This window comes from Terribacillus sp. AE2B 122 (assembly GCF_902497585.1).
Lineage (GTDB): Bacteria > Bacillota > Bacilli > Bacillales > Amphibacillaceae > Terribacillus > Terribacillus saccharophilus_A.
In genome coordinates, this window is sequence record NZ_LR700946.1 from 47,816 (window position 1) to 104,640 (window position 56,825).

Sequence of the window (56,825 nt, forward strand, 5' to 3'; positions counted from 1 at the left end):
CAGCGACCCCTACCCTGTCAAGGTAATGCTCTCCCAACTGAGCTACGGAATCGATATGTAATGTAACGTCTTGTATCATTCTATTAAAGATATTAGAGCTTGTCAACGCTTTTAGGAAAAGTCTTTTCGGGTAACATATACAAATGCATTGACTTCCCAATTTAAGGAGCGTATAGTACCAAAAGTGACCTATTGGTTTTTATAAAACCCATGAGTTTTAAGTGAGGTAATGTGATGGATCGGAAAACAGAAATTATACTTGCTGCAAAGCAGAAATTTGCCGAGTTTGGGTTTCAGCAGGTGTCGATGCAGTCGATTGCGGAAGCTTGTAAGATATCAAAGGCTTCTATATATAAACTGTTCGATTCTAAGGAAGCGCTGCTGAATGAGCTCATTCAGTATAATCATCAGCAGCTGACGAATAAGGCTACCTTGATTGAGGAAGACAAGAGCTTGTCGCCCGAGGCGCGATTTGAGCGGAAGATTGTGATGGAGATTGATTCTTTTAAAGAAAACAAACATCTCATCCAAATGCTGATGTTCTCCCCTCCTTTCAAGGAATCGTCGGAGCTGCAGCGGCATATGAACAATGTGCGCGCAATTCTTATCAAGTGGCATCAGGACATGCTGTTGAATCTTTATGGAGATAAAGTAGAACCATTCAAATGGGATATGACGCTGAACCTGCTTGGGCTGCTGAACCCTTATCTGAAGATGATGGCAGATGGCGCCATCTTACGGGATCCTGCAGAGGTTGCACATGAGATGAAGCTAGTGATGGATGCTATTGTCACGGACAAGTTAACTCGGCCTCCCCTTTTAAATGAAAAGCATATCCAGTTGCATTTTCATGCTGATTTACCAGATGCTCCTGGAAAAGAGGAACTGCTTCATACAATCATGCTGGAAATGCGCGAGATAACCGCAAACGACTTGCAGGACAGTTCGCTGACAGAAGCTGTAGATCATTTGGAGAAAGAACTAGCTAAAGAAGCGCCTGCTGCCTATCTAATTGACGCGCTGCTAACTTACCTAGATCAACATAACAATTTGAAAGAAAGTATTCGAGCAATTCGGCTACTGCTATAAGGAGGAATACAATTGGCTAACCAGACGGCTCAGATAAATCGAAAAGCAACGGTAACGATTTTCATCATCGGTGCTTTCGTAACGATTTTGAACCAGACTTTATTAGTTACGGCCCTGCCTCATATCATGCAAGATTTTGATATAACCGCAGATCAAGGCCAATGGCTGACTACGGCTTTTATGCTGACAAACGGAATACTCATTCCGATAACGGCATTCTTAATCGAAAAATACTCAACGCGGAGATTATTCCTGTTTGCCATGATTACTTTCAGCATCGGAACGCTGATTGCAGCGGTTGCGCCTAGTTTCAGCCTCTTGCTAGTTGCCCGTATTATCCAGGCAATCGGTGCTGGTATTATGATGCCGCTCATGCAGACTGTCTTTCTGACAATCTTCCCTCCGGAGAAACGTGGTACAGCAATGGGGATGTTCGGACTTGTTATCGCGTTTGCGCCAGCAATTGGACCAACGCTTAGTGGCTGGATTGTCGACAGTTTCTCATGGCATTACTTGTTCTATATCGTTCTGCCGATTGCAGTCATTGATTTGATTTTGGCAATTTTCATTCTCAAAAATGTAACAACGTTGCGAGAGTCTAAAATTGATGTACTATCTGTTATTTTCTCTTCTATCGGTTTCGGCGGTATCCTTTATGGATTCAGCTCTGCCGGTACGAATGGTTGGGTGAATTGGGAAGTAATGGGGACACTCGGCGTAGGTGCACTGTCATTAATTTTGTTCATCGTCAGACAGTTGCAGCTGGAAAAACCATTACTGGAATTCAGGGTGTTCAAGAACTTCACCTTCACGATTACAACTATTATGGGTATGCTCGTCTTCGGATTGATGATCGGGACAGAAACTATCCTGCCGTTGTATACGCAGAACCTGCGTGACGTCAGTGCATTCCATTCTGGATTGATGCTGCTACCAGGTGCGATCGTAATGGGTATTCTTTCTCCATTCGTCGGCGTTATCTTTGATAAAATTGGCGCGAAATTGCTGGCCATCGTTGGGTTCCTACTGATGACTGTGACGACTGTTCCGTTCGCTTTTCTTGAACTGGATACTTCCCTTACGTTCATCATCGTTATATACGCATTGCGTATGGCTGGTACAGCACTTGTCATGATGCCGCTCACCACTGCCGGAATTAACGCACTGCCAAACCACTTGATTCCACACGCGACAGCAATGAACAATACATTCCGTCAAGTCGGCGGCTCAATTGGAACGGCGATTCTGATTACCATCATGACCAACACAATTAAGTATGGTGACTTTACTAATCCTGCTGATGCACAAGTGACTGGCATGGGTGCTGCATTTATCGCAGCTGTTATTCTATCGGCAATCGGTTTGATTTTGGCTTTCTTCTTGAGAAAGAAAAGTAATTCCGACGGCAGAAGTACACAAACGAAAGATTTAGGTGCAGAAAAATAAAAGAATAGTACTCTAAGCATAAACTCTCAGTATAATCTGGGGGCTTATGCTTTTTTCTATCCATTATTGGAAAAAATACACTTAAATATATCGAAATAGACTATAATAGGAAATAAATTCAAATAATGAGGTCGATTTTTATCTTTAAGAAGAAAGTAACAATTATAATCTTTTGTGTTTTAGCCATTTTAGGAATTCTAATATACTTCGCCGTACCCTACTTTTCAGTAAAGCACGATAAGGAATTGGAAGTCAGTTTAAATAAACTAGTAAAGGAAGAAGATATCAATACAATTAATATCGGAGATTTAATTACATACGACTGGCAAAAAGCTTATATGTTTCATCCTTATACTGAGGAAGCAGATATGAAAGATGTATTGGGGTTGAAGTTTCATGATCCAGTTGGCATGGCATTAAGGGATGATATAGAGCTCTTTGTTGTAGTGAAAGATGACAACACATTTGAATATGCTAAAATCCAACTTGGATACGGATATTTATCCATGGATGAAGAATATTTAACTCCTGAAAATGACTTGGTAGAAATTACACAACCTTAATTAGAAAACTGATCAGCAACTCTCGATTTCAAATGCTTTGTCTTTCCAAAACTAATCATTCTGCCCATTATCAAGAACGTATACTGGAGTAATTCCTTAAGCAACAAACATAAGGAAAGCATAAGAGACCATTATAAAAACAGACTCTATTTTCAGAGTCTGTTTTTATTTAAAGGATATTTTATCAACCTTAGTTACTATTCTTCATTCTTCATTAATTCTTCTTCAAAGAAAAAAGTACTGGGATACTTATTGACTACATAAGAGTATTTTTTCATATTTTTCACATAATGACTTTTTAAGACTGTTACTAATTCATTCGATTCTCTTATTTTTACTATTTCTCCATTACGAAAAGTTCCTGCGCTCACAGTCCTCATCCTCTCGGGTATCAATTTAGATTATTTATGCCTGCCTTTTGTATGATTCCCTAAAGAACTTCTGTTAACTCTGTTATTTTATACCGAGATTTTAAAAGTAGATATAGTATGTATTTACTTGCTAAACTAATCAAACATAAAAAAAAGACTCCAGAAGGAGTCTTTTTTAACAAAATTAGATTTTGTTAACGTTAGCAGCTTGTGCTCCACGTTGACCTTGTTCGATATCGAAAGAAACTTTTTGACCTTCGTCTAAAGATTTGAAGCCTTCGCCTTGGATAGCGCTGAAGTGTACGAATACATCTTCTCCGCCTTCAACTTCGATGAAACCGAAACCTTTGTCTGCGTTAAACCATTTTACTGTACCTTGTTCCATAATAATTGCCTCCTGTTGTGGGTTGTCCACAAATGTATTACTACCCTTGTTCAAACATACTATCTCAAGATAAAAATCATTCTTGCAAATTTTACACCGAACAAAAATAACTAAATTCATCATAACATATAGAAGTATATATAGCAAACACAGAAAAGCAGAAAATTTTAAAAGTGTAAAAACCTGGATTTACTCAGTTTAAGTCTACCTCTATTTATTTATCGTCCGATCAAGCAACTCCATTATATGGTAGAAATCATCCAAATAACAATCAAAAATTGTAGCTTATAGACAGCCCAAAAAATCCTTTATTTTTTTACTTTATTTTACATATATATACAAATTACTAGTGCTTTTTATGTGGCAATCTATTATACTTTGATAGCGCAGTTGCGTAATACATAAAGGTGGGCAAGATATGTTCGATAATATTTTCGTACCAGGGCTGAATGGCATTGCTAGTTTCGTCTTTTGGTACCCATTTGTGATGGCGCTGTTTTGGATTGCTGGTACGCTTGTCTATATATGGTTTCGTGATAAAGACCAAAAAATTGATTTTGAGAAGGTCGATTGGCCGCTGATCAGTTTTTTGGTCCCTTGTTATAATGAGGAAGATACGATTGAAGAGACATTAGATAACTTACTAGGTTTGGATTATCCGAAGAAAGAGATCATTTTGATTAATGATGGCAGCAAGGATAATACTGCCTCTATCCTGAAAAAACTCAGTCAGAAACATCCGAGTATCCGAGTTATCCAGTCGTACGAGAACCGAGGTAAAGCGAATGCTTTGCATCTTGGTGCGCATGCTGCCAGAGGTGAATTTCTGCTTTGTTTGGATTCAGATGCGATTCTTGATAATGATGCACCATATTATTTGATTCATCACTTTCTGCATAAGGGTGAGCGTCTTGGTGCAGTTACCGGGAACCCGCGAATTCGGAACCGAAATACACTGCTCAGCCGGATGCAGCTCGTAGAGTACTCCTCTATCATTGGAGCAATCAAGCGCACCCAGCGAATTCTCGGAAAAGTTATGACGGTTTCCGGTGTTGTCGTGGCGTTCCGGAAGCGGGCGCTTTTGGATGTTGGTTTGTGGGATCGGGATATGATTACGGAAGATATCGCTGTCAGCTGGAAGCTGCAGCAGCGCTTCTGGGATATACGATATGAACCGCGGGCACTGTGCTGGATGCTTGTCCCGGAGAGTTTGAAAGGAATTTGGAAACAGCGTGTTCGCTGGGCACAAGGAGGGCAGGAAGTTATGCTGCGCCACTGGCGTGTGCTGTTCCGCTGGAATCAGCGCCGCATTTGGGTTGTTTATTTAGAGCAATGGATTAGTACAATCTGGGCTTTTGCTTGGTTGTTTGTAACAGTGTCACTTTTGCTTACAGCAGAAACTTTCCAGGAAATGCTCATCTGGATTACATTCACTTCCTTCGCTCTTGTATTTATGAGTCTGATTCAGCTCTTTATCTCTTTGCATATTGATTCGAAGTATGACAAAGTGAAACGATTTTATCTGTGGGCATCCTGGTATCCTGCTATTTTACTGGATCGTTAATACAGGTGTAGTAATGAGTGCGTTTCCTCGTGCCATTGCATCACGTTATAAAGGAGGCTATGCGACATGGAAAAGCCCAGACCGCGGGATCAACAGGAACAAGTGATCATTTTGGAAAAGCAGTCTTTGCCGCGTTTCATCGTGAGCCTGCTATTCACACTGCTTATCTGGATTTATAGTCTGTTTGTCGTTTGGTTTTTTGCCTCTGCTTTATTTGATACAAATGATCGGTACAGCGGTATATTGAAAATAGCTTTCAAGACTTCAAATGCCGAGGTTCGGACTTTCATGCTGATCGGTGTATGTATATTTCTGTTCTTCCTCCTTTACTTCTTGTTCTGGAGAACGTATAACAAGAAACGTTTTGGAATCAAGACAAGACGCAAGCCGCCAAGGCCAGTTACAGTGGACGACTTGGAAAAGCTGGAGCTCATTCCGGCAGAAACAATTAAGAAACTGCAAACGAGCAATTATATTGAGTTCGAAAAAAATCCGGTACGTGATTTGGAAAAATGAGAAGAATTCTTTTAATCCTTGTTGGTTTAGTAATAGTAGGGTTGATCACTTTTCGTGCTATTCACTTGTTTGAGGCAGACGTAGCCGAAGAGACAAAGGTTGATCATGCCTTGAATCAAGATGGCTGCCTCGGATTGAATTACCATAGGGTAAGGCGCCCAACTGTGTTTAATAAGACAGTCTCTTTCTTCACTCGGTCGGATGAACTGACACGCTATAGTGTTTACACCGATGATTTCGAGGGACAGCTCAAGAAACTAAAAGATATGGACGTTACCTTTGTTACACCAGAAGACATTAATCGCTACCAGAAAGAAGGCGCTTTTCCACATCGCTGCGTGTGGATCAACTTTGATGATATTGACCGGACTGTATATGAGAATGCTTTTCCGCTTCTAGAAAAAGAGAACGTACCTTTTACCCTTTATGTCATTGCTGGGCATGTCGGTGATAAGGACTTCCAGAATCTGCAGATGGCTACCTGGACGCAGATACAGGAAATGGCCGACAGCGGACTCGCTACAATCGGTTCGCATACATATGATATGCACAGGCTTGAAGCAGACAAGCCACTGTTTCTGGATGACAATAATCTGGATGCCTTCGCAAAAGACTTAGAGAAAAGTAAAGCCGTGATTGAGAAACATTTGAATATTGATCCTGTTACCTTCGCCTATCCTTATGGAAATACGAATGATAAGGTTGCTCAAGTTGTGCAAGATGCTGGCTTCGAACAAGCGGCTATCCTTGCGCCGCAATCGATTACAGTAAAAGATGACCCCTATTATTTAAACCGAATTGTTACTAATCCAGAAACATTTGAATCAATCATATTGCCTTATTTAGAGGAGCAGGAAAAAGGATGAAGCTTGGCTTAAGCTTCATCCTTTTTTGTATGCTTTTACTCGTTCCTCCAGCGTGCCCGTGTGCAATTCGAACAGGTTATTATCAAAATCATAGAAACAGATGGACTCTCCTTCGCCGACAATCCGGGAGCGGGAGTGTCTTATTTCTAAGCCAGCCTTCTCTATCCTATCTCTGTACGTGTCGAGTTCAGTTGCTGTTACTTGAAAAGCGACGTGATGATATGTCCGGTTCACAACTTCATCTGCTTGCATGACAGCAATCCATTGACCGCCTATCAAAAAAAACTTCTCCGGATATAATGAATGCCTTTCATTCCCGCTGTCGTATACTTCTTCCGCATCTAAAATCTCCTTGAAAAGAGCAGCTGTTTGATCGAGATTTCTGACAACAAACGTTATATGGCTGATCCCCTTGATCATTCCGAAAGTCCCACGCTTTGTACAGAACCATGCGCTTCCATTTTTCCTTCCGCCTCGGCAACAATGACTTGCCGCAGTTCATCCAGTACTGGATGGAATTCCGAATGTGGCTTTAGCAAGTAAACCATTTCCTTTTCTATCTCCAGCCATGTATCCATCGAAGCTTCATTATGCTGCAACTGTGCTTCCAGCTTATCTAAAGCGTTGGCTACTTTTGCCTCAAATGTTTGTTTTGCTTCGAATTCAAGCCAAAGTGCCTGCAGCTCCTTCCCTGGCTCTTCTTCCAGCATTGCTCTGATATTATCCATTGCTGTTGACTCTGCCAACTGCTTTTGTTCTTTTCTCCCCATATCAAACAGCGAATCAAAAGCAGGCACATCCTTTGCCTCTGCTTCGACTAAATCATGAATCGTGATCATCTTCAACAATTTTGCCATGTCTAGTTTTTCTTCTATGTATGGTTCTATAAGCACTGCCATCAGGCCTACGCGCCATGTATGTTCTGCTACACTTTCCTGTCTGCCGTTTGACAGCCAACTGTGTCGCATCTCAAATTTGAGCTTTTCAGCAAGTCTCAATACTTGCATAATTCCTCTCATATGTTCCATTGATATCATCCCCCTTCCCATCATATTACCATAATTTTCATGCAATACATGTCGTTTTTTGCCTTAGGTAAATTTATTTTCTTGCTTGATTATTTTTTGCAAACATGCACTTGACTTTCCCATGTACATAATATAATTTTGCACTAAGGCAAAATAAGTGCGTGTGCCTAAAGAATTGAATTTACTGAAAAGGAGTGTTTTGTGTGAAGAAGCTGTTTTACTTTGTTTCCCCTTTGTTTGCTGTTTTCTTACTTGCTGGCTGTGGTGCTTCCGATTCTGCTTCGGGTTCTGAGGAAAACAAATTGCAGGTGACGACGACTATTGCTCAAATTGCCGATGCTGCTGAACAGATTGGCGGCGAACATGTGGAAGTTGAAAGTCTAATGGGTCCAGGAATTGACCCGCATTTGTACAAAGCAACGCAAAGCGATATGCAAAAGCTTCAGGATGCAGATGTCATTCTTTATAACGGGCTTCATCTGGAAGGCCAGATGCTGGAAGTGTTCGAAAATATGCAGGATAAGACACCTGCAGTAGCAATCGGGGAGAACATCGACGGTTCCGGTCTGCTTACTGATGCGGAGGATAACACATTGTCCGATCCTCATATCTGGTTTGACGTTGCAATCTGGAAAGATGCAATTGGCAGTATTACAGACACATTCATCGAAGAAGATCCCGATAACAAAGCAGACTATGAAAAAAACGAAACTGCTTATTTAAAGGAACTGGATGAGCTGAAAGCTTATGCCGAAGAACAGCTAGCCTCCATTCCAGAAGAACAGCGGGTTCTCATTACAGCGCATGATGCTTTTCAATATTTCGGTGAGGCATACGATTTGGAAGTGATGGGACTGCAGGGGTTGTCTACTGACTCCGAATTCGGTCTGGCTGATATCCAGAGACTGGTGGATACGCTGACTGAACGTAAAATTGGTGCTGTATTCGTGGAGTCGAGTGTGTCCGAAAAGTCGATCAATGCTGTGATTGATGGAGCCAAGGAAGCTGGACACGAAGTTGAAATTGGTGGCGAACTTTATTCTGATGCTATGGGTGAAGAAGGTACGGAAGAAGGCACGTATATCGGCATGTATCGTCACAATGTAGACACGATCGTTGACGCTTTGAAATAGGAGGATGACGAATGGAAGCCTTGAATGTAAAGGATTTGCAAGTTGCATATGATAGAAAAGCTGTACTAAAACAAGTGGAACTCTCTATACCGAAAGGAAGTCTTACAGCCATCGTCGGACCAAATGGCGCAGGAAAATCCACGTTAATCAAAGCCATTCTTGGAATGCTGAAGCGTTCATCAGGACAAATTTCCATTCTAGGCAAGCCTTACAGTCCAAAAAACCGTAATGTAGGGTATGTACCACAGCGCGGATCAGTTGATTGGGACTTTCCAACTAATGCACTTGATGTCATATTGATGGGTCGGTATGGACATATCGGCTGGTTTAAACGGCCTTCAAAACAGGATATTATGCTTGCGAAAGAGGCATTACACAAGCTCGGAATGACAGATTACGCAGATAGGCAGATCCGCCAACTTTCCGGCGGACAGCAGCAGCGTATCTTTTTGGCACGCGCATTGGTGCAAGATGCGGAAGTATATTTCATGGATGAGCCCTTCGTCGGAGTGGATGCTAAAACAGAAAAAGCGATTATCGATCTGTTACGGGAATTAAAGCATAAAGGCAAAACGGTCATCGTTGTGCATCACGATTTACAGACAGTGCTGGAATACTTCGATCACACACTTCTATTAAATCGCACTGTGGTAGCTAACGGGCCCACCGAGCAAGTATTTACAAAAGACCTGCTTCAAAAAACCTATGGCGGTACGTTGGCTTTCTTCTCACCTACCGGCGATAAGCGAGTTATGTCATGATACAGGATATGTGGAATGCATTGCTGCATCAGCCGAATACGCAATGGGTTGTGCTGAGCACAATGCTGCTTGGGATTGCCAGCGGAGTTCTTGGAAGCTTTGCTCTCTTAAAAAAACAGAGTCTTATTGGTGACGCCGTTGCTCACGCAGCGCTGCCAGGCATATGTATTGCTTACCTCCTTATTGGTGAGAAGCAGTTGCTTGCCCTACTGCTCGGTGCGACTGCAACGGGACTACTGGCAACCTATCTCATCCAGCTTATCACTACAACGACGAGGATCAAAAAAGATGCTGCCATCTGTCTTATATTAAGCGTCTTTTTCGGTACAGGAATTGTTTTGCTGAGCCGAATTACGCAGCAGGCAGGAGGAAATAAAAGCGGACTCGACCACTTCATCTTCGGGCAGGCTGCAGCTATGACTCGGGACGATGTCTATACAATGGCTGGTGCTGCCGGCGGACTGATTCTCATCGCCTTTCTTCTATTTAAAGAATGGAAGCTGCTTATATTCGATCCTGACTTTGCCAAAAACAGCGGGCTGCCAGTTGGTTTACTTGAAACACTCTTCTCTACCCTGCTTGTAATTACGGTCGTAATTGGCATCCAAGCGGTTGGCGTTATTCTGATGGCTGCATTGCTTATCATCCCAGCTATTAGCGCCAGGTACTGGACGGATCGGCTTGGCTGGATGGTGATCATCGCTGGAGCTATTGGGGCTTGTTCTGGGATAGTTGGTGCTTTAATCAGTACAATCAGCACCGGTTTGGCAACCGGTCCGCTCATCGTTGTAACTGCTGCTGGCTGTTTTATCGTCTCCTTCATTATTGGACCAAAGCGTGGTCTCATCCAAAAGCTGATGGCACATCACGTAAGTGCTGAACGCTTGAAGGAGGAAAGTTTATGACATATGAGGGCTGGATTCTGCTGACTGCTTGTCTCGTCGGAATCAGCTGTGGTATGGTAGGTTGTTTCCTGATTGTTCGGCGAATGACAATGCTCGCTGATGCTATTAGTCATAGTGTATTGCTTGGAATCGTACTCGCATTTCTTGTTGCAAACAGTCTGAACGGCATCTATATGCTAATTGGCGCAACAGTTATCGGATTGGTGACGACATTTGCTATCCAATCACTTCATAATTCGGGTGTTCAAGAAGATGCCAGTATCGGTATTGTGTTTACGACTTTCTTTGCCATCGGGGTCATATTTATTTCGCTTTTCGCCAGAGATGTCCACCTCGATGTGGAACACGCCTTAATGGGAGAAATCGCCTTTATTCCATGGAATACGTACACTGTCTTTGGAATTGAAATACCGAAAGCAACAGGAATGCTCCTATGTATCAGCCTATTCGCAACGCTCGTCATTTTATTGTTCTACAAGGAATTAAAGCTCACTAGTTTCGATGCTGCACTAGCAGTAACGCTAGGCGTTCCGGTTGCTTTGATCCATTACTTATTAATGGGTCTTGTATCCATTACAGCTGTCGGCTCCTTTGATGCTGTTGGTGCCGTCCTTGTTGTCAGCATGCTAGTCGTGCCAGGCTCCTGCGCTTACCTTATGACCGATAGGTTATCCGTAATGCTGCTTTACAGCTGTTTGTTTGGTGCCGCAAGTGCCATCTTCGGTTATTATGGCGCGCTGTTACTGGATGCTTCGATCTCTGGATCGATGAGTGCCGCGGGAGGTATTTTATTTCTGCTGACTTGGTTTTTCTCACCAAGGTATGGACTGTTGCGACGTTATCGGACGATGAAAACGTCTTGAACTTAGACTTCGTATCCTCCTTTAGACCGGCCGCGCTCTATATTTTATAGTGCGTGGCCTGTTTCATTAATTGAGCGCTTCTAGAAGGTAAAATCCGCGAGACTGTAGAATGTATAGGCACGTCCATAATAAAGGAGAATAAAATTGATTAATCACATTGGTCAAATTATGTTATATGTAAGCGATCAGGATCAGGCAGTCCACTTTTGGACAGAAAAACTGGGGTTTCAAGTGCTCGCTAAAGAAGACGATGGTCAGGGTATGAGATGGATTGAAATCGCACCTTCAAAAGGTGCAGAAACAAGTATCATTCTACACAACAAAGCATTCATTTCCAAAATGGAGCCTGAACTAAATCTTGGCACCCCTTCTTTGATGTTTTTCTCAGATAATCTCGATAAACTGCATAATGATTTATTAACTGATCATGTCACGGTCGGAGAAATAGTCGCAATGCCAACTGGAAGAGTATTCAACTTTGCAGATTATGAAGGAAATTACTTTGCAATTATGGAGAAAAACGATTGATTCTTTATCCTAGATTAAATACAGCACTAATAGATCCATTTCGATTAATTGAGATGGATCCTTTTTTATGGAGTCAAAGAATAAACCAACTTATTTCACTGTAAGAGCAGTTATTAGGCTGTAAGGTTTACCTTGACGACCTGTATTATTCATACTCTTCCTTCCATTCATGGTAAAATGACATCACAATCCTTTCACAAAGCGAGGTTTAACAGATGAAACGAAATGGTAAGATGGAAAGTGCCATCATAGACAGCATCTATTTGGATGAGAGCTTGGAAGTACGCTGGTATAAACCGGAGTCATTTTCTCCTTTGTATAAGTACCAGCTATGCATTATGCAAGATGGTAACGATTATTTCCAAATGGGGCGCATCGCGACGTTAAGTGATCAGCTGCATAGTGACGGTGAGATCCAGAATACGGTCTTCGCCGGCATTCATTACCGTGACCGTCACGACCGAATCGATAAATACTATCCTGATGGAAAGAAACATGAAGCCTTTCTACAATTCCTCCTGCATGAAGTGCTGCCGGTTCTGGAGGATGATTTGCCGACATTACATATGGGAGCCACCAGGACATTGATGGGCGATTCTCTGGCTGGTACCCTCTCCCTTGTGGCTGCCCTTCGCTTCCCGCATACATTTGGTGGCGTTGTGATGCAGTCTCCATTAGTCGACGAAGCTGTCATGCGGGAAGTAAGAGATGCAAAGCAGCTAGATAGTTTGTCCATTTATCATACAATTGGTACAAATGAGACTAAAGTTCCTACTAGCTTCGAGAAAGAGATGGACTTTGTGGAACCGAATCGCAGCTTACAAGAATATTTCCGCACGAAGCCTGTTGATTATACTTATAGGGAACTAAAAGATGCGGATCATACATGGAAGTATTGGCAGCGTGATATGAAACAGGTACTGACTGACGTATTCGGATAAACCTTCGTCCGCATACAGCACGCCCTATCTTTGGTATAATAAGACGCATAAGCAAACGGTACGCATGCTATTCATTCTTAATTGGAGGTATTGAGATGAACTACACTATAGCAATTTTTCCATCTGAGCAAGTGCAGCAAGAAGCCAATTCGTATCGTAAACGATACGACTCTGCTTACGCCCTCATCAAACCGCATATGAAGGTAAGACAGCCATTCCCATTGAATGAAGAAGATGACCTTATCGATGCTGTAAGTGAGCTAAAACGAATTGCACGCGAGACAGCTCCATTCTCTTATCAAATTGAGAAAGTAAGTACATTTGCACCTGCTCATAATACACTCTATTTCAAGGTGACGCCTTCTGAAGAATTAAAAACACTGCACGAAAAGTTATATCATGGTTTCTTTGAAGGTGAAGAAGCATATGCATTCATTCCGCATATTACGATTGCGCAAAACCTTTCGAATGGGGAATATGCTGATTTGCACGGCACATTGAAACTGAAACAATTCCAATATGAAGAACAAGCCATACAGTTCCATTTGCTCCAGGAGCAAGAAGACGGGAAATGGACTGTGAAAGAAACTTTTACGTTAGGTGAGGAATAAACATGGAAATAACCGTAGCAGAAAACAGTATTCAGCAGCAAGATGCTTTCCAAGTAAGAACACTAGTATTCGTTGAGGAACAAAAAGTACCAGCAGATCTTGAAATTGATGAACTGGAGAATGAAAGTATCCACTTCGTCGGATACGAGGATGGAACTCCGGGAGCGGCTGCGAGAATGCGTTTGGTCGATGAGTATGCAAAGATGGAACGCATTTGCATACTGAAAGATTTCCGAGGCAAGCATTATGGAAATGACCTAATGTGGGCCATGGAAGAGGAAGCGAAAAAACGCGGTATGCAAAAAGCGAAACTGAACGCGCAGACTCAGGCAATCCCTTTCTACGAACGACTGGGATACACAGTCGTTTCAGAGGAATTTATGGATGCTGGCATTCCGCATAAAACAATGACAAAACAGCTGTGAGACTTCCTTTTGGAAGTCTCTTTTTTTGTATAGTCAAGTTTCCTTTGGGCATGCTTTCTCTTAGAAGGGGTGTGTTGCACGTGGGAGAATATGGACATATCATTGTGGAAGTAATATTCGGTTTTTTTGGGCTGTTTGTATTAACAAAGGTGCTCGGAAAAACCCAAATGAATCAGATTACAGCCTTTGACTTTATCGCTGCAATTGCTGTCGGAGAGTTATTCGGTAATGCTATTTTTGATCCTGACGCTGGTATTCCGCATATTGCAGTCGCAATCATCACATGGGGCTTACTGATGGTCGTCATCGAAAAAACCACCCAGCGATTCAAAGGAGCACGCGGTTTTCTGGAAGGGAAACCTACTGTGATCATCTCCAAAGGCGAACTTCGGTATGAGGATATGAAAGCCAACAAGATGGATTTCAATCAGCTGATGCACCAGTTACGATCCAACAGCATTTTTTCACTCTCCGAAGTAGATTATGCAATCATCGAAGCTGATGGCAGTCTGAGCGTTTTGAAAAAAAGCGCTTATCAAAATCCTACACGAAATGATCTTGATCTAAAGGAACAGCCCAACCCTCTCCCTGTTTCGTTCATACTAGACGGTGAAATCATAAAGGATAACATTATTAATAGCGGCCAGACCTTGGAATGGCTGGAGAATGAAATAAGGAAACAAGGTTTCAGCAGTGTTTCCGAGGTAGTATATGCGGAGTGGACGCCCATCGACGGGCTATTTACCAGATCATATTAAATTAACAAACTGTGTTAATATAACGCCCCTTTCCGGTTAATAAGCTATATGTCTTCCCGTCAAACTGTGTCTCTTTGGTTACTTGATGTCGCTTCTGGCGGGGCATGGCGGCAGCTTGGTAGTCAAGCCGATCCTGAACACGCTGTTCGAACGGATCCTTTGTCTTGTTAGACATAATCGGATTGGTCCTTTCAATCACATATCGGTCACTTTTTGGGCTGTTGATCCTGTTTTGATAATCCATATACTGATAGGATGAAACTGGTACGGTCCAACTCATGCAATCCCCTCCTTTATTATCTTATTCTTCTTTACCCTGCTTCTCTCCTTGTCTAACCATATAAAAAAGCAGCCGAAGCTGCTTTGTATCAGAACCAAAAATTACGGGGTCTTTTGTCTTTGTCATCTTCGCCTTTCTGTTTATCTTCATGATCCTCATCGTTCTTCCGGCGGAATCCAAAGATTGGATCAAAATCAAACTTCCGATCATCTTTTTTATCTTGTTCATGTTTATCATCATGATCGGACTTATCATCATGCTTATCTTCATCTTTCTTTCGGCGGGAACCGAAGAACAGATCGTAATCATGGTCTTGATCATGTTTCTTATCATCATGATCATGTTTCTTATCATCATGATCATGCTTTTTATCATCATGATCATGCTTTTTATCGTCATGATCATGCTTTTTATCGTCATGATCGTGCTTTCCTTTGTCTATATCGTCCGCATCCAGCACAACTTTATCAGCTTTAATGATGAGGTTCTTCACATGGATGACCTTTTTTTCCTCAGACATGTCTTTCACTCCCTTTTCCTTAGACTTAAGTCTTGATAGTTTATGTGACCTACTATGAAAGGTGTGCTATGTACGCCTATTCATGTGTTTTTTCCTCACCTGCAAATACCTACCAACTTCTTGCATAATCCGGTTAAGTGCCCACACATAACAAAGGGCCCCTCATATCTTATTAAAGACGAAACGTCATTACTTTATCATTTCGAGAGGGGTAAAATCATGAGCAACGGAGAAAACCGTTCATCAGTCGTCGTGGATATCGTAAGAGAAATTGCCAATGCACAAAAAGATATCCATTCCGAGTGCTGCGCAACAAGTGCGGAACAATCCATCAATGATCTTCTAGGCAACTTCGGAGGATCTACTGGTTTCGATACAGTACCAATCTGCCTATATAACGACCTCGGAGCTATTTTCCGTGGATATGGAGTCGCACCAGGAGCAACTCCAGGTACACTTGGGCCGGTAGCTGGAAGCTACTACTTCCGTGTGAAAGCAGTCTACGACGATAACAGCGCTGTGCTGGAATTGCTTCGCAGCCCAGCAGATCTAATACTAATTCCTGATGGAATTGCTGAACAACAGGTTACTAACCTAACAGCTACAGGAATTTGCTTCACAGTTGATTTAAATGCATTCGCCCATATTACTACTTTGCCAGCTATCTCTGCATTCGTTACAGGCACACCGCCTACAAACTAAGTCTTAACAAGAAAAGTTCAATCTTGATTACAAGATTGAACTTTTTTCTTAGAAGCCGAGTATTTTGATATCCAGGATGTCCTCTAGTTTCACTTCACGTTTAAACGGACGACGAATTGATTTAAATTGGATAAGGTCTCCTTCTATACTTGCAATGATACCGATCAAGCTGCCCTCTGTCGTAACAAGTTCACATTTCATACGCGGAATCTGAGAAGGGAGATTCAGGAGATAATCAACCTTTTCTGCCGTCAGTAAATCTTTGAAATTCACTTTTCTATTGGACGGAGCTATCTTCTTCTTTGCTGGTGATACTTCTTCTTTGGGTACAACAGCTTCTGGTTTTACTTCTTCCGTTACTTCTTCTGCTGCTACTACTTCAGTCTTTTTTCCTTTTGCCGTACGATATGCCTGCTGCATTTCTGCTATCGGAAGATCAAGCTTCGGCTGGGCAATAAACAGCACTGGCTGCTGGCGCCTTACCTTTTCTTTGGACACGCAACGTCCTCCTTTGCATTAAGATTCCTACTCATTATATGCAGTTAAAAAATGAGGGTGCCCAATTTAAGCAAAAGAAAAAAGACTGTCCATAGACAGTCTTCATTCTAATAACTCGTGTAAATCATCTACATACTCCCCTGAACCGGTGACGATGAGTCGATCATCCATTCGCAGGACAGTATCGCCATGCGGAACGATAGAATCTTTACCACGAAAAATACGGACAATGATCAAGTCACCATGAAACGGAAATTGACGTAAGGATACGCCATCAAATGCAGGATTCTGCATCGATACTTGGTAAAGGGCGTTATCTTGGTTGGTCAAAATATTCATAACACTAGGCGCTTCTATGAGTGCTTTCAGCAATGCATTGGTTGAGAGCAGAACGGAAAACACCTCTATATCGTTCTCCTTCAATTCGTTACTTAATGCTGGCTGCTCAATTCGTGCAATAACACGGTCTACCCCTAGTTCCTTTGCATAAAGGGAGATTTGGCTGTTCTGTTCTTCATCTCCGGTAGATACGACCAGGATATCAACATTGAATACACCAAGAGCCTCCAGCTGGGCAGGTTCGTAATTATCCAGCTCCTGTATATCAAATTCTGATTGCACAAGGCTTTCATCGAGCTTGTCCAATTTTGTGTGATACAGATGTGTTCGATAATAACGTTCATCCAGATTTCGTACAGATGGCATGGTAAGTTGATTTGCACCGATAAAGGCAACATCATTCTTCTTGTCGGTCTCTGCATAGCGAACGTAAAATCGCTTGAAGAACCAAGGTGTAATGATACAGCTTATAACAGCTACAAGGATCAGTGCCCCTTCCATCTGAGCATCTATAACTCCAATGCGTTCTCCAATAGCAGCCGCCGCAATGACTAAGGAAAGCGTAGACGTCAGAATAGTTCCAGCACTGATTACGGAACGCCAGTCATACCATCGACGTAAGTAGAGAACCGGTACAATCTTCGAAATGAGCAATGCAATCAGCAGCAATGGAATGAGTATTAGAATTTGCGGATCTGTCAGCAGTGTGCGCAGATTCATTTCTACCCCTACCATCACGAAGAAAATTGGAATCAGGAATCCATACCCGAAGCTGTCCAGCTGATGTACAAGCTCCTGGTTCGGTGACAGCAAGGAAACGAGTGTACCAGCTAAAAATGCTCCTAATATGTTTTCAGCACCGACTGATTCAGAGACAGCTACAAGTACTATTATAAGCGTAAAGACTGCTCGCGTCCCTATTTGGACTGTACCCTTCGACATCGTTTCGATAAAGGATCTCTTTTGAAATATCTTGCCGACGAAATACAAAATAACTCCGACTGCAAACAGGATTAGCAGCAGCCACATATTGCCGCCTTCATCTCCATAAATGGTAGCAAATACTGCAAGCAGAATCATCGTCACCAAATCAGCGATGACTGCAATCATAAGAATAGTTTGGCCGAATGTTGACTTCATCATCTGCGCTTCCTTCAGCGTCGGCACAACAACACCTAGTGAAATGGTGGAAATGATCAGCGTCATGAGAAAGACATTATCTATGAAGCCCGCCAAAACGAAAGCGTAAGACAAGCCGACTGATAAGATGAGTATACCAAGGAAAATAACTAATGAAATAATGAATGGTGATTGAGATGGCTGTTTTTCATTCTTTCGTTTATTTTTCCCCGCAAAAATCGAGAAATCAATTTCAAGTCCGCTCAAGAACATTAAAAAGATAAAACCGAGCGTAGACAGTGTTTCCAGCCAAGTACTTTGGTTGACCAAATCAAAACCGCTTTGGCCGATAATGAGACCGACAATAATTTCCGCTACAACAACAGGGAGCGCACGGAGCTTAAGACGATTCATTAGTATAGGTGTAAGAAATGCTGCCAGAATGACAACAACTAAGGATATGATGGATTCATGCTCCATGCTGGACCCTCCTTTTTTTCTATTGTGTTAACAGTCCCATGAAGGCTGTTGCCAGCCCAAAGTAAATCAATATAGATATAATGTCATTAATGGTAGTGATAAATGGACCCGAAGCAATCGCTGGGTCAATGTTCAGCTTGTGCATGAGCAGCGGAATGATCGCTCCTGCCAGAGTCGCAATGATCAACGTCGCAAAAATGGATAAACCGACAAGTAAGCCTAGGAAGAAGTCTTTCTGCCAGATGGTCACGACTATTGTAATGACGATACCACAGCTTAGTCCAGTGATAATTCCTGTCAACCCTTCCCGCATCACCATTCGCATTTTCCCGCGTTTAGCAACATCCCCTGTAGCCATACCTCGCACCGCAACTGCCAGTGCCTGGGTGCCGGTATTCCCCCCCATCCCGCCGATAAGCGGAATAAAGCTCGCGAGTATGGCAACTTGGCTCAGCGTATTTTCGAAACGACTGATCATGCTGGCCGTAATCATACCGAGGAAAAGGAGAACAACGAGCCAAGGCAGCCGTTTGCGAGCAGACACGAAAGCACTGTCTTCTCCTTTTTCTGTATCGCTGACACCTGCTAAACGGCTGTAATCTTCATCTGCTTCTTCTTCCATAACATCCAGAATATCATCGACTGTGATGATACCGAGAATATGATTTTGAAAATCGACTACTGGCAGTGCCAAGAAGTCATAATCACGCATCATTTGCGCAGCATGCTCCTGATCGCCACCGACATCGACACTGACAATCCTGTCGCTCATCACTTCGGAAATGAGCCAGTCTTTCTCCGCTATGATGAGATTACGCAAAGAAATGACTCCGACCAGCTTCTTGTCTTGATCAACGACATAGGTATAATAGATAGTTTCAGCATCAGGTGCTTCTGCTCTAAGATGCAGCATCGCTTCCCGTACCGTATCTGTAGCGCTGACACTGACGAATTCGGTTGTCATGATACTTCCGGCCGTTTTATCCTCATAATGCAGAAGATGCTTGATTTCATCTGCTGATTCCTTTTCCATAATCGTGATAAAACTAGCAACTTTGTTTTTATCCATTTCCTTTAATATATCCACTGCATCATCTGCAGACATCTCAGCGAGCACCTGCGCTGCATAACGAGAATACATCTCCGTGAAATAAACGTCGGCATTCTCCCAGTTAACGTTTTCCATGATTTCTGCGGTTTCATCAGGTGAGAGATAAGAATAAATTTGCTTTCGGATCTCTTCGGGCTGTTCCTCAAAAACTGCCGCCTGATCATACGGGTGGAGTTCTAGGTATTCTGCACGAAATTGGTCAATTTGCTGGTTAGCTAGTGCTTCCCTGATTTTATTTTGGTATAGTAAAATTTCTTGGTTTTCCAAATGATCCATACGTCTGCCTCCTCGCCTGCAAGAACACTCAATAGTAAGTAACATCTTGCTTTTTGTCAACGTAAAAACGGCCGTTCTGTGAAAGGTTTAAGAAACTTTAATAGAGTTCACTTAATTTATCCGTCATTTTGTTGTAAACTGTAACAAGATTATATTCCACTCATTTGCAAAATCTAATCGCTTTTATAGCAGCTAGAGATGCGGAAGGAACGAAAGAAAGGTTTTGTGTATGAACTCTAACAAATTCCGGTTAGATCTAACAATTATATTAGTCTTGATATTACTTTGTATTGTCTCTTCATTCACATTATTCGAGCTGCAGCCGACATTATCTGGTCTTGCCGCCCAAACACAATATATGCCGCGCCAGATTATGTGGTACGTTCTTGGTGCTGTTGTCATTGCTGTTATGATGCTGCTCGATTATGACCGGCTTCGCCAGCTCGTGTGGATTTTCTATGGAATCGGTATAGTTATGTTGTTGATGCTATTCTTCAAATTCCCAGCAGCCATCATCAATGAAGCAAATGGTGCGACAAGCTGGTTCATCTTACCGGGTATCGGTTCGATGCAGCCTGCCGAATTTGTGAAGGTGTTTGTAGTTATCGCATTGGCGCATGTCATCATGTCTCATAATGAGAAAAATACAGTACGCACAAATAAAACGGATTTGTTTCTTCTCGGAAAGCTGTTTGCGGTAGCTCTGCCACCGATGGGGCTGATTGCCGTACAACCTGACCTTGGCGGTTTCCTTGTATTATGTTCCATCCTTGGCGCTACTATTTTAGTATCCGGAATCAGCTGGCGGCTGCTGCTGACCATACTAGGTATCATCCTAGGGATTTCTCTATTCGTAGCCATTCTGGCGTATATTTTCCCTAACCAGGTTGGTTCCTTCTTGCAGGAAACGATTTTCCAGCACGTCGAAAGCCGCTTCCTCGGCTGGCTTTATCCTGAAAAATATCCAGATTCCAGTTATCAGTACCGACTGGGATTAATGGCGATTGGATCAGGAATTCTATTCGGAAAAGGGGCTTCCAACTTCCAAGTCTCCATTCCGGAACGTCATACGGATTACATTTTCTCTGCCATCGCTGAACAATTTGGATTCATTGGATCAGCAATTGTGCTCTTCCTATTCTTCATTCTCATCTATCGAATGATTCAAGTAGGACTAGAGAGCAATGAACCATTCGGCAGTTATTTGGCCGCCGGGTTCATCGGAATGTTTACTTATCAGATATTCCAGAACATCGGGATGTCGGTAGGACTCGTACCGATTACCGGACTTCCGCTGCCATTCCTCAGCTATGGAGGAAGTTCGACACTCGCCTATATGATTGCGATCGGTATCGTGCTCAATATTCATTCACGAACACGTACATTCATGTTCGAAACACAGAAATAAGCCTTATGAAAAAAGGGAAAGCTATTAAAAGCTTTCCCTTTTTGTATATAGGAGTGATTCATATGAAATTAGATTTTATCGGAGATGTGCATGGCTGCTTGCCTGAGCTTCTCGAGCTTTTCAGCAAGTTGGGATATGACATGCGTGATGGCCTGCCTATTCATCCAGAAAACCGCCAGCCCTTTTTCATTGGTGATTTAACGGACCGCGGTCCCGATTCCTTAGGAGTGATTGAGCTTGTCTATCGTCTTGTAGAAGAAGAGCTTGGATTTTACGTACCAGGCAATCATTGCGATAAGCTTTACCGTTATTTGCTCGGCAACAATGTCCAAGTGAAGCATGGATTGGAAACGACAGTAGCAGAATTGCAAAACTGTGACCCGAATAAGCGCAGGAAGCTATCCAATATGTTCATGCAGCTTTACAAAAAGGCTCCTCTCTACAAACAAGTTCCCGAACTAGGCGTCGTTGCAGCACACGCCGGTATCAAAGAATCACTTATCGGCAAAGAAGGAAAAAAAGTGAAAAGCTTTGTTCTTTATGGTGATACGACTGGTGAAATGGACGAACTGGGCCGCCCAGTCAGACTGGACTGGGCTAAGCATTATCATGGAGAAGACTGGATCATCTATGGTCATACACCGGTTCTCGAAGCCCGCATCATTCATCATACAATCAATATCGATACTGGCTGTGTGTTCGGTAATAAGCTAACCGCCTGCCGCTTTCCAGAACAGTCCTTGCACAGCGTCTCTTCCCAGCAGCCGTTCGTTGAAGAGAAATTCCGTTCATTCGATTAAAAAGTCAGCCGGAATCGGTGAATGGAAGTTCAGAACGCGCTTCGTAAACGGATGAATAAAGCGCAGCTGCTGTGAATGCAGTGCCTGACGGCTGATGACATCCTTATTACCACCATATAGTGTATCACCAGCCAGCGGAAGGCCAAGCGATGCCATATGTACACGGATTTGATGTGTCCTTCCAGTAGCCAGCTTAATTTCAACCAGCGTATGATTAGCGTAGCTTGTCTGCCAGCGAAAGTGAGTGATGGCTGTCTGGCCATCAGGTCGCACTTCCCGTTCGATGATTGAGCCTTCCTTCCTGCCGATTGGTTTGCTGATTGTACCTGACTGTTCTGCCATACGACCTTCTACAAGTGCAACATAAGAACGCTGGATTTTCCCTTGCTTTTGGTCAGCAGCCAAAAGCGTATGGGCATAGCGATGTTTGGCGACAAGCATCAGTCCCGAAGTATCGCGATCCAGCCTTGTCAAGATATGGACTGTATAGGGGAGTCCTTGTTTTTGGTAATGCCAAAGCAAACCATTAGCAATTGTGCCAGACGGCTGGTTCATTGATGGAATTACTGCTACCCCAGGGTTCTTATCCAAAACAAGTACATGCTCGTCCTCAAAAACAATTGGCAGCTCGAGCGGCTCTGCCTCCATGTAAGCACCGGCTTCCTCCTGTGGAAGCTCGACTTCCAAGCAATCACTTATTTTACCGATATGCCAAAGAGGCGCCGGCTGCTGATTGAGTGTTACCAGCTGCGGCTCCTCCTTGAATGTCTTAAATAGTCTTCTTGATACTCCTTGCTGTTTAAGGAAATCCTTAATGACAATTTCCTCCTGCAAGGTCCAGCTTAATTTCATAGCTTTTACCTCTTATCTGCAATGAATGAGTCGTGCACACGTTTCCAGAATGGGAACGGACGGAAGCGCGCAAACCGAACACGCTGCTTGGCGACTGAACAAGTGATTGACTCGATATCTGAATGATTTTCTGTCATATGATCAATGGCTATCAGGAAACTTTTGTCCAAGGTCGGTCTCAGTGTACATGGATGATGGCTCGGCAAAATGAGCGGAGAACCTATCGTCCGAAAAACACGATTATTAATCGAAGCAAGCTCCGTCACTTGTATAGATGCCAAAGAAGGATGAATAATAGCCCCATTCAACGCCTTGTTATAGGCTGTACTGCCCGAAGGCGTTGAGATGACAAGGCCATCTCCTCGGAATGTTTCGAAATGCTCTCCCTTTATCGAAACATCAAGTACAACTGATCCATCCGGTGTTTTGACGGAGCATTCATTCAGTGCTAGATGCTCGTCCACCCTTCCATCTTTGTGGGTAATGGATATATCGAGCAAAGGATACTCCACGATATGGTACGGTTTATTGGCGATCTGCAGCAGCAGTTTCTCCAATTCCTCAGGAACCCAATCTGCGTAGAATCCTAGATGTCCAGTATGGATACCGATAAATGCTGTACTGTCCAAACGATGGACATATGTATGGAAATTCTCTAGGAAAGTCCCGTCTCCCCCGACAGATATCGCGAGAGCCGGCTCCTTATCATCATACTCGAAATTGAAATGCGCCAGATGTTCGACAATTGTTTCCTTGATCGCATTCGACTTCTCATCTCCCCGTGAAAGAACCGTATATTTCATCCCAGCTTACACCCCTATTTATGCTTTTTGATTTGCTGCTGATCATGATAAATCCGCTGCGCTTCTTGTACTTCATCCCGAATTTTGGACATTTCCTCGTCCAGCCGGAATGCAGCTTCTGCGGCCGTTTTCAATCTTGTTTTCAATTCTGCCGGTATTTGGCTATCGTATTTATAATTTAGCGAATGCTCATTTGTAGCCCAAAAATTCATGGCAAGTGTTCGGATCTGGATCTCGGCTAGTACTTTCTTCTCGCCGTGAATCGTCTCGACCGGATATTCAATGATCATATGATACGACCGATAGCCGCTTTCCTTCGTTTCAACGATATAGTCAATTTCATTTACGATAGTAAAGTCATTTCGTGCTTTTAGCATTCCCACAACTGTATAGATATCATCGACGAACTGCGTCACGATTCTAAGCCCGGCAATATCCTGGATTTCTTGATGCAGTAGGTCGACGGTGACCTGCTTAGTGGCTGCTTTTTGTAGGATACTGCGTACTGGCTTAACGCGACCAGTGATGAATTCAATCGGGGAATGGCGTGATTCATTTTCAAATTGAGAACGCATCCCCTTCAGTTTCACTTTCAGTTCTTCTACTACCTGTACATATGGTGCTAAAAATACATCCCAATTCATACTCTTCGTAGCCCCTTTTCTTCCCAGCAGCGTCTAGTTGTTCCAGATGCATTATATCTGCTTTCAGTGTATCATAAAAGCAGCTTGGCATAACAATGGAATACAACAGATAGAAGCACAGGGGGTATAAGCATGCCGCAAGAGATTGAAATCGAATTTAAGAATCTGCTTACAGAAGCGGAATTTAATAAATTATATGAAGTGTTTAATATGAAAAACGTGCCTGAAATACAGCAGGTTAACCACTATTTCGAAACAAAAGATTTTCAGCTGAAACAGCATGGTGCTGCACTGCGAATCAGAGAAAAGAACGGAAAATATCAATCCACGCTAAAACAGCCGCAAGGTGAAGGGCTCCTGGAAACGCATGACTTTTTAACAGAGCAAGAAGCAAATTCCTGGTTGCAAGGTTATATTACGCTTGGTCCTGAAATCAGTAAGCAACTGCAGGAATTAGGTATTTCAACCGCTGAATTGATTTATGGAGGATCATTGGAAACTGTCCGCCGGGAACAGTCATATAATGATACAATCATCGTTCTCGATAGAAGTAAATACAGTGATGTAACTGATTATGAATTGGAACTTGAAGCCCAGAGCTATGCACATGGAGAGCATGTTTTCAACACCATTCTTACGGAAAACGGCATAGCGAAACGAAAGACTCCGAACAAAATTCAGCGTTTCTATGACAGCCTCTGAAACAGATAAGTTGCCCAACTTAGTAGGTGGCTGATAAAATAAATTTACAGTCAACCCCTACTCGGGGCAGATGTTATGTTGATTGCTCTTTGCATAAGAAAGGAAGAAACAATGAATCAAGCTGAAACATTGTACGATGGAATTGGCGGACAAGCCATATTAGAGCAGCTGGTAGATGTTTTCTACCGACGCGTGGCAGAGCATCCAGATTTAAAGCCGATTTTTCCGGAAGATTTGACGGAGACCCGCCGCAAACAACAGCAGTTCCTGACTCAATTCTTCGGCGGTCCGCCACTCTATACAGAAGAGCACGGTCACCCGAAGCTAAGATACCGGCACCTCCCTTTCGAAATTACACCAACGCGCAAGGATGCATGGCTTTCCTGCATGGCAGCTGCCCTAACGGAAACTGACATAGAGGAACCTTATAAAAGCATAATATATGAACGACTTGCGTTAACCGCACATCATATGATGAATACACCAGACAAAGAGAAAGGAGAATCGATATGAGCTGGGAATCTTCTAATTCAATACAGCAAAGGCCTGAGGATGACTGTGGCGGATTTTGCGGGTTGTTTCCTTCCTCGAAGAAGCCCGTGGAGATTTACGTTTTTATCGATCCGCTTTGCGAGGATTGCTGGTCACTCGAGCCTTTTCTCAAGAAACTTACAATGGAATATGGTCAATATTTCACTTTACGCCCTATACTGACAGGAGATTATCAGCCACTCGTTCGTGATCGAAGCGAGTGCAGTTACCCGAAAACGGTTCTGCAGCCGGATAATATCTTGTTGAGCAATGCCGTTTCCTTCCCATGGCGCACCTCGCTTGCGATAAAAGCAGCGGAATTGCAAGGAAGAAAGGCCGGTACCCGCTTCCTCCGTACTATTCAGGAGGCACTGTTTTTAAACAAACAGGATATTACCGCAGATGAAATTCTGATTGAATGTGCTAAAATTGCTAAACTCGATCTGGAAGAGTTTCATGACGATATGTATTCTGCTTCAGCTAAAAAAGCATTTCAATGCGATGTGAAGCTTTCGAAGGAACTGGAAATTGACGAGTCACCTTCCATTGTCTTCTTTAATGAATCCGAAGAAGACTCTGGTATTAAAATTTCCGGTTTATATAGCTACGATGTCTATGTCAATGTCCTGCACCAGATGCTGCAAAGAGATCCACAGCCAGCGGCAAAACCGCCCGTTGAAGAGTTTCTTTCCAGCTATAAATTCGTTGGAAGCAGGGAAATCTCATTGATTTATGATTGGACGAATGCGCAGACAGAAAAGGAAATGAAAAAGCTACAATTGAAACAGATGGTAGAACGCATTCCGATCAAACACGATACTTTCTGGAAATATAATATTACTTCGAAAGCTGAATAACTTTTTGCTGCACTTATACCAGACAGCCGCACTTATGTGCGGCTGTTTTTCATTGTCTGGAATCGGGAATCGAAGAAAATGTACAGAGGAGGTCTAAACATATGGAACAGCATTTTTTCAATTCAAATGGCTTGCAGCTAGCGTATTTGGACAACGGTGTAGAGTCAGATTATGTTCTTGTACTCATGCATGGCTTATTTGCACGAGCGACTCTTTACAAACCATTTATGGAAAGAACAAAAGGTTGGCGAATTATCGCCCCTGATCTGAGGGGACATGGCAGGAGCGGTCATTCAGCGGAACTGACCGGGTATGACCGAGACTCTTACCTTCAGGATTTGGAGGCTTTACTTGAAGAGATTGGCGAAACGAAATATATCGTCTTGCTCGGTCATTCTTTATCCGGTGTGACTGCTTATCAATTTGCAGCCAAGTATCCAGACCGTATAACTGGACTGATTATAGAGGATATGGGGCATAAGGTTTCTGGTGAACTAACATATGCCTTAAAGTTCCAGCAGCCTGCAGATACGCTTGCTGCTCTGTCTCACAGTATCGAACAAGTACAGAATGAAAACCACTTCCTATATTACGCAGAGAGTGCGTATGAGGCAAAAGACGGCTGGAGGTTATGCTTCGATTCAAAAGGTATTAAAGCATCGCAGGATTATCTGAATGGTGATTATACGGATACCTATCAAAAAGTTACATGTCCAACATTGCTTATGCGCGGTGCCCACTCCCCTATCTTGTCGGAAGAAGTATGGGAAGAGATGAAGCAGCTGCGGCCGGAAGTTGAAGCCGAACAGTTTGATAAATGCGGTCATAGCATCCATTTTGAGGATTTGGACAGCTTCAGCCGTTCCGTTCACCAGTTCTTAAAAAAGTGGAAAACATAACAAAAAGGCCTGCCTTTCGGCAGACCTTTTTGCATGTATAACTTCTACTGAGGGGATGGGAGAACAATAATCCAAACAAAGGGGACTTGTTTGTGATGTTTCTCACAAATATAATGTACCATAATGTAATATTAGATGGCAACTGTTATGTGCACAATTTCACAAAAAAGTCACAAGCTCTCTTAGTCTAGTCTTTTCCATACCTGCATAAAGTGATGATAGTCGGAGGTGGCATGATGAAAGGAATCGGTATCCTGTTGATCGCCTTGGTTATTTTGGCTTTATGTTTCAACATTCTCGGTATGCTTCATTTCGTTTCCTTGGCGATTACATTGCCTTTGCTATTTTTATCATTACTAGCCGCATGCTTTTTCTTTACCAGAAAAAGAACATTCAAAGGCATGAAAAAACCGACGCGTTAGCGCCGGTTTTCTTTTTATTTCTGCAATAGTTTTTCCATTTCGTCCAGTTTCTCCTCGAATACATCGAGTGCAGACAGGATAGTCTGTTTATTCGTCATATCTACTCCAGCGGACTTCAGTACTTCAATTGGATAGTCGCTGCTTCCAGCCTTGAGGAATCCTACATATTTATCAACAGCAGGCTGTCCTTCTTCAAGGATCTTAGCAGATAGTGCAGTAGCAGCTGCGTAGCCTGTAGCATATTGATATACATAGTAATTGTAGTAGAAATGAGGAATTCGTGCCCATTCCAAACCGATTTCTTCATCGATTGTTAAACCCTCGCCGAAGTATTTCTTGTTCAAATCATAATACATGGACGTCAGATTCTCTGCTGTAAGCACTTCACCGTCCTGCTGATGCTTATGAATCATATGCTCAAACTCAGCAAACATCGTCTGACGGAAAACAGTGCCGCGGAATCCTTCAAGGAAGTGATTCAGCAAATACAGCTTCTCTTGCTCATCATCCACGTTATTGATCATATATTCATTCAGCAAAGCTTCATTACACGTAGATGCAACCTCGGCAACAAAAATGGAATAGTTACCATATCTGTATGGCTGATTTTTGCGTGTATAATAACTATGCACCGAATGTCCGAACTCATGTGCCAACGTGAACAGATTATTGACGTTATCCTGCCAGTTCATCAGGATATAAGGGTTTGTTCCATACGCTCCTGATGAGTACGCACCACTGCGTTTCCCCTTGTTCTCTTCCACATCAACCCAGCGGTTCTCAAAGCCTTCCTTCAGGATAGACTGATATTCTTCACCTAATGGCTCCAGTCCTTTAAGAACAAAATCCTTCGCTTCGTCATATGACACTTTCATGTCGACATCTTTCACTAGCGGTGTGTAAAGATCATACATATGCAAGTCATCAATACCAAGCACCTTCTTGCGGAGTGCCACATAACGATGAAGCAACGGCAGACGCTCATTGACCGCTTCTACGAGGTTATCATAAACCTGTTCAGGAATTTTATTATTATCCAGCGCAGACTGACGGGCTGACTCATAATTCCTTACTTTCGCGTAGAAGTTATTCTTCTTCACTGTACCTGAAAGTGTTGAAGCAAAAGTATTGCGGAATTGACCGAATGTATCATACATGGACTTGAATGCGTCACGGCGGACACGCTGATCCTTCGATTCAAGGAATGTGACATAACGTCCATGCGTAACGTCAACTTCTTCCCCTTCTTCATTCTTGATGCTCGGGAAAGTTAAATCTGCGTTGTTAAGCATACCAAAGGTAGCAGAGCCATTATCGGTCACTTCGGAAGCTTGAGCAAGTAATGTCTCTTCCTTCTCAGACAGCACATGCGCACGCTGACGGCTGATTTCATTCAAGGTATGCTCGTACACTTTAAGATCATCATTTTCTTTCAGGAAAGATTGGATGCGGCTCTCATCGATTGCAAGTAACTCTGGAACAATATAGCTCATCTTACTTGAAATCTGCGTAATCAATAGCTCCGCTTTTGATTGCAGTGCTTGATAATGCCCGTTCGTCGTATCTTGGTCATAACGCATATGCGCGTATGTATAAAGCTTGCCTATACGCTCAGATAATTCATCCTGTAGCTTGAACATCTTATACAGCGTGTCTGCAGATTCTTCAAGCTTTCCTTGGAACGCAGATATTTTATCTCCATCCTCAGACAATGCTTTGCGCTCTTCCTCCCACAGGTCATCTGTTGCGAATATATTCTCTAGGTTCCAAGTGTTTTCTACTGGTACCTCGCTTCGTTTTGGTAAAGATTTAGCTGATTTTGACACGAACATCCTCCTCCAATGCTGCTTACCTTTTCTGTTCCAATAACTATTTCGAATTTTATTTGGGAAAATCCTTCAACTATAAGCATTTTCTCTCTTATATTATATATAAAAGCATGAGAATCATGCGAAGAATATCCCTCAGAATAGAGATAATCCCTTTTTCTTTACAAAGGTCTCGGAATCAATTTGATCGAACCAGCCGTGCTGGCATAGACGCTGCATGTATGATTCCACGGGATGTTTATTGGAAGATATGGCAAACGGATTTGTATTGACTTCCCATTTTCTGCAGACATACACTAGCCGATCGAGAGATACGCTTTCCATGACAAGTATGTGATCCAATTGCTCAAGCCACAAATCAGTCTGCCAAATATATGGTGGCACAGACATTTGATACTGGGATTCAACAGGCTGCAAAATGGAGAGCGGTATATCTTGCAGTAGCAATCCGTTATCATACAAGCGCATTACCCATCGTTTCATAGAAACAGGAGCATATGTCAGTGGCTTTGCTATCGCTCTAGCTTGGATACTATGCCAGGCTTGATTGATTTCTAGAAGGTTTTTCGGGAGGGGTTGGAATATTTGCGGAAAACGTAAACTTTGGAGAGGACGGAAAAAGAATTGACCAACAGTCTGTTTTTTACCCGTAAGGAGAATATGCTGGACGTTACACAAAGTCTCAGTGTTTGAACAATAATATAATAGCTGTAAAGGCATGCTCTGCTTGTGTTGCATTAGGAAGCGCTGTTCTCGTTTCGGCAGGTCGAGCATATAAGTAGATGTACGTTTTAAACGATTTCCTCCTAGAATCCATATGGGAATAATTCCATTTCGCTCATATGCTTCATTACGTCGCAGCAGCTCTTCATCCGATATGGATGCACATTGATATTCAATAGCTATCTCTCTTCCACTAGGGGCATGCAGCAGCAAGTCTGGACGTCTAGCCGATTCTTTTACGCATTCCTCCAATTTGACAGCATAGCCTTGCTTTTTCAGCCAATAAAACAGCTGCAGCTTACCTCGCATATGGTATAAACTCTCCCCGGTTCTGTCCAGCTCGCAGTCGTGGATTTGTTCATGTGCGAAATGAGGAATAACCTTCTTGCCAGCACGTATGATGACTGACTTTCTGCAGGCTGGACAGAGAAAACGCCGCTTTCTAAAATTATGGATTTGCTCTCTTTGATGTGCAGCAAGCAGGATGAGTCTGCCATCCTCTAACTGTGCCTGCAACATATCTATCACCTCCTTGAGTTTAGTATATATCAAGAAATTGCCAGCGCTGAAAAACTGACCAAAAAAGCAAATTTAAGCACAAAAAAATAGACATTCTGTAATGAATGTCTATTTACGAGGGAAGTATTGCTTCACGTTAGTAAGTGCGTTTTCAGCGAATATCACCTTGCCGTATTCTTCCAATCGATAAATCGTTGTCTGGGAATCATAGCCGAATTCAAGGATCTGACTTAGAACATCTTCCTGCTCATCATCTCCAAGAATAGTGTCATCGAATTCTACATACAGCATATATCTGTCTTTGTAATGGAATAATCTGTTTTCGATGCCATACGTCTCTTCAAAGTAGTGGCTAAGCTGAATCACATCCTCAAAGTCACGGAATTGAATAACGAAGGATAATTCCTCTTCATCCTCTTCTTCCCCATCTTGCTGATGTGAGCCGAATTTTTCCTCGAGGACAGAATCGACTTTCTCCTCTACAGAAGATTGAATTGTTTTATCATCGACGTTCAGCTCTAAACTTTCTCCATCTTTAGATAGCTGAGCCTTTGTTACGACAATTTCCAATCCTTTATCCATGGCCTGCACTTGAATCCATAGCGGCCCCTCGACATTGAAGTCCTCTTTATAATTGACTTCATCCATCATCTGCCAGAACAATTGCTCACTTCGTTCACGGTTATACCAAATATCTTCTTTATCAAAGCCGCGATCTTCAATATCTATATAAGATATAAAAAATTTAATTGTATTTTCATTTATTCTTTCTATTTCCATGGTTTTCTCTCCCTCCAGTAAAGTGGCAGGTGAAAAACGCCCTCTTGCCTTTACACTTCCCGTATTCCCTTACCCTCAATCTAACTTTTTCTGTGTGTATTTCTATTTTATGATAAATCCTCCCGTAAGGAAAACAGAAAGGCTTAAGATTGCCGAAAAAAGGCGAATGCCCTTAGAAGGATTCTGTCCATTGTAGCGCATTTCAGATAATTTGTCATCCGAGGGAAGCTGGAAAGAAAAAAGACGCAGATCCCAATGGATCCACGTCCTTTGTCTGTATAAGGTCAGTTGACCATACGCTGTGCTTCACGCAACTGGAATGTACGCACAGTTCTTGGCAAGAAGCGGCGAATTTCATCCTCATTGTAGCCTACCTGCAAACGCTTCTCATCAAGGATGATCGGACGTCGCAATAGACCTGGGTTTTCTTGAATCAAGCTATATAACTTCTTCAATGGTAATTGATCTAAGTTCATATTTAGGCTTTGGAAAACCTTTGAGCGTGTAGAGATGATCTCATCTGTACCATCTTCTGTCATACGCAGGATTTCCTTGATTTCATCAAGTGATAATGTCTCGGAGAAGATGTTCCTCTCTGTGAACGGAATATCGTGCTCTTCTAACCAAGCTTTAGCTTTGCGGCAAGATGTACAACTTGGTGAGGTATAAAGTGTTACCATTAAACTTCACTCCTCAATACAGAATATGTTTCTATTTCTTTGCCCATGGAAAGATTTTATTTAAAATAATTTTAATTTAATCTCTCTATGTACAAGTATACTACAGTGGTCAAGTTATTAAAAGACTTCCTGAAAGATACCACAGTTTTTACACAAATATACGTATGCAACGGTGTTATGGTTCCTATTTACCCTGCCTAAAAGGTTTAAAACCCATTTTAATAAGTTATTTTTGATTTTCTTTCAATGTATCAAAAATACTATCCTTCTCCGTATCTTTAGAAAATGTCAACACTTCATCAGATTCCTGATAGGACTCTCCATACAGCTGTTTATCCTTGTAAGTATGAATCTGTTCGTACATATCCCTCATTGCAGCGAATATCTCCTCCTCTTTCTCCCCATTTGGCGCCCAGTACAGGATTTCCATCGGATTCTCCTCTGCTGTGGCAAGGGAACGGCGGTTATAGCCAATCATCTTGGCATGCTGGAATCCTTGTTTTTCGTAGAAACGAAGACGTTTTTGGGAATCAGCATCCTCATACTGCAGCGGTTCCACTTCTAGCAGAATTGGCTTCCCGCGTTTCTTCAGCTTATCAATAAGCTTGCCTCCGATGCCTTGTCCGCGTGTTTTAGCAGCGACATATACATAATCGATAAATAGAAAATGGTCGAATTCTGCATACATCAGGACATGCTCTTCGCTCTCATCCTTGAAATATACATCAGCCTTCTCTTTCAACAGTAATTCCATATGCTCCTTCGATTTCATTTCTTCTATCGGAAAATACTTGCTCAGTTTCTCATACCAATTCATAAGGCAGCTCCTTCAGCGAATGTATATCATAGTTATACCCGCGAACACTCTACATAAACAAAACAGCCTCCCAAAAGAGAGGCTGTTTCGAATTATGGTGTAAAATCGACACCTTCTGTATAGTTGTTCGCTGCATTCCAAATGAGAAATTCATCGATTCCATTCTCATTTAGCGCACGAATCTGATCTTCTACTTCCTGCTTGCCATACTGTTTAGAGGACACCCATGGTGCTTCGAAATCCTGAATCCACGGTCTTGATACTGGTTTGTTCTCAAGCTTACCTAACACGTCATTCTCCACTTTGGCATATTCAGCCGTCAGTTCATATGGGTGATCATTCGGAACATCCAATCCGAAGTAAGACGTCCAGTGGCTCGGATAAATCATCGAAGAAATGACATCGACATTAGATGATATTTTAGAGAAGTTCTGCCCGATCCCCGGTGCTTCCTCCAGAGTCGCTGCGTAGCCAAATATATCAACCGATGTCTGGACATCATAGTTGGATAATTCCTCTTTTGCATATGCTACAAAATCAGTTACGGCATTCACGCGTTTCTGCACATTGTCTGTATCTTCATTAGTATAATCCCCAAGGTCATACTGTAGTTCATCGTCCTTCGTCTCAAATCCTTCCGGGAATCGGACGTAATCAAACTGAATCTCCTGGAAGCCCATCATAGCAGCCTCCTTTGCCAGCTCCACATTGTATTCCCATACTTCATGCTGAAACGGACTGACGAATGCTTCCCCGCGTCCATTCTTCCACACGCTGCCGTCCGGATTGCGGAAGGATAGCTCTGGCTTCTTCTCGGCTAATAACGTATCTTTGAACACGACAATACGGGCAATCGGATAGATCTTATGCTTCTCTAATTCCTCCAGCATCTTTTGCGGGTCGTCTATGTAGTTTTGTGCTATGTCGTAGTATGGAGATTTTTTATCAGGCGTGTATGTAATGTTACCATGATCGTCCTTGATATCGATGACCATTGCATTGAGATCTGTTTCGTCCACCATCTTCACCAAGCTGTCGAATTTCGCTCCCCCTGCACTAGGTCCTGTCACATATATACCTCTGACAGCATCGGGATACTCAAAGGATAAATCTGATGAATATGTAAATCGTTTCATTACTTGCGGCACTTCATACGTTTCGACAGTCGAGGAACGGGCAGTAAGCTGCTTTCCTTCCAATTGCTCCCCTTCATTAGCTGCAAACGCAGCTGTTGGCATTAACGCTGTAACTGCAAGTGCGGCACTCATCATCGACTTCTTGAATTTTCCCATTCTATCAATCTCCTATTTGGTATAGTTTCATTATAAGGGAGATATTTGGCAGATGAAACCGGTTTTCCCAAGTCTTTGACGAAATCACCAAGTTTATGTCGGATTATACCTCCTCTTCCTACTTAACCTATTTTTTCATGGAGCAAACCTAAAATAACACAAAAAAACCGCAGCTCATGGCTGCGGTTTTGCACATTAGTTTGTAACAGTGTTCTGTTTTTCTTTTTTGTATTCCTCAAATTCCTTCGAAGTGCACAATACCCAATGTCTTGGACTAATCTCACGGAATTCAGGCTCTTCGCTCGTATCATGCTGACTTGGATCATATACGATACGTTTACGATTGCGCTCGTAGATTGGATCCGGAAGCGGAATCGCGGAAAGAAGGGAGCGTGTATACGGATGCACTGGATTCTTATAAAGCTCCTCTGCATCTGCAAGCTCAACTAGTTTACCGAAGTACATAACACCAATTCGATCACTGATGTATTTTACCATGGAAAGGTCATGGGCGATGAACAGGTAAGTGAGTCCTTTTTCCTTTTGAAGCTGCTTCATCAAGTTGACAACCTGTGCCTGAATTGATACATCAAGCGCTGAAATCGGCTCATCAGCAATGATAAATTCTGGGTCTACTGCCAAGGCGCGGGCGATACCAAGACGCTGACGCTGACCACCGCTGAATTCATGCGGATAGCGGTTGGCATGCTCTTTATTCAAACCAACTGTTTCCAGCAATTCGTAAACTTTTGCTTTTCGTTCTTCAGCGTTTTTCGCTAGGCCATGAATATCGATACCTTCTGCAATGATATCCATAACAGTCATACGCGGGTTCAAGGAAGAATACGGATCCTGGAAAATCATTTGCATCTGACGGTTGAATTTCTTCAACTCAGATTTGTTCTTCTTTCCTTGGACGTTTTCTCCTTTGAAAAGCACTTCACCATCTGTGGAGTTGTACAGACGGATGATAGAGCGACCAGTTGTAGATTTACCACAGCCTGACTCGCCTACAAGTCCGAATGTCTCCCCTTTATAAATATCAAACGTCAATCCATCGACTGCTTTGACGACGTTATTTCTTCCAAGTTTGAAATGCTGCTTCAGATTCTTGATCTCAAGTAATTTTTCCTGACTCATTATCGCGTCGCCTCCTCAGAATGGTCCATTGACTCGATCCGCTTCTTCACTGACTCAGGCGGCTCGACCTTCGGTGCATCTTCATGCAAAAGCCATGTCGCTGCATAATGCGTATCGGACACCTTGAACATAGGCGGCTGCTCAACAAAGTCAATTTCAAGCGCGAATTTGTTACGCGCTGCAAAGGCATCCCCTTTTGGAGGTGCAATCAAATCAGGAGGTGTACCCGGTATCGCGAACAGCTCCTCTTCGTCACTTTCAAGTGTCGGCATGGAACCGAGCAGACCCCATGTGTATGGGTGCTTCGGATTGTAGAACACTTCATCAGTTGTTCCAATCTCAACGATCTTCCCAGCATACATTACCGCTACTCGGTCTGCCACGTTAGCAACAACACCAAGATCATGAGTAATGAAGATGATAGATGTATCTACTTTCTTTTGAATGTCTTTCATCAATTCTAGAATCTGAGCTTGAATAGTTACATCCAATGCAGTTGTAGGTTCATCCGCAATTAAAATACGAGGATTACATGCAAGTGCCATTGCGATCACAACACGCTGACGCATACCACCGGAAAACTGATGGGGATATTGTTTCATACGTGATTCTGGATTTGGGATTTGTACCAAATTCATTAATTCAATCGCTTTTTTCTGCGCTTCTTCCTTGCCAAGTTTTTGATGCTTAAGCAAGCCTTCCATGATCTGCGTACCGACTTTCATCGTCGGATTCAGAGATGTCATGGGATCCTGGAAGATCATCGCCATCTCCTTGCCGCGGATAGCTTGCATATTTTTTTCTTTCAGTTTAGTGATATCTTTATCATCGAACAGGATAGAGCCATCTTTAACAAAACCATGCGGCTTCGGAAGCAAACCCATCAACGCTTTTGTCGTTACCGATTTACCAGATCCTGATTCACCAACGATAGCAAGTGTTTCCCCTTTTTTCAGATCAAAGGAAACGCCCCTTACTGCTTGTACTTCACCGCTATGGGTTTTAAATGAAACTTTGAGGTCATTCACCTCAAGGATATTATCTTTTTTCAAGGTAGTCGCCTCCTTTAATTATTTTCTCATCTTAGGATCGAATGCGTCACGTAGTCCGTCACCAAGAATATTGAACACGATCATAAGGACTGAGATTATGACTGCTGGGAACACAAGCAACGATGGTGTAGTCAACAACGTTTTGAATCCATCATTGATCAATGTACCAAGTGATGCCGCTGGTGAAGGCAGACCTAGTCCAATGAAGCTTAAGAATGCTTCAAAGAAGATAGCTGATGGTATCGAGAACATTGTATTAACAATAATCAGACCCATTACGTTCGGAACTAAGTGTCTTGCAATAATTTTTCGGTTAGGTGCCCCTAAAGTACGGGCTGCAAGAACAAACTCATGCCCTTTAAGTTTCAGCACCTCACCACGTACAATTCTGGCCATACTTGTCCAGCCTGTTATCGTAAGTGCTATGATAATCGCCCAAATACCCGGGTCAAGAATCAGGATCATTAAAATTACAACTACTAAGTTCGGTATACCGATGATTACTTCTAAGAAACGCATCATATAGTTATCAACACGACCGCCGTAATAAGCAGCGATACCACCATAAGCAACACCGATTACCAAGTCAATTAATGCAGCAGCTACTGCAATTAGAAGGGAAACACGCGTACCATCCCAAACTCGTGTCCATACATCACGGCCTAAACGGTCAGTACCGAAATAGAAGTATTCATCTTTTACACCTTTAGCTGCATATTTATCATAAGTAGCTTTTACTTCAGCGGAGTTTGGACTACCGTCTCCCTCGCTGACAGTTTCAAATGTAATAAATTCTTCTTGATTATCAAACTGCAAATTCGCTTTCATTTCAGCAGCTTGAACATTATTTCCATTAAAGGTCTTTGTTTGCATACCATCTAAACCTAGGAATGATATGTCCTCCAGCACAGGAATTCTCGGACCCATCAAGGAACGATTTAGATCCTGCTCTTTATACGTATAGTCGCTGGCAACCGGAGCGAAGATACTCATTAAAACGATAACAAGCAATAAAAACAGTGAAATCATGAAAAATACATTTTTCCGCAGGCTTCTTACTGCATCCTGCAGAAGTGTAGTGCTTTTACGAGCCATGACGTCGCTTTGCTCTTCGGTGCGGTCGGCAGGACGGAAAAGGTTTTTATCCAGCTCTTTTTTTCGGTTTTCCATCATCTCAGTCCTTTCCAGAAAGCCTAATTCTAGGGTCGATCAATCCGTACAAGATATCGATGATCAATATCATTACAATAAACACGACTGCGAAGAACATTGTCGTACCCATAATGATAGGGAAATCATTCGAAGTAACAGATGTTACGAATTGTTCGCCGATTCCAGGAATAGAGAAGATTTGCTCAATAACAAGCGTTCCTGTAAGCAATCCTACAGCCAGTGGTCCTAGAATTGTAATCAAAGGAATTAAAGCATTTCGGATACCGTGCTTGAAGACGATAGCTGCGCCAGCCAGGCCTTTTGCTCTTGCTGTAGTAATGTAATCTTCGTTTAATACTTCGATCATCTCTGTTCTCATGAATCTTGCACATGTAGCCATTGGGAAAATAGCTAAGGCTATTGTTGGCAATATTGAGTATTCAAAGCCATTCCAAGTCGCTACTGGAAGGACACCCCATTTTACAGCTACAAAATATTGCAGCAAGCCCGCAAAAACAAAGGATGGAATTGATGTACCCAATACAGCAATGATGGTAGATAAATAATCTGATATACCATTGTGATAAATTGCTGATATCAATCCAAGTAATATCCCCAAAACTGTACCGATAATTAAAGCTTGAATACCTAGTTGAGCAGATGGACCGATACGATCTCCAAGTATATCGGATACTGCTCGATTATCATATTTGAAGGAAATACCTAAATCTCCTTGGACAAGTCCTCCTAGGTAGTTCACATACTGAACAGGAATTGGATCATTCAATCCATATTTTTCATAGATCACTTCTTGCTGCGCTTCTGTCAATTTGTTAGCATTTGCCAAAGGTGAACCCGGCAATAACTTCATCAATACAAATGATATAGTAGCTATTAGAAATAGCGTTATGATCATGTAGATGACTCGCTGTCCTATATAACGTGCCACATGAGCACCTCCTGAATTAATTGTCGAAAAATTCCCTATTGTCCGATAACGTATACCAATGGAAAAGAGAGTATATGCCATAACGGGCTATACTCTCTTTATCCTCATTCACTTCATATAAGTTTATTTTTAAACTTATTCTTCTGCAGCAGCGTTATCTGCATATGCCCATTTGTATTCGAAGTCGTTACCAGCTGGGTTTGAGAATACGCCTTGCAATTTCGGGCTCTGTAGGTAGGAGTAACCTGCTTGATACAAAGGCGCAATTGCTGCATCTTCAAGCAATACTTTCTCTGCATCTAGGAAATTCTGCCAGCGAGCTTCTGGGTTGTCGCATTTTCAGTAGATGCTTGCTCTACTAGAGAATCATATTCTTCGCTTGAATATGCCATGCGGTTGTTTTCACCATCAGTAACAAATAGGTTCATGAAAGTGTAAGGGTCGATATAATCCGGTCCCCATCCAGATACTTGGATATCAAAGTCTCCAGCAGTATCTAGATCAAGTCTTTGTTGGAATGGTACTTGCATTGTTTCGATTGTAAGACCTTCCAAATTACTTTCTAACTGTTCTTTCAAGTAATCTACGATTTGAACAGAGATATCTGCGTCACCTGTAAGGATTTCAAGTGTAATTTCGTCTTGTCCAAGCTCTTCTTTCGCTGTAGCCCAAGCTTCTTTTGCAGCTTCTGTATCATAAGTCAATAGATCACCGTTAGCATCACGGAAGTCCTCACCGTCTGGACCTTTTACAAATTCTTTAGGCATTAATCCGTTAGATACAGTAGAACCATTGTTCAATACTACGTTAACTAGACCATCTTTATCTACTGCTTGAGCAATAGCTTTACGTGCATTGATATTCGCAAGAGGAGTTTCCTCACCCATACGGTTTTGGTTTAATTTCAAGTACCAAGAAGCCATGTCTGGTACTGGTAAGTAATCAGGATCATTAATACGTTGATCAACGAATTCAGCAGTCAATGAAGTACGATCAACTGCGCCAGTGTCATAAAGGTTTACACCAGTAGCTGTATCTTTAACAACTTGAAGATTGATTTCCTCTAGCTGTACAGTATCAGCATCCCAGTACGTATCGTTCTTTTCAAATTTCATTGTGCTTCCGTGGTTCCATTCTGTCATTTTGAAAGGACCGTTGGAAAGCAGGTTTTCTGCTTCAAGTGCATAGTTTTCGCCTTGTTCTTCAACGAATTTCTGATTCAAAGGCATGAATGTAGGGAATGTAGTTAATGACTCGAAGTATGGAACTGGCTTTTCAAGCTGTACTTCCAATGTATAGTCGTCAACTGCTGTAACACCTAGTTCGTCAAGTTCAGCTTCACCTTGGTTAACTTCAGTAGCATTTTTAATGACGCCACTCATCATGTATGGACCGTACTCAGAACCTGTATCAGGATTGATCGCTCGTTGCCAAGCGTAAACGAAGTCATTTGCAGTTACAGGGTCACCGTTTTCCCACTCAGCATCTTCACGAAGTTTAAATGTCCAAGTAAGACCATCTTCGCTTACTTCTGGATCACCAGTAGCAATACCTTCTGCTAGGGAACCATCTTCCGCTAGACGGTAAAGACCTTCTTGAATCTCGGAAGTCCACTGGATACCATATTGGTCATCCGCAAGTGAAGAATCCATAGATGGAATTTCATCACCGATTGTTAGATTGTATACTTGATCGCCGTTAGCAGAGCCTGAAGCGCTATCTCCGCTTCCGCCTTCTCCGCCGCCGCTTCCGCCTGAGCTGTCAGAGCCTCCGGAACATGCAGCAAGGAATGAACTAAGTACTAAAACAAGTGCAAGCAATAGCCAATTCGACTTTCTCATGTTAAAACATGACCTCCCCAAAAATTCTAAATTTTATCACTTTTCTACGAACAACTTGTTCGCAATTAGAATTATACAAGTTTTCTCACAATTTGTGCACCCCTAATTTTAAACGAATTTTACAAAAGTGCGAAAACATTGCATTTTCATAACAAAAAATAGGTCTTATTTACTAGTTTATTTTACGGATTTCACACTTAAATTTATACTTTTTACACAAATCCAAGTATAATTACCCCTATGAGCAATCATACGTAATAGGAAGAAATGTTCTCCATTATCATTTTTATACTTGTGCTATAATTGTTCATAATCTTTTGAAGGCGGTAATGTATATTGTTTGGTAAAAGAAATCTGATTCTATTAATAATTAACTTAGCAATCACAGGATTGCTTTTCTTCTTATCAGATCAGCACAATCTTCTTTCTTTGATAAACTCCCTCTTCTATGTAGCTTTCTTCTATTTTATCGTAGCACTGCTGTTGTTCGTCATAAAAGGAAGAGTACTGGATGGGATAACAAGAAGTTTTAGGAGATTTGGTAAGTATATGAGCAGAGGTATGATCGACTTAGAAGAGAATGGAGAGCCATCTGAATGGGTAAATCGTTCTTTCCTAAGCTATATGCAGCTTCAAGCTGCTGTCTTAATTGGGCTGATGCTTATCTTCCTTGCGATCTACTACCTCATCTGAGAGACCAGCTTGCAAACCGGTCGCAAGATGCATATAATGAATAACTAACAGGATTATAAAAGCGACGAAGAAAATATAGTACGGTACTCCTCTGGTTTAAGAGAGCTTGTGGCTGGTGGGAACAAGCACCATGGGTAGCGGAAATTGGGTTTTTGGAGCTGCGGGATTGTCTCCCGCCGTTTAAGCAGGCGTTAACTGCATCAAGTGATCCTTCATTTAGAAGGATAATTAGGGTGGCACCGCGGTCTATTCGTCCCTGCAGCAAATGCAGGCAGCGAATGGATTTTTTTGTGTCTTTTTTTAGGAGGATGATTTTAATATGAAAACAATTTTTTCAGGTATCCAGCCAAGCGGCAGCTTGACACTGGGCAACTACATCGGCGCACTTAGCCAATTTCCTGCTCTGCAGGAAGAGAACCAATGCTACTTCTGTATTGTTGATGAACATGCGATTACTGTACCGCAGGACAGATTGAAGCTGAAGCAGCAGATCCGTTCTCTTGCAGCACTCTATTTAGCTGCTGGAATCGATCCAGAGAAATCCGTTCTCTTCATTCAATCCGAAGTACCTGCGCATACGCAGCTAGGATGGATGATCCAATCGATCAGCTATATCGGTGAATTGGAACGCATGACACAGTACAAAGATAAATCCGATGGTAAGGATGGTGTTTCAGCTGCTTTACTAACGTATCCACCGCTTATGGCTGCCGATATTCTTCTATACAATACGGATATCGTTCCCGTCGGCGATGATCAGAAGCAGCATTTGGAGCTGACTCGCAATGTAGCAGAACGTTTCAACAACCGTTTCAATAATATCTTTACTGTACCGGATATCCAAATCACGAAAGTCGGTGCACGGATCATGTCCCTGCAAGAACCGACGAAGAAGATGAGTAAATCCGATGCGAATTTAAAAGCTTCTATTTTCATACTGGATGAACCGAAGCAAATCGAGAAGAAAATCAAGAGTGCGGTTACCGATTCCGAGGGCATCGTTCGCTATGATAAAGAAAACAAACCGGGTGTCAGCAACTTGCTTACAATTTATTCGGTCGCGACAAATAAGACAATCGAGAAAAGCGAACAGGAATTTGCAGACAGCGGGTATGGTGAATTCAAACAAGCAGTTGCGGATGCAGTCGTTAACATGCTATCTCCTATCCAGCAGCGTTATTATGAATGGATGGAAAGCGATGCCTTGGATGAAGTGCTTGATAAGGGCGCAGAACGCGCACAAGCAGTTGCAAACAAAACATTACGCAAAGCAAAAAAAGCGATGGGATTAGGTCGCGGAAAATAAAAAATAACCGGCAGATAACTGCCGGTTATTTTTTATGAAGTTTTTGCCTGATCATTTTGTTCAAGCTCCCATAGTTTTTCGTAGAAAGGCTGGCCTTTTACCATCTTTTCGCATAGCTCTTCTTGCTTCTTGCTCCATCCTACGGAAACTCCATCGTATAGCTTCTGCCATGCTTCCTGAAATGCTAGTGAACGATTCATATGATACTCCTCAGGTTTCCATTCTGTGAGCCAGTATCTGACCTGTTCCAAATTCTCACTCGTCTCTAGCTGATCCATCGTCATCATTAGAAGCTGCTTCAGCTGTCTCTCTTTTCTTGTGAGTCCAACCATTAAATCGGGTTTCAGGGATAGGATGTGGTACTCTTTCTTTTCCTCTTCTTCCTGCCAGTTAAAGATTTCGGGATGAGCATCTTCAATCATCTGGTAAACTAGCCGCTCCTGCCGGGGAATTAGCCTGCTTTTTCTGACAGGCGTGATATACCCCATCGTATCGATTGCAAGGATTGCTTTTCCGTTCGTTACAATGCAAGCATAGTCGATGGCGATTCGCTCTTGATTCTTGCGAAGGAACGCTTTCCGGTGAATCATGTCTAACATTGGCTTTGGAAGCTCCCTCAAATCATTTTCGATGTATGCGAACAGCGCATCTTCTATGTAGAGCAGCGGTACCTGATCGAGCAGTTCGATGCCGTCTTCCTTTCGCCATTCATGAAAGGAGCATACATTATAGCCATTCTCTTCTCCTTCAAACCAGTTCACCCAAATATCATGCATAAATAACATAGATAACCCTCACTTTGCTTTTCGATTCTGCTAATCCGACTCCGGTACGCGCTTGCATGCAGCTAAAACCATTGGGTGTAGGGAGCGCGTGCCGTGTGGCTTGTAGTAGGATACATTATGACCAACCAGCAAAGATTTATTCTTGTATTATATGATTGAAAAAATAAAAAAACCCCCTAAGAATTAGGAGGTTCTCTAAATCACTGATATTGCTTGAATACAAGTGCAGCATTGTGGCCGCCGAAACCAAGGGAATTACTCAAAGCGGCGCGAACTTTCTTCTCACGTTTCACGTTTGGTACATAATCCAAATCACAAAGCGGATCTTTCTCCATCTGATTGATTGTTGGTGGAATCATACCGTCTTGGATTGCTTTGACACAAATAATCGCTTCTACTGCTCCAGCAGCACCAAGCATATGTCCTGTCATTGATTTCGTCGAAGAAATAGCTGTCTGATAAGCATGATCTCCTAGAAGCTGTTTTAAAGCGGCTGTTTCAAATTTATCGTTTAGCTCTGTGCTTGTCCCATGTGCATTAACATAGTCGATATCATCTGCCTGCAGCCCAGCGTCTTCCATTGCCTGACGCATCGCACGTACAGCACCTTCACCTTCTGGAGCTGGCGCAGTGATATGATAGGCATCACCAGATGCTCCGTAGCCGACGATTTCCGCATAAATCGTTGCACCACGTTCCAAAGCGGAATCAAGTGATTCTAAGATTAAAATACCCGCTCCTTCTCCCATTACGAAACCATCTCGGTTTGCATCAAATGGACGGCTAGCCGTCTTCGGATCATCATTAAAAGAAAGTGCTTTGGCAGCTGAAAAGCCCGCGAAAGCCATTTTTGTTAAAGGTGCTTCCGATCCGCCTGTGATCATTGCATCTGCATCACCACGTTCAATTACCTTGAAAGCATCTCCGATCGAGTTCGCTCCGGATGCACAAGCTGTAACCGAGCAAGAGTTGATTCCTTTTGCACCAAGCTGGATGGATACTTGGCCAGAAGCCATATCCGGTATCATCATTGGTACAAAAAATGGACTAACACGACGAGGCCCTTTAGTCATTAGCTTCTCGAACTGTTCTTCATATGTTCCCATTCCGCCAATACCAGAACCGATCCATACTCCTATGCGATTTGCATTTTCGTCTGTAATCTCAAGATTCGCATCTTCGACAGCCATCTTACTCGCTGCCACAGCATATTGTGTGAAAAGATCCATGCGTTTTGCATCTTTCTTTTCCATATAATCTTCAGGATTGAAATCTTTTACTTCCGCTGCAACCTTCGCAGGGTAATCATCTTTATTTACTCGGGTTAAGACATCCACACCCGATTTACCTTCCAAGAGATTCTGCCACGTTGTAGCGGCGTCATTTCCAACTGGTGTCACCGCACCTAGTCCCGTGACAACTACTCTTTTCTTTTCCATACGTTGTTTCCTCCTTCTTCAGCAAAGAATCATGCTGAAGCTGTTCTGACTGGTCTAATTAAAATAATGACCATGATAAAGTGCATAATCTGAGATATATTGTAACGTATTTTTCGTGTTCTGTAAGCTGTTAAGTAAAAACAATCTATCTTCCCTTTCAATAAATTAGGTAAAGACATAGACAAGACGTTGTCTGCGAACATACTGTAACGTATGGAGGTGCGGTGATGAGAAGAGACGAACGTATGGATGAATTCCTTTTTGGAAAGAGAAGGAATTCAGAGCCAGAGCCGGAACGAGAGGAATTAAAAAAAGAGGAACCGAAAAAAGAATTCAATTTAATGGAGACAGCAGGCACAATCATGGAGACTTATGAGCAGCTCTCTCCATATGTAAAACACCTAAAAAACCACGCGACAAAATTCATTAAGAAAAAATGAAGAATTGACTGGACGGAGCAGGCTTATTCATAAAAGAATCTGAATTGTGCATAGTGTTTGTGTAAACTAGATAAATCATCCTTTATATTACGTGTGAGAGCAATAGCTGCTCGATCTTCCTGCTCCGGACATACCTCTTTTGTATAAAAACGATAATTGTTCGTGCTTCCATCCCCTGATAACAGCTTGCTAATCGTTTGCATCACAGATTTGATTGGCAGTGCATTTCTAAGGAAATCTTCATCATCAAACAAAATCCGTTTGCCATGCCATTGAACTGCTTCCTCATCTCTTGCCATCCATTCACCGTATAAGATTGGTAACAGAATTTGTTTTTCTAGTTCAGGAGTATCGTCTGCAGCATAACTAATATCTACATGGTATTGGCTTTCAACACTTCTGTCCGCCGTGCCGAAGAAACTGACATGCGCTTTATACTCTGTGTCCTGCACTCCTTCGCGGAACATAGCATGACGCCCTATATACATACTTAAATGCGTCTCTCTATCTGATAAGGATTGCCCATGCAGACCTGACACTTCATGGCCATCTTCCAATAATGCCTGGACTAAATGATACCCTTCCCAGGAATAACACTGACTAACGAGGAAATGCATGAATTTCACTTCTCCTATCCATGTGAGGATTTGCACAAGAATCATTTTCTTTTTGACCGGAACCTGCTATGATAGAAGTATATGTGTGAATAATAGAGGTGATACTAATGCGGTTTGTCGCAACAATTATTTGGGCTTTCGTCCTAAGTGCTGTCGCAGCGTTTGTGCTGACGAGCATGTCAGGTGATCCATACGATATGTCACTAGTTATCGTCATGACAATCATCTTCAGTCTAGGTGTATGGACTGTATCTGCTGTTCTTCCAAAAGGAGAAGAACACGAATAAAACCTTGCCGCTTGGCAAGGTTTTTTCTTTTACCATGGAATAAGACTGAGTGCTGCCAATCCTACAAGCGGTAATACCAGCCGGCGAAAACGACCGCCGGGATATCCGTACCCGTATCCGTAGCCCGGATATCCATATGGATTGCGATAATCGTCGTCATCCTCTTCCACATAATCATACTGCTCATCTGCAGGTATTGCGAGATGGACATACTCATCATCCACATCCAAAACGATGCCATCCATCTGATAGCCATCCATAAGCTGCACAATAACATATTGATTTTTATGCTGCTTACACATATCCATCATATGATGGGACTGTGGATGTGATTGTTCATAAGAATTCGTCACGATGAACCTTCCCCCTTTACACCCTCAGCCTATGCCGGGAAAGTGTCCTGTGTGCAAAAAAAAGCCCTCTTGCAGGGCAAGAGGACTACTTATTAATCCGGAATCCCTAGCGCTATCTTCGCATAACGGGACATGCGGTCTTTAGACCACGGCGGACTCCATACAATATTCACTTTCGTTTCCTTCACTTCTGGAATATCCATAAGAACCCGTTTGACATCTTGTTCGATATGGCCAGCCAGCGGACAGCCCATCGCAGTCAAAGTCATCGTAACAATACCAGTACCATCTTCATCTATATCTACTCCGTACACTAGGCCAAGGTTAACGATATCAATTCCTAATTCAGGGTCGATTACGTTTTCCAGTGCACCGAGCATATTCTCTTCCAACGCTTGATCCATTCCTGCTCCTCCTTTATCCCAGTTCAAGAAACTGTTTGTCTGCATCTATTTAAACATATTTTCGTCAAAATAGAAATAAACTGCTACAGTACCTTCTCCAGCCATGCCGTTCCAGCAAGCATCGCTTTTCTGGAAACCTTGTGTCCGGATCCCGCTTCCGTAACATACGTGAACTGCTCCTGATCTACGGCTTCGTATTCCAGCATCTCATAGAAACTGCGGGAATGTATATACGGAACAACAGGATCTTGATCACCATGCCAGAAGAACATTGGCCGATCTCCAATTGCCTCCGGATGCAGGGATAGATCGATACTCTCAAGAGAGGTAAACAACTGCTCCAATTCTTCCTCCGGTATATTCATTTCAACACCGGATTTCTTTACCGCATCCACCATACCGCGGGCAAATGCTGCAATCTTTGGAGATCCCATCATTACCATACCAGCCTGGATCCACTCAAATTGTGTCAGCGCAGCACAAGCCGTGATACCACCCATACTTGTACCGCCAATTGCAAAGCGATTATTCTGTATTAAGCTTTTTTCAGATGCATACTGATGAATCTGCTGTAAATCATATAAATTTTCCTTTACGATTGCGAAAAATTCCATCTGGCGTTTATTGTTGCTAACACCGTCTTCTCGTATACCATGGTGAAGAGCATCCGGCAAAAGCACACGGTAGCCTTTTTCAGCGAGCATGTACGCAATAGGAAGATTATGTTCCCTGGCACTAGTGAAACCATGGAAATATGTAAACACAGGAAGTTCTTGATCTTCAGCACCTGCTTGCTCTATTCGAAGCAATGGCACCTCGTTCCAAACTTCTTCTTTAATGACGATCATTTACTTCATCCTCTTCAACGTTTTCCATTACCTACTGCTTCATCTTAGTATGTCCAGGCAGCTTTTGTAAATCGAAACTCCTTCGTCTTGACGATTTCTTTACAGATACGTAAGAGAAGGATACACTATAATGTACAATATAGAGGTGATAATAAATGGAAAAACATTTGATAGCACTTGATTTAGATGGAACACTTTTAACAGATGACAAACACATCTCAGAAAAGAACAAGCAAGCCATAGCGGCAGCAATACATGCTGGTCATGTTGTCGTTATCGCAACAGGAAGACCGCACCGTGCTTCCTTGGCATATTATCGTGAACTCGGGCTCACTACCCCGATGGTGAATTTCAACGGAGCGCTCATCCATCATCCGGATGATAAAAAATGGGACGCTGTCCACTCCCCTATGCCGGTCCGTACTGCACGTAAAATCGTGGACACATGCAATAAACTTGATGTGAAAAATATAATTGCAGAAGTGATGGATGATGTATATATCGATCGCTTCGACCAATACTTACTGGATTTGTTCCACTTGGAGGAAGAAGATGATCCGATTAAAGTCGGCAGCTTGAAGCAGGCATTGCAAGATGATCCAACTTCCTTGCTCATTTATCCGCACGAAAACCAAGTTGCTTCCATACGGGAGTCGCTTGAAAAAGAGCATGCTGAAGTAATTGAGCATCGACGATGGGGTGCACCATACCACATCATCGAAATCATTCGCAAAGGCCTGAGTAAAGCAGTCGGACTGCAGAAAATTTCCCATTACTATGATATACCGCAGAAAAACATCATCGCCTTCGGTGACGAAGACAATGATTTAGAAATGATTGAGTATGCTGGTGCAGGAGTTGCAATGGGCAATGCAATCGGACCATTGAAGGAAATTGCAAACTATACAACAGGATCGAATATGGAGGATGGCATTGCATCCTTCCTTCATTCTTATCTAAAGCTCGAAGTTCCGGCAAATTAACAATTTTTACAAATCATAATTCCTGCGTGCAAGGAGCAAAATAAAAGCGTAATCGGGTAAAGCCGGTTATGCTTTTACTTCTTTAGACGTTCGGAGGGGTAACGAATGAGTAAGAGAAGTAAATCTAAACGGTTCACAAGTCAAGGAGCGCAATCGGTGAGGCAGCATGACGATGTTTTCGTCTACCGCGAACGTTTCAGCGATAGTGTGAAGAAGCATCAATCAGAAAGCCATAATGGAGGGTTTTAGGATGGAAAACTTCTTCGAGAGAGCCAAGAAAAAAGTGCAGGGCTTGACTAATAAACCAAGCCAGGATGACTCTGCAACAGCGCAAGAGGCTATCCAATCTGCATACAACGATGCATCTGCAGAAGAAAAGCAGCAATTGCAGGAATTCGAGCAGAAGTTCGACCAGTAACAAAAAAGGCAGATCCGTTTTTCGGATCTGCCTTTTTTAATATTATTCCTTTTTAAATGCAATGAATCCTTTGTTTCCATGCTGGAGGATTGATTGCAAAATAACAGTCGACAGCTTATTCGGCGGGTATGGTTTGATCAAATAATGATTGATTTGATAGTGCTTCGCCTTGTCCATTTCCTGAATAGCACTAGAAATAAAAATCGGAATTTGCTTTAGCTCTCGATGCTGTTTGATTTCATGAATGACATCCCAGCCATCCAAACCTTCACCAAGCATCAAATCAATTACGAATGCTGCTGGTTTTAAATACGGCAGCTGTTTGATCAGTGCCTCTCCAGTTATAAATCGGCTCACATCAAAGCCAGCATCCTTCAACTCATCCTCCAGAAGAAGCGCTAAACTGCGATCATCCTCAAGCAGAATTATTTGGCAGCCGCATTCGACTTCTGAGTGGAAATGCTTATCTGCCTCAACCAATGGCAAAACAATTGAAAAGACACTGCCCTCACCTTCCGCTGATCTGACCATGATTTTTCCATCATGAGCTTCAATGATTTCTTTGCAAATTGCAAGACCTAATCCAGTACCCCCAATTTTACGGCTGCTGGAATTATCAAGTCGATTGAATTTCTGGAACAGTCGCCCCAGTTCTTGATCCGGTATGCCGATACCTTCGTCCGAAATATGGACATAAAGCTGATGCTCCTGCTGCTGAACAGAAACGACCACATCTCCGCCATCCGGAGAGAACTTAATGGCATTACTGAGCAGATTCGTCAGCACCTGGATCATTTTGTCCCGATCAACACTCACATGATCGTAAGCGCTACTTTGCTGGAGAACAAGATTATGATTGGTGTTTGTAGATTGGAAGTTCTCGATCACCTGCTCTACAATTGGTGTGAAAGGCTGTTTTTCTTTCACATATTCTTCCTTTCCTGCTTCCATGCGCTGCAAATCCAGAAAATCATTAATCAGGTTCGTCAGCCTTGTCGCTTCCTGATGAATCGTTTGTAAGTATCTTGCTTGGCGCTCAGGTTTCAGATCCTTGGTGATCATCAGCTCTGTATAGCCGAGTACACTTGCCAGCGGTGTTCTTAGTTCATGGCTGACCGTACTAACAAGATTTGATTTCATCTGATCTACTTCATATTCCGCAGTAATATCACGGTAAACAAAAAGGGTACCGATTTTCTCATCATGTCGTTTAATAGATACATGATAGAGCAACAGTATTTTGTTCTGCATGCCGCTAACACGCAGCCGCAGTCCGCCCGCTGGCTGCTCCCCCTCGAAGATGGCTTGTTTCACATATGTTTCGTATTCTTCCTTGTTCTCGATATATACACTGCTATACTCCATCCAACTCGTATATTCATTGCAAGCGTCCCGGCGGGATTGCACGGCATCAAGCTGCAGGTATGCCTGCCAATTGGCGTTATACTGCAGTAGCTCGCCTGTATTGCTGACAAACTGGATTCCTTCATTCACATTATCGATGATATCCTGATTAAGCTGTCTATTATATTCAGTCAGCTCATAGGATTCGATCTTATCTAGGAATAAGCTGAGTCGTCTCAGTATCCAATTCAATTCTCTCTGTTCTGACTCATGGAATGGCCGCTGGAACCTTGTACAGATAAATACTGCAACCAGCTCTCCAGCAGAGTTCTGCACTGGAATATGCAGGTCCTCACAAATTCCGTTTTCTCGATAACCTGCTTCCCCTTTGTCTGCTTGCCTTTCAAGTATAAATGGTTCTGGATTTCCTTCCAGACGTTGAATCACAGTCTGGAAATGCGCAGCTACCGGCTCTTCAAATTGTTTTGCAATCCCAATTGCTGCCCACTCAGGAGTCTCTGTCATGAAAATGACTCCATGATCATACCGGTAAAGAGCAGCTAACTCTTTCATGATCGTATCCAGGAGTGCCTGTTTCTCCATCGTAACGGATAAAGTATTATTCATGCGATTCATTCGTTCGATACCTTGCTTTGTCTCCTCGGTCTCGCGCAACGAGTCTCGGAGCATCTTCTCAGTCTCTACAATTCGAGTAATATCCTGTTCGATCACGATAAGCTGTTCTATCACCTTGTCTTCATCTGAATACGGCACAATTGTTGCATGGACCCAATAGCTTGAACCATCTTTTTTCAGATGTTCCAATGTGCCACTCCAAGCGTGACCCTTAAACAGCTCAGGAAAAACTGTCCTGATGTCTGTCGTATTCTCTTCATGCGCGATAATCCCAAGAAGACTCCTTCCGATTAGCTCTTTCTCCGGATACAGAGAAATGGAACTGAAATTCTCATTAACCTGCGTAACTATCCCTTTGTTATCCAGTACGATTACCATCGAAGATTCATTCAATGCCCAGTTCAAATTACGAAGATCATTGACGAAGCTCTCCAGCTGTTCTTGCTGTTCAGTGAGTTTCGTATTCTTTTCGGAAAGATTCTGTTCCCGATTTCGAATACGCTTCGTCATATCCCGGAATGCATCCGACAGAATACCAATTTCATCATTTCGCTCAAGCGGCGCAATAGTTACATTTTTCCCTTGTGCTACGTCATAGGAAGCATTGGATAGATCATACAAAGGCTTTCCTATATTCCGAGTGAACTGTCGGTTAAAGAATAACAATATACCGAATATAAGTAGGACAAAGAGAAACAGCATATAAGATTCCCACGTGTTATCCCGCATGAATTCATCATGCAATTCGGTTACAGCATCCTCGTTATGCTGTCTCAAGTTTTCTGTAACGCGCAGGATACCATTGATTTCGTCTATCCGCTCATCTGCTACATCACCTGTAATGACCTGCAAATTATCTGACTCAATAGCTTCCTGCATCTCTGGATAATAGGTATCCCAATAGATAGCCTCAAAACTCTGGAGACGTGCCAGATTCTCACGTTCTTGCAAGGAAAGATCAAATGTTCCTAGCTTAGCCAGGTTATCCTCTAGCGATATGTGGGAGTTCTCTGCATTTTGTCTTTCCTGATCATTTGTATAAAGAGCATAGCCACGCATATGGAATACCATGTCACTGAAGTCGGATTTAATATTCTGCAGAACGCCTCGCTTCTCTACCAAAACATTCCGCTCGTTCTCATATTGCTTATTGGTGGAATAATGCATATAAAAGAAGGCTGCAATGCCTATCATTGTTGCCAGCAGAACAAAGAAAAGAATATAAAGGAACTGCCTCTTAATCGATTTTCGAAAGTAATTAGGCATTAAGTATGTCCTCTACTAACAAAATCAGCTGAGCTGGACTAAACGGTTTCGCCATATAATAAGGAATTCCCACTCTTTTCGTCTCTTCAATATCAGCCTGCTGTGTCTTGGCCGTCAGCATAATGATCGGACATTTCCGTTTCCAATCTGCTGAAAGCGACTGGGCTACCTCGATTCCTGTCTTGCCGGGCATCATATTATCCAGAATCACCAAATCATAGATTTCTGATTGCATTTTTTGCAGTGCTTCGTTTCCATCAACTGCATTCTCAATCTCATGACCTTCTTCTTCCAAAGTATCAGTAATTAACATACGCAATACCTCTTCATCGTCAGCCACTAATATTCTTGCCATCTTATTTCCCCCTCTTAGGTGCGGAGCGTCAGTCTTTTGATTCTGGCTGCCACTTCTTCGACATGAAATGGCTTTGTCATATAGTCGTCCGCTCCAAGCTCCAGCGCTTTCACTACATCCTGGTTATCCTGCCTGCCTGTCAGCATCATAACGAACAAATTCTTTTCGTTTGAATATGTGCGTAAAGCTGACAGCACTTCGAGTCCATCCATATCCGGCATAACACCATCAAGGAGAACAATGTGCTTGCCCGCCTGTCTGATCCAATCGGAGTCTAACAAAGAGCTACCGTCTGCAAAAGCTCTTAGCTGAACACGGTACCCATCCATCTGTAAGCCTTCCAGATTGTCCTGAAGCAAGGAACGAATGATAGTATCATCATCTACTACCGATAGATAAAGAGATTTGTAAGGCTCTTCTCCCATATTATGATGACAAGATTCGTAAACATTTACTTGCTGCTTTCCGTTACGTTTTCCGTAATACAGCGCTTGGTCTGCTTGCTCGATCAGCTGCTCCAGCAATAATTGTTCATCACTTACTATCGATGCCACTCCAGCTGTAAAGGATGTATAGATAGTTGCCTGAGCCAACTCATGCGGCTGGTGTATGTAGCCCTCTAGGATCTTGCGCAAGCGGCTTGCTGCCAGTTCGCCCTTAATGCCTGGCATGAGCAGAAGAAACTCTTCTCCTCCATATCTGATGACATAATCCTCTTCTCTCACAGCACCTTTCAAATAGGCAGCAAAATCCCGCAGGACAATATCACCGCTAGCATGACCATATGTATCATTCACTTGTTTAAAATTATCGATATCAAGCACGGCACATGTAAAATCCGACTCACGACCAGCCGGGAAGCCAGCTAAGAATGAACGGTTATATACTTGTGTTAGTGGATCGACAATGACTTGCTGCTCCATCGTATCTAAAAGTTTCAAACGATTAAAAATGATTTCGATTACCAACTCATCCACTTCATGCTGATCAATTATATCTGTGATGCCATTCCGAAAATAAAGCTGCTTTTCCTCAAATTTAAGATTTCCGCCAATAAACATAACAAAGGAAAACATCTTCTGCTGAACATAGACAGTATCTTCCTTAGTAATATGCTCTCGCCAGCTGCCATCTACCAGTGTTATAAGTGGATGTGCTTCATAAAGATGCGCAATTGCACGTTCTTTGTCCGCAGCTACAATAACTTGAAGCCCCTCCTTCTCGATACGCTCTCTCGCTCGCATGAGCCAGTCATTATTGCTGGATATTAACAATAAAGGCTCCTGCCTGATAAGTTCCCGTGGTCTAGCAGGAAGTTCAGCCTGCTGCTGTAATACCGCCTCGATTGCCTCTATGACTGGCATCCAAATATCTTTCGGCAGACGTTCTCCTTCTATTTCCGCTATGCGGATCAGCTGGGCTTCTGCAACTTCAGACAAGGTATTCAGACCTATAGATGCTCCTGTGCCTTTCATTTGATGGACTAGCTGATACAAATCTCCTTTTCGTATCGTGTCCTGCTGCTTGAACATCGCAAAACTTTCATTAATTTTCGTCGTAAATATCTCTTGGTATTTCTTCAATCTGTACACCTCTATCTTTATTAAGCACTTAACTCTTGGTGTAATAGCTAAGATTGCAGGTTGATTATATCACAACAAAAACCTTCAGCTTTGTTTCCCTAAAAATTTACTATTATAAAATAAATCAGTAAGTTTTACTATCAGGAGACCATATAGTAAGTGACCGAAAAACCAGATAATAATAGCCAACCAATCATCCACAGCTGATACGGGCTGATTGGCTAGAAGTGATAAGGGAAAATAAACACAGGCAGTGCAGAGACTTAAACCAATACCGATTATCCATCTGTTTCTCCCTAGTTTCTTTTTCGACAAGAAGTAAACTAGGACAATTGCCCAGGAAATAATAATGTGAAAGAGATTGAGCATATAATCATTCCAATCCACCTGTCGAATAAAAGGGATAAAATCGACATTAAGCAATAATGTATAAACCTTAATAGCCGTTATTTGCTGCCAAAGATACATCCAGGCTGACAGCGCAATACCAGCTATACCACCAATGCATAAAATACGAATCACCATCGAATATTCCTCCTCTTTACCTATTCACTACCCAACCCCGTTTCTGCTTAAGCAAGTTATTTCCCACTTTTTAAATCGTTCTCTATCTGCTATGATAGTGGTAAGTATGGACGCTAGGAGGCCAATAGCATGAGTATAAGAGTGGAAAATACCCCGAATCCGAATGCGAAGAAATTCACTACTGATAAAATTATCTTTGAAGGCAACGGCAGTGTGTCTGTCATGCCTGGACAAACGAGCGAGTACGCTATCATGAATCAGCTAATGACAGTGGAAGGTGTCGATAATGTTTTCGGCTTCCAAAATTTCATTACAATTAACAAGCTGCCAAACGCAGATTGGGACGAGCTTTCTGCGAAAGTCGTCGCTGTCATGGAAGAAGCAGGCTATTAAAAAAAGCTGAGGAGCCAGAATGCTCCTCAGCTTTTATTTATCTTTACGGAAGAATCCATAGATACCAGCTGTCTCTACAACGTTCATGAAAGCTGATGGATCCACTTCTTTAATAATATGTTCCAAATCATACAATTCATATCGGGTGATAACGAGCATCAGCATATTTTTATCCTGCTGTGTGTAACCACCTCGGACTGGAATAATCGTAATACCTCGTACCATTTTATTATAAATCGCTTTAGATAGCTCGTCCGCCTTTGTTGTGACAATCATTGCAGTCACCTTCTCATAGCGGGTATGAATCGCATCGATTACTCGAGTCGAGACATACAGGGTGACTAGCGTATACAAGGCATTCGCCGGTTCATTGAGGACACCTGCCAAAATGATGATGATCCCGTTCAACAGTAGGAAATACGTGCCAACAGGTCTATCCTTCAGACGAGATAGAATCATGACGACAATATCCATTCCTCCAGTAGAAGCACCCCATTTTAATGTCAGCCCAACACCGACACCAGCAATAACGCCGCCGAATACAGCATTCAGGATAATATCGTCCGATAGAGCATGAATCGGAAGCAGCTCAAGCATAACTGTCATACAAGCAACTGAAAAGAGACTATAAATGGTAAAGCCTTTGCCCACTTTCATCCATCCTAGAATCGCTACGGGGATATTCAATAAGAAAAGCCAGATCCCTGTACCGATTGAGGTGATGCCAAGAACTTGGGCAAAGAAATCGAATAAGAGCTGTGCAGCTCCGGTAAAGCCGCTGCCATATACACTTGCAGGTATCAGGAAGAAATTCAGTGCCACCGCATTGAGCAAGGCTCCGAATATAACTACCACAATACGTTTCACTTCAAAATAGAACAATTATGTACCTCCTCAAAGTCCCATACATTAAAAAGCTTGCGCAGAACGGCTGAAAGCTATTCCTGCGCTAAGCCCGCGAATCATTATAGCCGAAATCACTCTGAATGAAAATAGTTTTATTATGTAAGGAGCTAATATAGCCCCTAAAGTCATACACGAATCTTCACATCATGATGCCGCAGCCAAAAGTCAATCTGTCCCAGATGCGCAAGCAACTGCGGACCGGTCATCAACTGACCAAACCACGGAGCAGTCACATCCTGACCTTTGCTTTTGACAAGTGCCTCAATGGATTTCCGGTCAAATAAGTCAAATAACCTCGCATCATCATCCCGAAGGATTTCTTCCAACCACTGAACGACAGCAGCCGTATAAACAGGATTATGTGTTTTTGGATATGGACTTTTCTTCCGATAAAGTACTTCATCCGGCAAAATTCCTTCGAGTGCTTTTCGAAGTATGCCCTTTTCCTTATTACCATACGTCTTTATTTCCCAC

General features: G+C 42.5%; 65 protein-coding genes, 1 tRNA gene, 1 pseudogene and 1 other annotated feature (2 of these 68 running past the window's edge). Of the genes and pseudogenes, 31 read left to right on the plus strand and 36 right to left on the minus strand.

Annotated elements, in window-relative coordinates; genetic code table 11:
* A tRNA-Val gene (locus AE2B122_RS12635) sits at positions 1–52 on the minus strand (it extends 28 nt beyond the left edge of the window).
* A gap of 182 nt (positions 53–234) precedes the next feature.
* Between AE2B122_RS12635 and AE2B122_RS12640 the strand changes: the two genes are divergently transcribed.
* From AE2B122_RS12640 to AE2B122_RS12650, 3 genes are all read left to right on the plus strand, one after another.
* Positions 235–1,089 (plus strand): TetR/AcrR family transcriptional regulator, encoded by an 855-nt coding sequence (locus tag AE2B122_RS12640; protein ID WP_175074328.1) that lies wholly within the window; start codon positions 235–237, stop codon positions 1,087–1,089.
* A gap of 6 nt (positions 1,090–1,095) precedes the next feature.
* Positions 1,096–2,535 (plus strand): MDR family MFS transporter, encoded by a 1,440-nt coding sequence (locus AE2B122_RS12645; RefSeq protein WP_175074453.1) that lies wholly within the window; start codon positions 1,096–1,098, stop codon positions 2,533–2,535.
* Positions 2,536–2,780: 245 nt separating this feature from the next.
* A complete protein-coding gene (locus AE2B122_RS12650) occupies positions 2,781–3,098 on the plus strand; it encodes a hypothetical protein (RefSeq protein ID WP_141233240.1) in 318 nt (105 codons plus the stop codon).
* A 197-nt stretch (positions 3,099–3,295) separates the two neighbouring features.
* Here the strand turns inward: AE2B122_RS12650 and AE2B122_RS12655 are convergent, their stop codons facing one another.
* Complete coding sequence (locus AE2B122_RS12655) at positions 3,296–3,469, minus strand: hypothetical protein (RefSeq protein ID WP_175074329.1); 174 nt, start codon at positions 3,467–3,469, stop codon at positions 3,296–3,298.
* A 184-nt stretch (positions 3,470–3,653) separates the two neighbouring features.
* Entirely contained in the window at positions 3,654–3,854 is a 201-nt protein-coding gene (locus AE2B122_RS12660; RefSeq protein WP_095219437.1) for a cold-shock protein, read from the minus strand.
* Between the two features lie 418 nt (positions 3,855–4,272).
* Between AE2B122_RS12660 and pgaC the strand changes: the two genes are divergently transcribed.
* From pgaC to AE2B122_RS12675, 3 genes are all read left to right on the plus strand, one after another.
* Positions 4,273–5,418, plus strand: coding sequence for a poly-beta-1,6-N-acetyl-D-glucosamine synthase (pgaC, locus tag AE2B122_RS12665; RefSeq protein WP_254593500.1), 1,146 nt, complete (start codon positions 4,273–4,275; stop codon positions 5,416–5,418).
* Positions 5,419–5,484: 66 nt separating this feature from the next.
* Positions 5,485–5,934, plus strand: coding sequence for a poly-beta-1,6-N-acetyl-D-glucosamine biosynthesis protein PgaD (pgaD, locus tag AE2B122_RS12670; RefSeq protein ID WP_254593501.1), 450 nt, complete (start codon positions 5,485–5,487; stop codon positions 5,932–5,934).
* Positions 5,931–6,800: a polysaccharide deacetylase family protein gene (locus tag AE2B122_RS12675; RefSeq protein WP_175074330.1), complete on the plus strand. Its 870-nt coding sequence runs from the start codon at positions 5,931–5,933 to the stop codon at positions 6,798–6,800. The genes pgaD and AE2B122_RS12675 overlap by 4 nt, the downstream gene beginning before the upstream one ends.
* Before the next feature lie 15 nt (positions 6,801–6,815).
* On the opposite strand, the gene fosX is transcribed toward AE2B122_RS12675, so the two are convergent.
* Positions 6,816–7,220, minus strand: a complete 405-nt coding sequence (gene fosX / locus AE2B122_RS12680) for a FosX/FosE/FosI family fosfomycin resistance hydrolase (protein WP_175074331.1) — start codon at positions 7,218–7,220, stop codon at positions 6,816–6,818.
* Positions 7,217–7,828 carry an HD family hydrolase gene (locus AE2B122_RS12685; protein WP_175074332.1) on the minus strand — a complete coding sequence of 204 codons (612 nt, stop codon included), beginning with the start codon at positions 7,826–7,828 and terminating at the stop codon, positions 7,217–7,219. Before AE2B122_RS12685 ends, fosX begins: the two co-directional genes overlap by 4 nt.
* A 203-nt stretch (positions 7,829–8,031) precedes the next feature.
* Between AE2B122_RS12685 and AE2B122_RS12690 the strand changes: the two genes are divergently transcribed.
* The 9 genes from AE2B122_RS12690 to AE2B122_RS12730 all read left to right on the plus strand — a co-directional run bounded on the left by AE2B122_RS12690 (position 8,032) and on the right by AE2B122_RS12730 (position 14,753).
* Complete coding sequence (locus AE2B122_RS12690; protein WP_175074333.1) at positions 8,032–8,961, plus strand: metal ABC transporter solute-binding protein, Zn/Mn family; 930 nt, start codon at positions 8,032–8,034, stop codon at positions 8,959–8,961.
* Between the two features lie 11 nt (positions 8,962–8,972).
* Positions 8,973–9,722 carry a metal ABC transporter ATP-binding protein gene (locus AE2B122_RS12695; protein ID WP_175074334.1) on the plus strand — a complete coding sequence of 250 codons (750 nt, stop codon included), beginning with the start codon at positions 8,973–8,975 and terminating at the stop codon, positions 9,720–9,722.
* The gene (locus tag AE2B122_RS12700) at positions 9,719–10,627 is read left to right on the plus strand and encodes a metal ABC transporter permease (protein ID WP_175074335.1); all 909 of its coding nucleotides are present in this window, start codon (positions 9,719–9,721) and stop codon (positions 10,625–10,627) included. Before AE2B122_RS12695 ends, AE2B122_RS12700 begins: the two co-directional genes overlap by 4 nt.
* A complete protein-coding gene (locus AE2B122_RS12705; protein ID WP_175074336.1) occupies positions 10,624–11,490 on the plus strand; it encodes a metal ABC transporter permease in 867 nt (288 codons plus the stop codon). The genes AE2B122_RS12700 and AE2B122_RS12705 overlap by 4 nt, the downstream gene beginning before the upstream one ends.
* A gap of 144 nt (positions 11,491–11,634) precedes the next feature.
* Complete coding sequence (locus AE2B122_RS12710; RefSeq protein ID WP_175074337.1) at positions 11,635–12,018, plus strand: VOC family protein; 384 nt, start codon at positions 11,635–11,637, stop codon at positions 12,016–12,018.
* Positions 12,019–12,233: 215 nt separating this feature from the next.
* Complete coding sequence (locus AE2B122_RS12715; protein WP_175074338.1) at positions 12,234–12,959, plus strand: esterase family protein; 726 nt, start codon at positions 12,234–12,236, stop codon at positions 12,957–12,959.
* 95 nt (positions 12,960–13,054) lie between these two features.
* Positions 13,055–13,570 carry a 2'-5' RNA ligase family protein gene (locus tag AE2B122_RS12720; RefSeq protein WP_095219448.1) on the plus strand — a complete coding sequence of 172 codons (516 nt, stop codon included), beginning with the start codon at positions 13,055–13,057 and terminating at the stop codon, positions 13,568–13,570.
* Positions 13,571–13,572: 2 nt separating this feature from the next.
* A complete protein-coding gene (locus AE2B122_RS12725) occupies positions 13,573–13,995 on the plus strand; it encodes a GNAT family N-acetyltransferase (protein WP_175074339.1) in 423 nt (140 codons plus the stop codon).
* An 80-nt stretch (positions 13,996–14,075) separates the two neighbouring features.
* Entirely contained in the window at positions 14,076–14,753 is a 678-nt protein-coding gene (locus AE2B122_RS12730) for a DUF421 domain-containing protein (RefSeq protein ID WP_254593502.1), read from the plus strand.
* Between the two features lies 1 nt (position 14,754).
* On the opposite strand, the gene AE2B122_RS12735 is transcribed toward AE2B122_RS12730, so the two are convergent.
* Positions 14,755–15,033: a hypothetical protein gene (locus AE2B122_RS12735; protein WP_175074341.1), complete on the minus strand. Its 279-nt coding sequence runs from the start codon at positions 15,031–15,033 to the stop codon at positions 14,755–14,757.
* An 88-nt stretch (positions 15,034–15,121) separates the two neighbouring features.
* Positions 15,122–15,553, minus strand: coding sequence for a hypothetical protein (locus tag AE2B122_RS12740; protein WP_175074342.1), 432 nt, complete (start codon positions 15,551–15,553; stop codon positions 15,122–15,124).
* Between the two features lie 219 nt (positions 15,554–15,772).
* On the opposite strand from AE2B122_RS12740, the gene AE2B122_RS12745 reads away from it, so the two are divergent.
* Positions 15,773–16,255, plus strand: a complete 483-nt coding sequence (locus AE2B122_RS12745; protein WP_095219452.1) for a CotY/CotZ family spore coat protein — start codon at positions 15,773–15,775, stop codon at positions 16,253–16,255.
* A gap of 48 nt (positions 16,256–16,303) precedes the next feature.
* Here the strand turns inward: AE2B122_RS12745 and AE2B122_RS12750 are convergent, their stop codons facing one another.
* From AE2B122_RS12750 to mgtE, 3 genes are all read right to left on the minus strand, one after another.
* Complete coding sequence (locus tag AE2B122_RS12750; RefSeq protein WP_175074343.1) at positions 16,304–16,753, minus strand: CotO family spore coat protein; 450 nt, start codon at positions 16,751–16,753, stop codon at positions 16,304–16,306.
* A 102-nt stretch (positions 16,754–16,855) separates the two neighbouring features.
* Positions 16,856–18,691, minus strand: coding sequence for a monovalent cation:proton antiporter family protein (locus AE2B122_RS12755; RefSeq protein WP_095219454.1), 1,836 nt, complete (start codon positions 18,689–18,691; stop codon positions 16,856–16,858).
* 19 nt (positions 18,692–18,710) lie between these two features.
* The gene (gene mgtE, locus AE2B122_RS12760) at positions 18,711–20,078 is read right to left on the minus strand and encodes a magnesium transporter (RefSeq protein WP_095219455.1); all 1,368 of its coding nucleotides are present in this window, start codon (positions 20,076–20,078) and stop codon (positions 18,711–18,713) included.
* 229 nt (positions 20,079–20,307) lie between these two features.
* Between mgtE and AE2B122_RS12765 the strand changes: the two genes are divergently transcribed.
* Both AE2B122_RS12765 and prpE read left to right on the plus strand, forming a co-directional pair.
* Positions 20,308–21,486, plus strand: a complete 1,179-nt coding sequence (locus tag AE2B122_RS12765; protein WP_175074344.1) for an FtsW/RodA/SpoVE family cell cycle protein — start codon at positions 20,308–20,310, stop codon at positions 21,484–21,486.
* A gap of 62 nt (positions 21,487–21,548) precedes the next feature.
* The gene (prpE, locus tag AE2B122_RS12770) at positions 21,549–22,286 is read left to right on the plus strand and encodes a bis(5'-nucleosyl)-tetraphosphatase PrpE (protein WP_095271368.1); all 738 of its coding nucleotides are present in this window, start codon (positions 21,549–21,551) and stop codon (positions 22,284–22,286) included.
* Here prpE and AE2B122_RS12775 read toward each other — a convergent pair.
* The 3 genes from AE2B122_RS12775 to AE2B122_RS12785 are packed head-to-tail and all read right to left on the minus strand — an operon-like array spanning position 22,275 to position 24,585.
* On the minus strand, positions 22,275–23,138 hold the full coding sequence (locus tag AE2B122_RS12775; RefSeq protein ID WP_095219458.1) for an RluA family pseudouridine synthase: 864 nt from the start codon (positions 23,136–23,138) through the stop codon (positions 22,275–22,277). The two genes, prpE and AE2B122_RS12775, sit on opposite strands and share 12 nt — an antisense overlap.
* Before the next feature lie 5 nt (positions 23,139–23,143).
* On the minus strand, positions 23,144–23,941 hold the full coding sequence (locus tag AE2B122_RS12780; protein ID WP_038559402.1) for an NAD kinase: 798 nt from the start codon (positions 23,939–23,941) through the stop codon (positions 23,144–23,146).
* A 14-nt stretch (positions 23,942–23,955) separates the two neighbouring features.
* Positions 23,956–24,585, minus strand: coding sequence for a GTP pyrophosphokinase family protein (locus tag AE2B122_RS12785; protein WP_095219459.1), 630 nt, complete (start codon positions 24,583–24,585; stop codon positions 23,956–23,958).
* 132 nt (positions 24,586–24,717) lie between these two features.
* Here AE2B122_RS12785 and AE2B122_RS12790 point away from each other — a divergent pair, with 132 nt between their 5' ends.
* From AE2B122_RS12790 to AE2B122_RS12810, 5 genes are all read left to right on the plus strand, one after another.
* Positions 24,718–25,287, plus strand: coding sequence for a CYTH domain-containing protein (locus AE2B122_RS12790; RefSeq protein ID WP_095219460.1), 570 nt, complete (start codon positions 24,718–24,720; stop codon positions 25,285–25,287).
* Positions 25,288–25,398: 111 nt separating this feature from the next.
* On the plus strand, positions 25,399–25,800 hold the full coding sequence (locus tag AE2B122_RS12795; RefSeq protein WP_095219461.1) for a globin: 402 nt from the start codon (positions 25,399–25,401) through the stop codon (positions 25,798–25,800).
* The gene (locus AE2B122_RS12800; protein WP_095219462.1) at positions 25,797–26,675 is read left to right on the plus strand and encodes a ClpXP adapter SpxH family protein; all 879 of its coding nucleotides are present in this window, start codon (positions 25,797–25,799) and stop codon (positions 26,673–26,675) included. The genes AE2B122_RS12795 and AE2B122_RS12800 overlap by 4 nt, the downstream gene beginning before the upstream one ends.
* A gap of 101 nt (positions 26,676–26,776) precedes the next feature.
* A complete protein-coding gene (locus AE2B122_RS12805; RefSeq protein WP_175074345.1) occupies positions 26,777–27,574 on the plus strand; it encodes an alpha/beta fold hydrolase in 798 nt (265 codons plus the stop codon).
* A gap of 236 nt (positions 27,575–27,810) precedes the next feature.
* Positions 27,811–27,996: a hypothetical protein gene (locus AE2B122_RS12810; RefSeq protein ID WP_095219464.1), complete on the plus strand. Its 186-nt coding sequence runs from the start codon at positions 27,811–27,813 to the stop codon at positions 27,994–27,996.
* 14 nt (positions 27,997–28,010) lie between these two features.
* Here AE2B122_RS12810 and pepF read toward each other — a convergent pair whose 3' ends face one another.
* The 11 genes and pseudogenes from pepF to AE2B122_RS12865 form a co-directional block, all read right to left on the minus strand.
* The gene (gene pepF, locus AE2B122_RS12815) at positions 28,011–29,828 is read right to left on the minus strand and encodes an oligoendopeptidase F (protein ID WP_095219465.1); all 1,818 of its coding nucleotides are present in this window, start codon (positions 29,826–29,828) and stop codon (positions 28,011–28,013) included.
* Between the two features lie 132 nt (positions 29,829–29,960).
* Positions 29,961–31,067, minus strand: coding sequence for a competence protein CoiA (locus tag AE2B122_RS12820; protein ID WP_175074346.1), 1,107 nt, complete (start codon positions 31,065–31,067; stop codon positions 29,961–29,963).
* Between the two features lie 108 nt (positions 31,068–31,175).
* Positions 31,176–31,847 (minus strand): adaptor protein MecA, encoded by a 672-nt coding sequence (mecA, locus tag AE2B122_RS12825; RefSeq protein WP_095219467.1) that lies wholly within the window; start codon positions 31,845–31,847, stop codon positions 31,176–31,178.
* A gap of 284 nt (positions 31,848–32,131) precedes the next feature.
* Positions 32,132–32,527, minus strand: coding sequence for a transcriptional regulator SpxA (spxA, locus tag AE2B122_RS12830; RefSeq protein WP_038559379.1), 396 nt, complete (start codon positions 32,525–32,527; stop codon positions 32,132–32,134).
* A gap of 226 nt (positions 32,528–32,753) precedes the next feature.
* Positions 32,754–33,344 (minus strand): N-acetyltransferase, encoded by a 591-nt coding sequence (locus AE2B122_RS12835; RefSeq protein ID WP_175074347.1) that lies wholly within the window; start codon positions 33,342–33,344, stop codon positions 32,754–32,756.
* 92 nt (positions 33,345–33,436) lie between these two features.
* Positions 33,437–34,636: a putative glycoside hydrolase gene (locus tag AE2B122_RS12840; protein WP_175074348.1), complete on the minus strand. Its 1,200-nt coding sequence runs from the start codon at positions 34,634–34,636 to the stop codon at positions 33,437–33,439.
* A 195-nt stretch (positions 34,637–34,831) separates the two neighbouring features.
* Positions 34,832–35,776, minus strand: a complete 945-nt coding sequence (locus tag AE2B122_RS12845; RefSeq protein ID WP_095219470.1) for an ABC transporter ATP-binding protein — start codon at positions 35,774–35,776, stop codon at positions 34,832–34,834.
* A complete protein-coding gene (locus tag AE2B122_RS12850) occupies positions 35,776–36,828 on the minus strand; it encodes an ABC transporter ATP-binding protein (RefSeq protein ID WP_095271348.1) in 1,053 nt (350 codons plus the stop codon). Before AE2B122_RS12850 ends, AE2B122_RS12845 begins: the two co-directional genes overlap by 1 nt.
* Before the next feature lie 18 nt (positions 36,829–36,846).
* Entirely contained in the window at positions 36,847–37,998 is a 1,152-nt protein-coding gene (gene opp3C, locus AE2B122_RS12855; protein WP_095271420.1) for an oligopeptide ABC transporter permease, read from the minus strand.
* A 4-nt stretch (positions 37,999–38,002) separates the two neighbouring features.
* Positions 38,003–38,929: an oligopeptide ABC transporter permease gene (gene opp3b / locus AE2B122_RS12860; protein ID WP_175074349.1), complete on the minus strand. Its 927-nt coding sequence runs from the start codon at positions 38,927–38,929 to the stop codon at positions 38,003–38,005.
* A 135-nt stretch (positions 38,930–39,064) separates the two neighbouring features.
* Positions 39,065–40,770, minus strand: a pseudogene (locus AE2B122_RS12865) (peptide ABC transporter substrate-binding protein).
* A 336-nt stretch (positions 40,771–41,106) separates the two neighbouring features.
* Between AE2B122_RS12865 and AE2B122_RS12870 the strand changes: the two are divergent.
* Both AE2B122_RS12870 and trpS read left to right on the plus strand, forming a co-directional pair.
* Complete coding sequence (locus AE2B122_RS12870; RefSeq protein WP_175074350.1) at positions 41,107–41,463, plus strand: DUF3899 domain-containing protein; 357 nt, start codon at positions 41,107–41,109, stop codon at positions 41,461–41,463.
* A gap of 55 nt (positions 41,464–41,518) precedes the next feature.
* Positions 41,519–41,724, plus strand: a binding site (T-box leader).
* Between the two features lie 58 nt (positions 41,725–41,782).
* Positions 41,783–42,769 carry a tryptophan--tRNA ligase gene (trpS, locus tag AE2B122_RS12875; protein ID WP_095219476.1) on the plus strand — a complete coding sequence of 329 codons (987 nt, stop codon included), beginning with the start codon at positions 41,783–41,785 and terminating at the stop codon, positions 42,767–42,769.
* Positions 42,770–42,801: 32 nt separating this feature from the next.
* Here trpS and AE2B122_RS12880 read toward each other — a convergent pair whose 3' ends face one another.
* Complete coding sequence (locus tag AE2B122_RS12880; RefSeq protein ID WP_095219477.1) at positions 42,802–43,554, minus strand: YjbA family protein; 753 nt, start codon at positions 43,552–43,554, stop codon at positions 42,802–42,804.
* Positions 43,555–43,754: 200 nt separating this feature from the next.
* Positions 43,755–44,993: a beta-ketoacyl-ACP synthase II gene (gene fabF / locus AE2B122_RS12885; RefSeq protein ID WP_095219478.1), complete on the minus strand. Its 1,239-nt coding sequence runs from the start codon at positions 44,991–44,993 to the stop codon at positions 43,755–43,757.
* Between the two features lie 227 nt (positions 44,994–45,220).
* Here fabF and AE2B122_RS12890 point away from each other — a divergent pair, with 227 nt between their 5' ends.
* Positions 45,221–45,433: a hypothetical protein gene (locus AE2B122_RS12890; RefSeq protein WP_095219479.1), complete on the plus strand. Its 213-nt coding sequence runs from the start codon at positions 45,221–45,223 to the stop codon at positions 45,431–45,433.
* 23 nt (positions 45,434–45,456) lie between these two features.
* Here AE2B122_RS12890 and AE2B122_RS12895 read toward each other — a convergent pair whose 3' ends face one another.
* Positions 45,457–46,050, minus strand: a complete 594-nt coding sequence (locus AE2B122_RS12895) for a hypothetical protein (RefSeq protein ID WP_175074351.1) — start codon at positions 46,048–46,050, stop codon at positions 45,457–45,459.
* A gap of 107 nt (positions 46,051–46,157) precedes the next feature.
* Between AE2B122_RS12895 and AE2B122_RS12900 the strand changes: the two genes are divergently transcribed.
* Positions 46,158–46,337: a DUF2929 family protein gene (locus tag AE2B122_RS12900; RefSeq protein WP_095219481.1), complete on the plus strand. Its 180-nt coding sequence runs from the start codon at positions 46,158–46,160 to the stop codon at positions 46,335–46,337.
* 29 nt (positions 46,338–46,366) lie between these two features.
* Here AE2B122_RS12900 and AE2B122_RS12905 read toward each other — a convergent pair whose 3' ends face one another.
* The 3 genes from AE2B122_RS12905 to AE2B122_RS12915 form a co-directional block, all read right to left on the minus strand.
* A complete protein-coding gene (locus AE2B122_RS12905; protein ID WP_254593503.1) occupies positions 46,367–46,690 on the minus strand; it encodes a hypothetical protein in 324 nt (107 codons plus the stop codon).
* A 92-nt stretch (positions 46,691–46,782) separates the two neighbouring features.
* Positions 46,783–47,094 (minus strand): metal-sulfur cluster assembly factor, encoded by a 312-nt coding sequence (locus tag AE2B122_RS12910; protein ID WP_038559343.1) that lies wholly within the window; start codon positions 47,092–47,094, stop codon positions 46,783–46,785.
* An 83-nt stretch (positions 47,095–47,177) separates the two neighbouring features.
* Entirely contained in the window at positions 47,178–47,942 is a 765-nt protein-coding gene (locus tag AE2B122_RS12915) for a prolyl oligopeptidase family serine peptidase (RefSeq protein ID WP_175074352.1), read from the minus strand.
* Between the two features lie 155 nt (positions 47,943–48,097).
* Between AE2B122_RS12915 and AE2B122_RS12920 the strand changes: the two genes are divergently transcribed.
* The 3 genes from AE2B122_RS12920 (at position 48,098) to AE2B122_RS12930 (ending at position 49,343) form a co-directional block, all read left to right on the plus strand.
* The gene (locus AE2B122_RS12920; protein WP_095271325.1) at positions 48,098–48,925 is read left to right on the plus strand and encodes a Cof-type HAD-IIB family hydrolase; all 828 of its coding nucleotides are present in this window, start codon (positions 48,098–48,100) and stop codon (positions 48,923–48,925) included.
* A gap of 105 nt (positions 48,926–49,030) precedes the next feature.
* Positions 49,031–49,174 (plus strand): hypothetical protein, encoded by a 144-nt coding sequence (locus AE2B122_RS12925; protein ID WP_170937469.1) that lies wholly within the window; start codon positions 49,031–49,033, stop codon positions 49,172–49,174.
* A gap of 1 nt (position 49,175) precedes the next feature.
* Positions 49,176–49,343, plus strand: a complete 168-nt coding sequence (locus AE2B122_RS12930; protein ID WP_141230070.1) for a DUF3813 family protein — start codon at positions 49,176–49,178, stop codon at positions 49,341–49,343.
* A gap of 42 nt (positions 49,344–49,385) precedes the next feature.
* Here the strand turns inward: AE2B122_RS12930 and AE2B122_RS12935 are convergent, their stop codons facing one another.
* The 4 genes from AE2B122_RS12935 to AE2B122_RS12950 all read right to left on the minus strand — a co-directional run bounded on the left by AE2B122_RS12935 (position 49,386) and on the right by AE2B122_RS12950 (position 55,052).
* The gene (locus AE2B122_RS12935) at positions 49,386–52,589 is read right to left on the minus strand and encodes an ATP-binding protein (protein ID WP_175074353.1); all 3,204 of its coding nucleotides are present in this window, start codon (positions 52,587–52,589) and stop codon (positions 49,386–49,388) included.
* Complete coding sequence (locus tag AE2B122_RS12940; protein WP_095219485.1) at positions 52,582–52,944, minus strand: response regulator transcription factor; 363 nt, start codon at positions 52,942–52,944, stop codon at positions 52,582–52,584. The genes AE2B122_RS12935 and AE2B122_RS12940 overlap by 8 nt, the downstream gene beginning before the upstream one ends.
* Before the next feature lie 14 nt (positions 52,945–52,958).
* Positions 52,959–54,527, minus strand: a complete 1,569-nt coding sequence (locus AE2B122_RS12945) for a diguanylate cyclase (RefSeq protein WP_175074354.1) — start codon at positions 54,525–54,527, stop codon at positions 52,959–52,961.
* Between the two features lie 84 nt (positions 54,528–54,611).
* Complete coding sequence (locus AE2B122_RS12950; protein ID WP_095271317.1) at positions 54,612–55,052, minus strand: hypothetical protein; 441 nt, start codon at positions 55,050–55,052, stop codon at positions 54,612–54,614.
* A gap of 129 nt (positions 55,053–55,181) precedes the next feature.
* Between AE2B122_RS12950 and AE2B122_RS12955 the strand changes: the two genes are divergently transcribed.
* Positions 55,182–55,445, plus strand: a complete 264-nt coding sequence (locus AE2B122_RS12955; protein WP_095219488.1) for a NifU N-terminal domain-containing protein — start codon at positions 55,182–55,184, stop codon at positions 55,443–55,445.
* Positions 55,446–55,478: 33 nt separating this feature from the next.
* Here AE2B122_RS12955 and AE2B122_RS12960 read toward each other — a convergent pair whose 3' ends face one another.
* Positions 55,479–56,327: a YitT family protein gene (locus AE2B122_RS12960; protein WP_038559323.1), complete on the minus strand. Its 849-nt coding sequence runs from the start codon at positions 56,325–56,327 to the stop codon at positions 55,479–55,481.
* Between the two features lie 149 nt (positions 56,328–56,476).
* Positions 56,477–56,825, minus strand: partial view of an asparagine synthase (glutamine-hydrolyzing) gene (asnB, locus tag AE2B122_RS12965; protein WP_175074355.1) — the final stretch only. 1,499 nt of this gene lie beyond the right edge of the window; only the last 349 of its 1,848 coding nucleotides appear in the window; its start codon lies off the right edge, out of view; it ends in the stop codon at positions 56,477–56,479.

Bases quoted from the DNA above. Each gene is read 5' to 3' on its own strand.
- AE2B122_RS12640 (WP_175074328.1), top strand. From the start codon at position 235: ATGGATCGGAAAACAGAAATTATACTTGCTGCAAAGCAGAAATTTGCC.
- AE2B122_RS12660 (WP_095219437.1), bottom strand. From the start codon at position 3,854: ATGGAACAAGGTACAGTAAAATGGTTTAACGCAGACAAAGGTTTCGGT.
- pgaC (WP_254593500.1), top strand. From the start codon at position 4,273: ATGTTCGATAATATTTTCGTACCAGGGCTGAATGGCATTGCTAGTTTC.
- pgaD (WP_254593501.1), top strand. From the start codon at position 5,485: ATGGAAAAGCCCAGACCGCGGGATCAACAGGAACAAGTGATCATTTTG.
- AE2B122_RS12675 (WP_175074330.1), top strand. From the start codon at position 5,931: ATGAGAAGAATTCTTTTAATCCTTGTTGGTTTAGTAATAGTAGGGTTG.
- fosX (WP_175074331.1), bottom strand. From the start codon at position 7,220: ATGATCAAGGGGATCAGCCATATAACGTTTGTTGTCAGAAATCTCGAT.
- AE2B122_RS12685 (WP_175074332.1), bottom strand. From the start codon at position 7,828: ATGGAACATATGAGAGGAATTATGCAAGTATTGAGACTTGCTGAAAAG.
- AE2B122_RS12695 (WP_175074334.1), top strand. From the start codon at position 8,973: ATGGAAGCCTTGAATGTAAAGGATTTGCAAGTTGCATATGATAGAAAA.
- AE2B122_RS12700 (WP_175074335.1), top strand. From the start codon at position 9,719: ATGATACAGGATATGTGGAATGCATTGCTGCATCAGCCGAATACGCAA.
- AE2B122_RS12705 (WP_175074336.1), top strand. From the start codon at position 10,624: ATGACATATGAGGGCTGGATTCTGCTGACTGCTTGTCTCGTCGGAATC.
- AE2B122_RS12715 (WP_175074338.1), top strand. From the start codon at position 12,234: ATGAAACGAAATGGTAAGATGGAAAGTGCCATCATAGACAGCATCTAT.
- AE2B122_RS12720 (WP_095219448.1), top strand. From the start codon at position 13,055: ATGAACTACACTATAGCAATTTTTCCATCTGAGCAAGTGCAGCAAGAA.
- AE2B122_RS12725 (WP_175074339.1), top strand. From the start codon at position 13,573: ATGGAAATAACCGTAGCAGAAAACAGTATTCAGCAGCAAGATGCTTTC.
- AE2B122_RS12735 (WP_175074341.1), bottom strand. From the start codon at position 15,033: ATGAGTTGGACCGTACCAGTTTCATCCTATCAGTATATGGATTATCAA.
- AE2B122_RS12740 (WP_175074342.1), bottom strand. From the start codon at position 15,553: ATGTCTGAGGAAAAAAAGGTCATCCATGTGAAGAACCTCATCATTAAA.
- AE2B122_RS12745 (WP_095219452.1), top strand. From the start codon at position 15,773: ATGAGCAACGGAGAAAACCGTTCATCAGTCGTCGTGGATATCGTAAGA.
- AE2B122_RS12755 (WP_095219454.1), bottom strand. From the start codon at position 18,691: ATGGAGCATGAATCCATCATATCCTTAGTTGTTGTCATTCTGGCAGCA.
- mgtE (WP_095219455.1), bottom strand. From the start codon at position 20,078: ATGGATCATTTGGAAAACCAAGAAATTTTACTATACCAAAATAAAATC.
- AE2B122_RS12765 (WP_175074344.1), top strand. From the start codon at position 20,308: ATGAACTCTAACAAATTCCGGTTAGATCTAACAATTATATTAGTCTTG.
- prpE (WP_095271368.1), top strand. From the start codon at position 21,549: ATGAAATTAGATTTTATCGGAGATGTGCATGGCTGCTTGCCTGAGCTT.
- AE2B122_RS12775 (WP_095219458.1), bottom strand. From the start codon at position 23,138: ATGAAATTAAGCTGGACCTTGCAGGAGGAAATTGTCATTAAGGATTTC.
- AE2B122_RS12780 (WP_038559402.1), bottom strand. From the start codon at position 23,941: ATGAAATATACGGTTCTTTCACGGGGAGATGAGAAGTCGAATGCGATC.
- AE2B122_RS12785 (WP_095219459.1), bottom strand. From the start codon at position 24,585: ATGAATTGGGATGTATTTTTAGCACCATATGTACAGGTAGTAGAAGAA.
- AE2B122_RS12790 (WP_095219460.1), top strand. From the start codon at position 24,718: ATGCCGCAAGAGATTGAAATCGAATTTAAGAATCTGCTTACAGAAGCG.
- AE2B122_RS12795 (WP_095219461.1), top strand. From the start codon at position 25,399: ATGAATCAAGCTGAAACATTGTACGATGGAATTGGCGGACAAGCCATA.
- AE2B122_RS12800 (WP_095219462.1), top strand. From the start codon at position 25,797: ATGAGCTGGGAATCTTCTAATTCAATACAGCAAAGGCCTGAGGATGAC.
- AE2B122_RS12805 (WP_175074345.1), top strand. From the start codon at position 26,777: ATGGAACAGCATTTTTTCAATTCAAATGGCTTGCAGCTAGCGTATTTG.
- AE2B122_RS12810 (WP_095219464.1), top strand. From the start codon at position 27,811: ATGAAAGGAATCGGTATCCTGTTGATCGCCTTGGTTATTTTGGCTTTA.
- pepF (WP_095219465.1), bottom strand. From the start codon at position 29,828: ATGTTCGTGTCAAAATCAGCTAAATCTTTACCAAAACGAAGCGAGGTA.
- AE2B122_RS12820 (WP_175074346.1), bottom strand. From the start codon at position 31,067: ATGTTGCAGGCACAGTTAGAGGATGGCAGACTCATCCTGCTTGCTGCA.
- mecA (WP_095219467.1), bottom strand. From the start codon at position 31,847: ATGGAAATAGAAAGAATAAATGAAAATACAATTAAATTTTTTATATCT.
- spxA (WP_038559379.1), bottom strand. From the start codon at position 32,527: ATGGTAACACTTTATACCTCACCAAGTTGTACATCTTGCCGCAAAGCT.
- AE2B122_RS12835 (WP_175074347.1), bottom strand. From the start codon at position 33,344: ATGAATTGGTATGAGAAACTGAGCAAGTATTTTCCGATAGAAGAAATG.
- AE2B122_RS12840 (WP_175074348.1), bottom strand. From the start codon at position 34,636: ATGGGAAAATTCAAGAAGTCGATGATGAGTGCCGCACTTGCAGTTACA.
- AE2B122_RS12845 (WP_095219470.1), bottom strand. From the start codon at position 35,776: ATGAGTCAGGAAAAATTACTTGAGATCAAGAATCTGAAGCAGCATTTC.
- opp3C (WP_095271420.1), bottom strand. From the start codon at position 37,998: ATGGAAAACCGAAAAAAAGAGCTGGATAAAAACCTTTTCCGTCCTGCC.
- trpS (WP_095219476.1), top strand. From the start codon at position 41,783: ATGAAAACAATTTTTTCAGGTATCCAGCCAAGCGGCAGCTTGACACTG.
- AE2B122_RS12880 (WP_095219477.1), bottom strand. From the start codon at position 43,554: ATGTTATTTATGCATGATATTTGGGTGAACTGGTTTGAAGGAGAAGAG.
- fabF (WP_095219478.1), bottom strand. From the start codon at position 44,993: ATGGAAAAGAAAAGAGTAGTTGTCACGGGACTAGGTGCGGTGACACCA.
- AE2B122_RS12890 (WP_095219479.1), top strand. From the start codon at position 45,221: ATGAGAAGAGACGAACGTATGGATGAATTCCTTTTTGGAAAGAGAAGG.
- AE2B122_RS12895 (WP_175074351.1), bottom strand. From the start codon at position 46,050: ATGCATTTCCTCGTTAGTCAGTGTTATTCCTGGGAAGGGTATCATTTA.
- AE2B122_RS12900 (WP_095219481.1), top strand. From the start codon at position 46,158: ATGCGGTTTGTCGCAACAATTATTTGGGCTTTCGTCCTAAGTGCTGTC.
- AE2B122_RS12910 (WP_038559343.1), bottom strand. From the start codon at position 47,094: ATGGATCAAGCGTTGGAAGAGAATATGCTCGGTGCACTGGAAAACGTA.
- AE2B122_RS12915 (WP_175074352.1), bottom strand. From the start codon at position 47,942: ATGATCGTCATTAAAGAAGAAGTTTGGAACGAGGTGCCATTGCTTCGA.
- AE2B122_RS12920 (WP_095271325.1), top strand. From the start codon at position 48,098: ATGGAAAAACATTTGATAGCACTTGATTTAGATGGAACACTTTTAACA.
- AE2B122_RS12925 (WP_170937469.1), top strand. From the start codon at position 49,031: ATGAGTAAGAGAAGTAAATCTAAACGGTTCACAAGTCAAGGAGCGCAA.
- AE2B122_RS12930 (WP_141230070.1), top strand. From the start codon at position 49,176: ATGGAAAACTTCTTCGAGAGAGCCAAGAAAAAAGTGCAGGGCTTGACT.
- AE2B122_RS12935 (WP_175074353.1), bottom strand. From the start codon at position 52,589: ATGCCTAATTACTTTCGAAAATCGATTAAGAGGCAGTTCCTTTATATT.
- AE2B122_RS12940 (WP_095219485.1), bottom strand. From the start codon at position 52,944: ATGGCAAGAATATTAGTGGCTGACGATGAAGAGGTATTGCGTATGTTA.
- AE2B122_RS12950 (WP_095271317.1), bottom strand. From the start codon at position 55,052: ATGGTGATTCGTATTTTATGCATTGGTGGTATAGCTGGTATTGCGCTG.
- AE2B122_RS12955 (WP_095219488.1), top strand. From the start codon at position 55,182: ATGAGTATAAGAGTGGAAAATACCCCGAATCCGAATGCGAAGAAATTC.